The organism is Arthrobacter sp. SW1, from assembly GCF_001766675.1.
GTDB lineage: Bacteria > Actinomycetota > Actinomycetes > Actinomycetales > Micrococcaceae > Arthrobacter.
This window is the reverse complement of the sequence record NZ_MJLT01000011.1, coordinates 1-54,097: the sequence shown is the minus strand read 5'-3', so window position 1 is coordinate 54,097 and position 54,097 is coordinate 1. Positions and strand designations below refer to the sequence as shown.

Sequence of the window (54,097 nt, the reverse complement as noted above, 5' to 3'; positions counted from 1 at the left end):
GAGTGTTTCGTCGGCTTGGTCACCAACACCCCTTGCCCATGAATCCTCCACCGCCGATACAGCGACTTGACCGGCGTACTGGAGACACCCAGTAACCTGGCCGCCGCTTTGTACCCGATGCCCTCATCAAACAACGCTACAGCCGCCTCACGCTGTGCTGCGGCCAATGAACTACGTACGTGCATAAAACTGCTCCCCGGGAGTCGGAACTGAATTTCTCAGTCCAACTTCCGGGGAGCAGTTCAGTTTGGTGCGGGGCCTGCGTTGTTAATGGAGCCTAGTCTTCGATCGTGGCGATGACCGCGCCTGCGGCCACCGTTTCGCCGGCCTTGGACAGCAGGCCGTGGATGGTGCCGGCGCGGTGCGCAGTGAGGGGCTGCTCCATCTTCATGGCCTCGAGGACCACGATCAGGTCGCCTTCGGCCACCACGTCGCCGTCGGCTACTGCCACCTTGACGATCGTTCCCTGCATGGGGGAGGTCAGGGCGTTGCCGCCCGCCGCAGCCGAAGCGGCTGCAGCGCGGGCGCGCTTCTTGGCCTTGCCCGCCTTCGGTGAGGTGCCGTTGGCGGAAACCGCACCGAGGCCGGCCGGGAGGGCTACCTCAAGGCGCTTGCCGCCCACCTCGACGACGAAGCGCTGGCGCTCACCGGCGTCGGGAGCTTCGGCGGAAGCGGCACCGGACCACGCGGGGATGTCGTTGACGAACTCCGTTTCGATCCAGCGGGTGTGGACCGAGAACGGACCCTCTTCCGGAGCGAAAGCCGGATCCGAGACAACCGTGCGGTGGAACGGGGTCACCGTGGGCATGCCCGTGATCTCCAGCTCGGCCAAGGCGCGGCGGGAGCGTTCCAGCGCCTGCTTGCGGCTGGAACCGGAAACGATCAGCTTGGCCAGCATGGAGTCGAAGTTGCCGCTGATCACCTCGCCGGCCTGGATGCCCGAGTCCACACGGACGCCGGGGCCGGTGGGGAAGTTGAGGGTTTCCACGGTGCCCGGAGCGGGCATGAAGTTGCGGCCGGCGTCCTCGCCGTTGATGCGGAATTCGAAGGAGTGGCCGCGGACTTCGGGATCGCCGTAGCCGAGTTCCTCGCCGCGGGCCAGGCGGAACTGCTCGCGGACCAGGTCGATGCCGGTGACTTCCTCCGAGACGCAGTGCTCCACCTGCAGGCGGGTGTTGACCTCGAGGAAGGAGATGGTGCCGTCCTGGCCTACCAGGAACTCGCAGGTGCCGGCGCCGAGGTAGCCGGCTTCCTTCAGGATTGCCTTGGAGGATTCGTAGAGGCTGCGGTTCTGCTCCTCCGTGAGGAACGGTGCCGGGGCTTCTTCGACCAGCTTCTGGTTGCGGCGCTGCAGCGAGCAGTCGCGCGTGGAGACGACCACGACGTTGCCGTGCGCGTCGGCCAGGCACTGGGTTTCGACGTGGCGGGGGGAGTCCAGGAACTTCTCCACCAGGCACTCGCCGCGTCCGAAGGCGGCCAGGGCCTCGCGGACGGCGGATTCGTAGAGCTCGGGGATTTCCTCCAGGGTGCGCGCCACCTTGAGCCCGCGGCCGCCGCCGCCGTAGACGGCCTTGATGGCCACCGGAAGGCCGTGCTCCTGGGCGAAGGCGACGATCTCGTCGGCGTCCTTGACCGGATCCTTGAGTCCTGGTGCCAGGGGTGCACCTGCTGCGAGGGCAATGTGCTTGGCCTTCGCCTTGTCACCCAGCGCGTCGATGGCCTCGGGGGAGGGGCCGATCCAGGTGATGCCCTCGGCGATCACGCGCGCGGCGAATTCGGCGTTCTCGGCCAGGAAGCCGTAGCCGGGGTGGATGGCGTCCGCACCGGACTGCTTGGCGACGTCGATCAGCTTGTCGATGACCAGGTACGACTCCGCGGCGGTGTTGCCGCCCAGGGCGTAGGCCTCGTCGGCCAGGCGCACGTGCAGGGCGTCGCGGTCGGGGTCGGCGTAGACAGCTACGGAGGCGAGGCCTTCGTCCCGGGCTGCGCGGATGATGCGGACCGCGATCTCGCCGCGGTTGGCCACCAAAACCTTGGTGATCTGGCTGGAAACGGGCTGCGCCGGCTGTGCTGTCAACTTGACTCCTTCTGTCCTCAAAGGAGGTTAGCGTGATTGTGAGGGTTCCGCCCATATTGATGGGGGAATCCGTGTGTGCGGCGCCGTCTCTTTGTAGGGTTGCTACAAAGCGCCGGAAATCATCCGGCGGAGTCCGCCGGCTCCGCCCACAGTTCCGTTATGCCCACCTGTGCCTGGCCCAGCAGCTCGCGCAGCGTGGACACCGAGAGTCCGACGACGGCGTGCGGGTCGCCGTCGACCTTGCGGATGAACGCCCCGCCCAGGCCGTCAATCGTGAAGGAGCCCGCGCAGTGGAGCGGCTCGCCCGTGGCGATGTAGGCATCCACCTCCGCTTCGCTCATCGGCGTGAAGTGCACTTCGGCGCTGGAGACGGCGCCGAGGGTCGCCCCGGTGCCGTCGGCAGCTTCCCCGTCTTCGACGTCGGCGGCTGTGTCGCGGCAGTCCACCAACCAGTGTCCGGTGTGCAGCACGCCGGAAGAACCGCTCATCCGCAGCATGCGCTCCCTGGCGACCTCCGGCGTGTACGGCTTGCCGTGCGCCTCGCCGTCGAACTCGAAGACCGAGTCGCAGCCGATCACCAGGGCGCCTTCGGCTTCCGGCAGCGCCGCGACGGCCTCGGCTTTGGCGCGGGCCAGCAGCAGTGCGGTGTCGTGCGGATCGGTGACTCCGTAGCGGGCCTGCACCGCGTCCTCGTCGACGTCGGACACGAGGACTTCGTGCCGGATGCCGGCCTCCGTGAGGAGCTTGGTGCGGGCGGGAGACTGGGAGGCAAGAATCAAGCGGGTCACGCGTTCAAGGGTAGTGCAGGGTCCTTCGCTTCACCGCTGCCCGCCTGGCCCTTGGCCTCGTGGCGTTCCAGGGAAGCGCCCTCCACATCGACGTCCGGCAGGATGCGGTCCAGCCAGCGCGGCAGCCACCACGCCTTTTCGCCCAGCAGGTACATGGCGGCGGGCAGGATGGTCATGCGGACCACGAACGCGTCCACCAGCACACCGAAGGCCATTGCGAAACCGAGCGGCCGCACCATGGTGAGGTGGCTGAAGATGAAGCCCGCGAACACGCTGACCATGATGATCGCAGCAGCGGTGACCACTGCGGCCGCATGGCTGAAGCCGCTGCGCACAGCCTGCTTGGCGCTTTCGCCGTGCATGAACGATTCGCGCATGCCCGAGGTGATGAACACCTGGTAGTCCATGGCCAGGCCGAAGAGCACGCCGATCAGGATGATCGGAAGGAAGCTCAGCACAGCGCCGGGATTCGCGACGTCGAACACGGTTCCCAGCCAGCCCCACTGGTACACGGCCACCACGGCGCCGAAAGCCGCAGCGAGGGACAGCAGGAAGCCGCCGGTGGCGAGCAGCGGGACGACGATCGAGCGGAAGACCAGCAGCAAGAGGATCAGGGACAGCCCGACGACGATCGCCAGGTACGGAGGCAGGGCAGCGCCGAGCTTCTCGGAGACGTCCACGTTGCCGGCGGTCTGGCCGGTGAGGCCGATGGTGACGCCCGTGTCTGCGGCGATGTCCTTGCCCTTGGCGCGGAGCTCGGAGACCACCTGAACGGTGCTTTCGCTGGCCGGTCCCTCCTCCGGGATCACTTGGAACACCGCGGTCCGGGGGCCGTTGCCTGCGGTGGGAGCACTGAGTGCCACAGGGATGGCCGCCACCACGTTGTCCACGCTGCGCAGTTCCTCCGCGACATCCAGCTGCCGGTTCACGGCCTCGCTCTCGCTTAGGCCCGCCGGGAACTCGCCGACCACCACGATCGGCCCGGTGACGCCTTCGCCGAAGCTCTTGCGGGTGAGGTCGTAGGCCTTGAAGGCCTGCGAATCGACCGGTTCGGAGCCGCCGTCGGGCAGCGCCAGCCGCAGTTGCGAGGCCGGCAGGGCCAGCACGCCGAGCAGAACGACGCCGGCCAGCAGCGACCATACGGGGTGGCGGGTCACCAGGGCGCCCCAGCCGCGGTTGCTCTTGCGGATATCGGCGGCGTGGTCCGCTGCCTCGTGGCCCGGCTCGGCGTTGTGCTTGGCGGCCTTGGCCCAGGCCCGCTTGGAGATCAGGCGGCGGCCGATCAGTGACAGGACCGCAGGGGTCAGCGTGAGCGAAACGACGACGGCGACGGCAACCGTGGCGGCAGCGGACAAGCCCATGATGGACAGGAAGGGCAGCCCGGGAACCACCAGCGCGGCCAGGGCGACCACCACGGTGAGGCCGGCAAACAGGACCGCGTTGCCGGAGGTTCCGGTGGCGAGGGCGGCCGATTCTTCCGGGTCCATGCCGGCGAGCATCTGGTTGCGGTGCCGGTTCACGATGAAGAGCGAGTAGTCGATCCCGACCGCGAGGCCGAGCATCAGGGCGAGCATGGGCGAGATGGAGCTCATGTCGATCACGCCGGTCAACGCGAAGGTTCCACCGACGCCCACGGCTACGCCCGCCAGGGCCATCAGGAGCGGCAGTCCTGCCGCGATCAGGGTTCCCAGCATCACGATCAGCGCCACCGCAGCCACGGCGATGCCAACGATTTCGGCCACACCGAACAGCTGTGAGACGTCTTCGGTGATTTCCTTGCTGGCCAGGGCGGTCACGCCGGCTGAGGACACTTCGTGGGCGATGTCCTGGACCTGCTGGCGTTCGGCCGGGGTCAGGGCGTTGATGGAGGTCTTGAACTGGATCTGGGCGATCGCGGCCTTGCCGTCTTCGGAGACGAAACGCAGGCCTTCGGAGGCTTCGAGCTGCCGCTTGGACAGGGCGAGCTTCGCGGCGCCGTCGGCAGCTTCCTTTTCGCCGGCGTCGAGCTTCCTGCTGCCTTCGGCCAGCGCGGCTTTTTGCGGCGCCAGCTGCGCTTCGATCATTTCCTGCGGCATGCCGCCGGCCGCCATCTGCTGCTCCGCGGCCTTGAGCTGTGCCTCGCCGGCAGTCTGCTGTGCCCGGCCCTGCTCCAGCTGCGCTTTGCCAGCGGCGAGCTGCTTTTCAGCCTGCGCGACGGCGGCGGGGGCCTTGTCGAGTTCGGCCTGGGAGTCGAAGGGGTTGACGACGGACTGCACTGTGGGAAGGTCCTTCAGCTTCCCAAGCGCTGCCTTGATGGCCTCCTTGCCTTCCTGGTCGAAGCCCTCGGAGCCTGCTTCGAAGACGATGCCGGCGGATCCGCCCGCGGCCTCAGGCATGTCCTGCTTGAGCTTGTCCAGCATCCGCTGGGTTTCGGTGCCCGGGATCTGGAAGTTATTGGACATGGTGCCGTGGAACGCGGCCGCGGACCCGCCGACGGCGACGAGGACGGCGAGCCACAGCGAGATCACCAGCCAGCGGTGGCGGTAGGAAAACTTGCCAAGACGGTAGAGCAAAGTGGCCATGGTGGAACCGATCTGTTTGGGTGGTTCTGTCGGGAGATTGCTGCCTGCGGGGGTGTGCAGGTGTGTCAGGAGGGCTGGGGTGCTGCGAAGCCGTTGGCCAGCATGCCGACGGCCGTCACAAGGTGTTCGCGGAAGACTGCGAGGGATTCGGGGGAGAGGTCTGCGCCGCGTTCGTCGAACCAGACGCTCATGGCGGCCTTGCCGCAGGCGATTACCGATCCGGCCATGGCCCGCAGCTGCAGTTCGTCGGCGCCCGCTCCGAGCCGTTCGCGGGCCGCGGCGATGATTTGGTCCGTGCAGTGGTCCCACGCTTCGAGTTCGCAGCGGCCGAGGGACTGGCTGGAGCTGGTCAGGCTGAAGAGTTCCGCGATGGGCGCTGCCGTCATCGGATCGGCCAGTGCCAGCAGCGCCGCCCGGGCCGATTCGAGGACGGGTTCCTCGGCCGGCCGGAGCCGGAACTGTTCCAGGGCGTGTTCCAGGAAACGGTCCGCGAGCGAGGCCAGCGCCGATTCGACGCCGGTGAAGTAGTTGAAGAACGTCCGCCGGGATACGCCGGCTTCGGCCGCGATGTCTTCGACCGTGAAATTGCCTTCACCTTTGCTGCGCAACTGGGCCAGGGCGGCATCGGCGATCGCCCGCCGGGTGGCGGCCTTGTTCAGCTCGCGGCGGGAGCTGGGAGTGGTAGCTGTGCTCACATCTTTACACTAAGTGCATTTTTGCACTCTGCGCAAGTTAACTTTGTGGCGGGAATGCCAACGGCCGGTGGTTCCAGGGGACTGGAACCACCGGCCGTTCACGGTGCCGAGCTTAGGGGCGCTGCTCGTTGTCGGGTGACCGGCCCGCCTCCGCGTCGCTTTGCGGAGCCTGCTGGGCTGCGTGCCGGGCCTGCGCTTCCTGCCGGGCCTGTTCTTGCTGGGCCTGGAGGGCTGCCTGCTGCTGCGCCGCCTGGTGCTGGGCTGCGATCTGTGCGGCCTGCTGTTGCGCGGCTGCGTGCTGTGCCGCCTGCTGCTGTGCCTGCAGCGCTGCCTGTTGGGCCTGGAAGGCCGCCTGCTGTTGCGCGGCGTGCGCCTGGGCCTGCTGCTGTGCGGCCTGCGCCTGCTGTACGGCCTGTGCTTGGGCCTGTGCCTGCTGCTGGGCAGCGGCGCTGTTCAGGTAGATCGACTGGCCGGTGGCGCCGGCCTCGCCTTCCTTGAGTGGAATGGCGTAAACAGCCGTGCCGTACGCACACACCTCGGTCCAGTTGGTTCCCATCTCAGATGTGTCGAAGCGCATGGCGATGATTGCGTTGGCGCCCCGCTGCTGGGCTTCCTGGACCATGCGGGCCATGACTTCCTGGCGGCTTTCGTAGAGGGCCCGGGTCATCTCCGGAAGTTCACCGCCGCCCAGGGACCGGAAGCCTGCGAGCATCTGGGATCCGATGTCCCGGGAACGCACGGTGAGGCCCATGACCTCGCCGAACACGGCGTCGATCCGGTGGCCGGGGATTTCGTTTGAGGTGACAATCAGCATGCGCTGAGCCTACCGGGAAGGGTCCGTTAAACGAGTGAATCCCCGGGGAACAGTTCAGTGTGAACTCCCGGGGATTCATTCGTAAGGCGTCAGGACCTGGCGTCAGCCAGCTCGCGCCCGGCGTCGGGGGTGCCGGCCGGGGCGGAGTCATCCGCGAAGGCGGTCCCGGTGCGCGGGGCGTTGTACAGTTCCTCGTCCAGGATGCCCTGGCGCTTGGCCACGATCGTGGGAACCAGGGCCTGGCCGGCCACGTTGACCGCGGTGCGGCCCATGTCCAGGATCGGGTCGATCGCGAGCAGCAGGCCGACGCCGGCCAGCGGCAGTCCCAGCGTGGATAGCGTGAGGGTCAGCATCACCACGGCACCCGTGGTGCCGGCGGTTGCGGCGGAACCCAGGACGGACACCAGGGCGATGAGCAGGTACTGGCTGAAGTCCAGGTTGATGCCGAAGAACTGGGCCACGAAGATCGCCGCGATGGCCGGGTAGATCGCGGCGCAGCCGTCCATCTTGGTGGTGGCGCCGAGCGGGACGGCGAACGATGCGTAGCCGCTGGGTACGCCGAGGTTCCGTTCGGTGACGCGCTGGGTGAGCGGCAGCGTGCCGATCGAGGAACGGGAAACGAAGGCCAGCTGCACGGCCGGCCACACGCCGGAGAAGTACTGCTTCACGGAGAGCCCGTGCGCGCGGACCAGCACCGGGTAGACGGCGAACAGCACCAGGGCGAGGCCCACGTAGATGGCCACGGTGAACTTGCCCAGGGATCCGATGGTGTCCCAGCCGTAGATGGCCACGGCGTTGCCGATCAGGCCGATGGTACCGAGCGGGGCGATCCGGATGATCCACCAGAGGACCTTCTGGATGACGGCCAGCGCGGAGGCATTGAAGTTCAGGAACGGCTCGGCCTGCTTGCCCACCTTGAGGGCGGCCACGCCGACGGCGATCGCGATCACCAGGATCTGAAGCACGTTGAAGTTCACCGCAGTGGTGACGGTTTCGTCGGTGATGGTGGTGCTTGCGCCGAGACCGAGGAAGTTCTTGGGGAACAGGCCGGTGAGGAACGCCCACCAGGATCCCACCTTGCCCGGAGCTTCGCCCTGGCTGTTGATGCCGGTGCCGGTACCGGGCTGGAAGAGCACGCCCAAGCCGATGCCGATCAGCACTGCGATGAGCGAGGTGATGGCAAACCAGAGCAAGGTGTTCCACGCCAGCTTGGCCGCATTGGATACCTGGCGGAGGTTCGCGATGGAGCTGACGACGGCGGTGAAGATCAGCGGGACAACGGCCGTCTGCAGCAGCGAGACGTAGCTCGAGCCGATGGTCTGCAGGGTGGCGCCAAGGCCGTTGGGGGCTGTCTTGGTGCTGCCGGTGTATTTGGCGATGAGGCCGAGGACCAGGCCGATGATGAGGGCGGCGATGATCTGCACGCCGAAGGACGTTGCCCACTTGGGAAGCCGGGACGCAGTCTTTCCGGCGCTCTGGGAAAGGTTGGATGTATTGCTCACCCGAACAAGGTAGGGCTTGCTGGAATACCAGAGCGAGCGGGTGTTGAGAAATATGACAAAAAAGATGAAGTGACGGCCGTCACTGGAATACCAGAAACGGCCGTCACCTCAATGAAGCTTCACGTTATTCCGGGGAACAACGTGGCATATGTCTCAGCCGAGCAGCGCCCGGCGGAGCGTATCGAGGCCCACCGATCCGATGTTCAGGGCGTCGGTGTGGAAGGCCTTGAGGTCGAATCCTTCGCGTTTTTCCAGCTCCGCGCGGATCTCCTCCCACAGCCGCTGCCCCACCTTGTAGGACGGCGCCTGTCCCGGCCAGCCGAGGTAGCGGGTGAACTCGAACTTGAGCTGGCCCTCGCTGATGGGCAGGTTGGCGCGGAGGAAGTCGTAGCCCTTCTCCGGCGTCCAGGTTCCGCTGCCCCAGGCCTCGGGCATCTCCAGTTCAAGGTGCATGCCGATGTCGAACACCACGCGGGCGGCGCGCATGCGCTGCATGTCCAGCATGCCCATGTGGTCGCCCGGATCCTTGAGGTAGCCCAGCTCAAGCATGAGCTTCTCCGCGTACAGCGCCCAGCCTTCGCCGTGGCCGGACACCCAGCAGATGTTGCGGCGCCAGTTGTTCAGCAGCTCGCGGCGGTAGACGGCGGTGGCCACCTGCAGGTGGTGACCCGGAACGCCTTCGTGGAACACCGTCGTCGTCTCCGCCCAGGTGGTGAAGGTGTCCTCGCCGGCGGGCACGGACCACCACATGCGCCCCGGACGCGAGAAGTCGTCCGCCGGGCCGGTGTAGTAGATGCCGCCTTCGTCGGTGGGGGCGATCTTGCATTCGAGGGTCTTCATGACGTCCGGGATCTCGAAGTGGACGTCGGCGAGGTCGGCTACGGCGCGGTCGGAAAGTTCCTGCATCCAGGCCTGCAGGGCGTCTGTGCCCTTGATCTGCCGGGCGGGGTCGTTGTCCAGGATTTCCTTGGCCTCTTCGATCGTGGCCCCGGGCTTGATCTGCTCCGCCACACGCTCCTGCTCGGCGATCAGGCGCTGCAGTTCCTGCACGCCCCACGCGTAGGTTTCCTCAAGGTCCACCGTGGCGCCCAGGAAGGTGCGCGAAGCCAGGGCGTAGCGTTCGCGGCCCACGGCGTCCTTCTCCGGGGCGTGCGGCAGCAGTTCTTCTTCGAGGAAGGCGGCCAGCCCGGCGTAAGCGGAACGCGCGACGGCGGCACCGGCGTCGAGCTTGTCCTGCAGTTCCGCGGGGAGCGGTGAGCCGTCGATCGCCGCGTCCGCTGCGAGCTTGGCGAAGAAGCCGTCTTCGGCGGCGTACTTGCTGGTCTGTTCGATGACGATCCGCACCTGGCGTGCGGCGGCGACCTTGCCGGCGTCTTTGGCCGAGCGCAGGGAGGCGATGTAGCCGTCGATGGCGCCGGGCACATTGGCGGCGCGGGCGGCGATGTGCTCCCAGTCCTGTGCCGTAGCCGTGGGCATGAGGTCGAAGACGGCGCGGATGTCCTGCGCTGGGGAGGCGATGTTGTTCAGCTCGGCCGCGCCCCAGCCGGATTCGTGGAATTCCAGCTGCAGTCCGAGGCGTTCGCGCATGGCGTCGAGGGTGATGACGTCGGAGGCGTCGGCCGGCTCCAGGCCGGCGAGCTTGTCCAGGGTGTCCCGGGCGGCAGCGGCGAAGGCGTCGGCCCCGGCAGGGGAGAAGTCCTGGTACTCGCTCTCATGGCCCGGGATGCCCAGGGTGGTGGCGAGGCCGGGGTTCAACGCCAGGAGCGTCTCGGTGTACGCATCGGCAACGGCGTCGATGGCGGTCTTGGAACGAACCGGAGAAGTGTTTTCAGTAGTCACCTGTCGAGCGTAGCCCGCACAGGAGATTTCTGAAAGGGTTGCTGAACGTTTCCCGGAAACTCCCCGCCCGGGCCCTCGACCGGCTGCCGGCTACCCCTTGCTGCGGCGCCAGGCGCCGGGGCCCGGCGTCGGGTCCAGGCGCAGGCGCTGGCGCCGCACCCAGTGCCGGACGCTCGGCTTGGCCGGTGCCGGGGCGGCAGGCACGGAGAGGGACGCGACGACGGCTGCCAGCGCGGCGAGCTCTTCCGGTGTCGGATTGCCCTTGACCACCGAAAAGAGGGGAGCCTCCGGCGCGTCGGGTGCCGTCTTCGGGTCTACGGATCCGGTGCTCACAGCGGGATGTTCCCGTGCTTCTTGGTGGGCAGGCTGGCGCGCTTGTCGCGCAGGGCGCGCAGGCCCTTGATGATCTGCACGCGGGTGTCGGACGGGGCGACGACGGCGTCAACGTAGCCGAGTTCGGCGGCCTGGTACGGGTTGAGGAGTTCCTCTTCGTACTGCTGGATGATCTCGGCGCGCCGGGCTTCGACGTCGCCGCCGGCCTCGGCAACCGCGGCGAGGTCGCGGCGGTAGAGGATGTTGACGGCGCCCTGGGCGCCCATGACGCCGATCTGGGCCGTCGGCCAGGCAAGGTTCAGGTCCGCGCCGAGCTTCTTGGAGCCCATCACGATGTACGCTCCGCCGTAAGCCTTGCGGGTGATGACGGTCAGCTTCGGAACCGTGGCCTCGGCGTAGGCGTAGAGGAGCTTGGCGCCGCGGCGGATGATGCCCTGGAATTCCTGGTCCTTGCCGGGAAGGAAGCCGGGGACGTCCACCAAGGTGATGATCGGGATGTTGAAGGCGTCGCAATGGCGGACGAAGCGCGCCGCCTTTTCGGAGGCCGCGATGTCCAGGGTGCCGGCGAACTGCATGGGCTGGTTCGCCACGATGCCAACAGTGTGCCCTTCGACGCGGCCGTAACCGATGATGACGTTCGGCGCGTAGAGGGACTGCATCTCCAGGAAGTGCGCGTCATCCACGATCTGCTCGATCACCTTGCGCATGTCGTACGGCTGGTTGGCCGAATCCGGGATGAGGGTGTCCAGTGCGAGGTCGTCGGCGTCGAGTTCAAGCTCCTGGCCGTGCTCCAGTACCGGGGCTTCGGACAGGTTGTTCGACGGCAGGAAGTCCAGCAGTTCGCGGACGAACTCGATGGCGTCCGTTTCGTCGCTGGCCAGGTAGGTGGAGGTTCCGGTGGTGGCGTTGTGCTGGCGGGCGCCGCCCAGGGTTTCCATGTCCACGTCTTCGCCCGTGACGGTCTTGATGACGTCCGGGCCCGTGATGAACATGTGGGAGGTCTTGTCCACCATCACCACGTAGTCGGTGAGGGCGGGGGAGTACGCCGCGCCGCCGGCGCACGGCCCCATGATGAGGGAGATCTGCGGAATGACTCCGGAGGAATGGACGTTGTTGCGGAAGATATCGGCGAACATCGCCAGTGAGGCCACGCCCTCCTGGATGCGGGCGCCGCCGCCGTCGTTGATGCCGATCATCGGGCAGCCGTTGCGGAGGGCGAACTCCTGGACCTTGACGATCTTTTCGCCGTTGACCTGGCTCAGCGAGCCGCCATAGACGCTGAACTCCTGGCTGTAGATGGCCACGAGGCGGCCGTCCACGGTGCCGTAGCCGGAGACGACGCCGTCGCCCAGCGGCTTCTTCTTTTCCATGCCGAAGGCGGTGGAGCGGTGGACGGCGAGGGCGTCGAACTCAACGAAGGAGCCTTCGTCCAGCAGCAGGTCGATCCGTTCGCGGGCGGTGTTCTTGCCGCGGGCGTGCTGCTTTTCGATGGCTTCGGGGCCGGAGGGCTGTTCCGCACGGGCCTGGCGGTCGCGGAAATCGGCAATCTTTCCCGCCGTCGTTGTCAGATCGTGGCTCATCAAGTCTCTCCGGCTCTGTAGCTGTTGACGCTGGTGCGTTGGGCCACCGTTAAGTAGCATCCGTACAAAATGCGGGCCCTGCTGGCTAGTCTAGTGACGCAAAACCCGCATACCGCTGTAGAAACCCTACAATTTTCCGCCTCCATGTCGAGCTTCCAACAATGTTACCCGCCAGTAACTTATTTGGGTTACAGTGTCCTCATGACCTCCAGCAATGACGCTTCAGCACGCGCCGCCGGGCCCTACCGGGCGCAAGGCAGCCTCAAGGGACGCACCATCCTCATGTCCGGTGGAAGCCGTGGCATCGGCCTGGCCATCGCCCTGCGCGCCGCCCGCGACGGCGCGAACATCGTCCTGATGGCCAAGACCGGCGAACCCCACCCCAAGCTGGAAGGCACCGTCCACACTGCCGCGGCGCAGCTTGAAGCGGCCGGAGGCCAAGCCCTCGCGCTCGTCGGCGACGTCCGCAACGACGGCGACGTCGCCGCCGCCGTGGCCGCCGCCGTCGAACGCTTCGGCGGAATCGACGCCGTCGTCAACAACGCCTCCGCCATCGATCTCTCCGGCACCGACGACGTCGACATGAAGCGCTACGACCTCATGCAGGACATCAACGTCCGCGGTACCTTCCTGCTGTCCAAGCTCGCCCTGCCGGCCCTGCGGGAATCGGGCCGCGGGCACATCCTGACGCTGTCCCCGCCGCTGAACCTCGACCCCAAGTGGGCGGGCATGCACCTTGCCTACACCATGGCCAAGTACGGAATGAGCCTCACCACCCTGGGCCTCGCCGAAGAATTGAAGGACGACGGCGTGCTGGTCAATTCGCTGTGGCCCTGCACCTTGATCGACACTGCGGCGATCCGCAACATGCCCGGCGGCGACCGCATGGTCCAGGCGGCCCGCGGGCCGGAAATCATGGCCGACGCCGCCCATGCCATCCTCAGCGGAGGGATGGCCGGTGGCGGAGCCCTGAGCGGCAACTTCTATACCGATGAACAGGTCCTGCGTGCTGCGGGCGTCACGGACTTCAGCCCCTACAGCCTCGGGGCCCCGGAAGATCAGTTGGTGCCGGACATCTTCCTCTAGGCGGATTCCTCCAGGTGGAGGGGTGCGTTCGGAACCGCCGGGATCGCTAGGATTCAAGGTATGGAACGGGAAAATCTGGATCGGGACACGCTGCTGAACGGGGACTTCCTCTCGGGCGCGGGCATCAGCCGCTTCGAGGTGGTCGAGTCCACAGGCTCCACCAACGCGGACCTGCTGCGGGCCGTGACGGTCGAGCCCAAGGAATGGCCGGACATGTCCGTGCTCACTGCCGAGCATCAGACCGCTGCGCGCGGGCGCCTCGACCGGCACTGGGAATCACCGGCCAGGTCTGCCGTATCCGTGTCCATCGTGCTGCGCCCGGTGAACGCCCAGGGCCTGCCCGTTCCCACGCAAAGCTACTCCTGGCTTTCGATGCTCGCCGCGGTCGCGCTGCGTGAAACGCTGCTCGAAATCTGCGGGTTGCCCGCCGAGATCAAATGGCCCAACGACGTCCTGGTCCGCGGCCGGAAAATCTCCGGAATCCTCGCCCAACTGGGACCGATGGGTGACGGCAACGTTCCCGCCGTCGTCCTTGGTACGGGCCTGAATGTCAGCCTTGCCGAAGCCGAACTTCCCGTGCCCACCGCTACCTCCCTCTTGGTGGAAGGTGCGCACACCCTGGACCGGACCGCGATCCTGCAGAGCTACCTGTCCCGTTTCTCCCGGCTTTACCGGGACTTCTGCAATGCCGACGGCGATCCCTCCGCCGGGCTCGCCGGTGGACCGTCGCTGCACAAGCGCGTGGAGGCCGTCCTGGTGACGCTGGGACGTGAAGTCCGCGCGCAGCTGCCCGGCGACCACGAACTGGTAGGCCACGCGTCCCGCCTGGACGACTACGGTTCCCTCCTCGTGGTGGACCACGGCGGCCGCGAACACGTGGTGACAGCCGGGGACGTGGTGCATTTGCGGCCCACCGATGGCGGATATGCGTAAACAGCTCCTGCCGGGCGAGCAAGTGATCGTGGTGACCCGGCAACAGGCACGCCGGCTGTTCTTTCCGGTGGCCGCATTTATCCTGGTCCCTGCCCTCGCCGCGTATGCCTGCGCCTGGATCATCCGGGGCGGTCCGGGCCGGCTGCTGCCCGTGATGTCCGGCAGCGAATGGACCTTCTGGCTGATGGCGGCGTGCGTTTTCCTTGCGGCGGTGGTGCTCCTTGGTTACTGTCTGCCGAAATACCTCGAATGGCTGGCCGTCCGCTACATCCTGACCAGCCGCCGGATAATTGCCCGTTTCGGAATGCTTCGACGCCGGGACTGGCAGCTGTCGCTCGCGGCCGTGCGTAACGTCGGTCTCAGGCAGTCCCTGCTCCAACGGACATTGCGCTCGGGGAATATATCCTTGGATACCGGGCAGCCCGGAGGAACCCTGATGCCCGATGTTCCCGAGGCCGCGCGGTTCCGGAGCTTCATTCTTGAAGCGATCGACTGCCTGCCGCATGTACCGGCCAACGACAATGCAAGCACATGGGTGAGGAAGGAAGGTGGACAAGATGAGTGGTAACCAGCCCTGGAACCCGGAGGACGGCAGCGAATCCTTGCCGGAACCTTCCCTCGACGAGCCCTTGGGGAATTCCCAGGTCAACGCCCAGACCCGGCCGCTTCCGGTGATCCCGGCAGCAGACCCGTCGCCGCCCACCGGCGCCATGTCCGCCGAGCGCCTGGCGATGAAGGTCCTCGAAACCAGGCTCCTGGGCGGCGAACGCAAGCTCCGCCGTCGTGAAGTCGCAGCGGCGGCCGGCGTCTCCCTGCTGTCCGCACGCAAGCTTTGGCGCGCCCTTGGTTTCCCTAACTTCGGCGACGACGATGTCGCATTCACCGAGCAGGACCTGTCCGCGCTGTCCACAATCCTGGACCTGGTGCGTGCCGGGAAGCTGACCGAAGAAGCCGCCATCTCCGTGACCCGTTCGATCGGGCAGATGACAGACCGCATGGTGGTCTGGCAGGTCGAAGCGCTGATCGAAGACATGGTGATGCAGCAGGGCATTCCCGACGCCGTGGCCCGCAAGCAGCTGGTCAGCGAACTGCCCAGCCTGCTGGATGCCATGGAAGAGATCCTCGTCTACTCCTGGCGCCGCCAGATGAACGCCGGCGTGCAGCGGCTGGCGGTCCGCGCCGAAGCCGGGTTGCGTGCCAGCGAAGAGGGCCGCGAAGGCGACGAAGACGATGCTCCGCTGCCCTTGGCACGCGCGGTCGGTTTCGCGGACTTGGTGTCCTACACCAGCCTGTCCCGCCGCATGAACGAAAAGACGCTTGCGCAGATGGTGCAGCGCTTCGAGAACAAGTGCGCCGAGATCATCTCCGTGGGTGGCGGCCGCCTGGTCAAGACCATTGGCGACGAAGTGCTGTACATCGCCGAGACCCCCGCTGCCGGTGCCGAAATCTCGCTGGCCTTGGCCCAGGCGTTCACCGAGGACGAGATCCTGCCGCAGGCCCGGGTGGCCATGGTGTGGGGCCGTATCCTCTCGCGCCTTGGCGATATCTATGGACCCACGGTCAACCTGGCCGCGCGCCTGACCGCCCTGGCCGACCCCGGCACGGTGTTGATCGACTCAACAACGGCCGCCGCGCTCGGGCAGGATGAGCGTTTCGTCCTCGAACCCAAAGAGACAGAAAACGTCCGCGGATTCGGCGAGATCACTCCGGTGCTGCTTACCCCGGGCCGGGGCAAGGGCTTGGTCCTCGACTAGGAGACCCCTCTCCGCGCAGGCGGGGAATTTTACTTTCCCCAATTGATAGACTTTCCCCGGCGGCCGACGGGCAGCCACGTTCGTGTCGTGATCACTGCTGCAGTGAGTTGGGGGATGCTCCATGTCGTTTTCCTCGGATGCCCGCGCCCCGAGGGGCCGCCGTGGCCGCTGGTGGAAGGCCGCCGTCGTCATGGGTGCCGGCACCGCATTGGTGGCCGGCGCCGTGCTCTATCCGGGCTTCAAGACGAGCGAGGTGGAACTCAACGACGGCAGCGTCTGGGTCACCAGCAAAGCCCGCAACTCGGCAGGCCGGCTCAACTATCCGGCCCGCATGCTGGATGGAGCGGTTACTCCCGCCAGCGTGGACTTCGATGTCCTGCAGCAAGCCAGCACCGTCTTCGTCGACGACCGCAGCAGCAGCAACCTCAACCCGGTCAGCGCCGCCAACATGCGCCTTGGAGGCGACCGCAAGCTGCCCGCCTCCGCCAAAGTCAGCTTCGGCAGGAACATCCTTGCCATCACCGATCCCGCAGCCGGCGAGGTCTGGGTGATCCCGGCGTCGGGCTTGGGCGGCTTCGATCCCGAGTCAGCGGAACCGTTCCTGGATTCGGAACAGGGCGTGGTTGCAGTGGTGGGCAGCGACGACATGGTTCACACCGTGGAGCCTGCCAGCGGCAGGATCTCCAGCAGCAGTTTCGACAGCGACGGCATGCCCAAGGACACCACGGGCCGCACTGTCGACGAACTGAAGGCAGCCGGCGAACTCGACGTCGCCGCAGTCGGCGGCCAGCCGGTGGTACTGGACAAGCAATCCGGCAACCTCTTCCTGCCCGGCGGCGCGAGGATCCGGCTTGATCAGGCCCGCGACGTGAAACTGCAACAAAGCAGCGGCTCCAGCAACTACGTCGCCATTGCCACGCCGAAGGCCCTGATCAAGCAACCCTTGGACGGTTCCACAGCGGCCGTGGTGGAGAGCGGCGGGGAAGGCGTCCCGGCGGCTCCGGTCCAGCTGGGCGGTTGCGCCTACGGGGCATGGTCCGGCAGCAACCGTTACGTCCGCGACTGCGCCAACGACGCCGACGACCAAGCCCTCGCCATTCCTTCGGCCAGCGCCTCGCCCGGTTACGTCTTCCGGGTCAACCGGGAACTGGTGGTCCTCAACGACATCAACTCGGGCAACGTCTGGATGGTCAACCGCAACATGCAGCTGATCAACAACTGGGACGACGTCATTCCGCCCAAGGAAAGCTCGGACGACGCCGACAAGGACTCCGCGGACGAGGTCCAGCAGACCGTCCTCCCGGACCGGAGCAAGCCGAACAGCCCGCCGCAGGCCAAGCCAGACACCTTCGGCGTCCGTGCGGGCAAGACCACCGTGCTCCCGGTGCTCGACAACGACAGCGACCCCGACGGCGACGTGCTGACCGTGCGGACCCCGGACGGCATCAGGACCGGAACCTTGGCCCCCGTCTACGGCGGCACCGGTCTGCAGCTCGCCGTTCCGGCGGGCAAAAGCGGCAGTGAGACCTTCAAGTACACGGTGGACGACGGCCGCGGCGGCTCGGCGTCCTCGGACATCACCGTCCGGGTCATCCCGGCAGGGGAGAACTCCGCACCGCGGCAGAAGCCGAACCGCAGCGTGACCCTGGTCCTGACCACGGGCAAGACGCTGACCCAGAACATCCTCACGGACTGGATGGACCCCGACGGCGACGACATCTTCGCGGTGTCCGCCAGGAGCAGCGATCCGCGGGACCAGGTCCGGATCCGGCCCGATGGCCTGCTTACCTTCCAGGACTCCGGCATGGGGCCAGGGAAGAAGACCTTGACTGTCACGGTGTCCGACGGCACCAGCGAGACTGAAGGAAAGATCACGGTCGATGTCCGGGCTGCCGGGGCCCTGCCTCCGGTGGCCAACGCAGACCACGTGGTGGCCGTCGCCGGCCAGAACACCGTGATCGCCCCGCTCAAGAACGATACCGACCCCCAGGGCGGTTCCCTCCGGCTCGCCCAGGTGACGCCCGACGGGCAGTCCAAGGCCACCATCGGTGCCGACCAGCAGACGTTCACCTTCAACTCCACCGTCACCGGCCCGCACTACCTCAGTTACCTGGTCACCAACGGCCCGGCCAGTGCCCAGCAGCTGGTGCGCGTCGACGTCGTCGCCGGTGGAACGGGAGGAACCCCGGTGGCCGTCCGCGACATGGCCCTGTTGCCGCGCGGCGGCAGCACTGTGGTAGACGTCCTCGGCAACGACTCCGATCCGGCCGGCGGGGTGCTGGTGGTGCAGTCCGTCAGCGGTGTGGACGGCCTGCCCGTTGCGGTGTCGGTCCTGGACCACTCGGTGGTCCGCATCAGGGACGTGAACGCCACAGGCCAGCTGACCTTCAAGTACACGATCTCCAACGGCAAAGCGCAGGCGAGCGGCGAGGTGGCCGTCGTCGTGGTTCCGACTCCGCCCAAGCTCCAGGCACCGCAGGCGAAGGCCGACGAGGCAACCGTCCGTGTGGGCGACGTGGTGACCATTCCGGTCCTCGGCAACGACACGGACCCGAACGGCGGAAGGCTGACCCTGGATCCGAAGCTCGCGCAGCAGCCGGACGCAGCGGACGGAAAATTGTTCGTTTCCGGCAATACGCTGCGCTTCCTGGCCGGCGGCACCGCGAAAACCGTCTACGCCATTTACAAGGTCCGCAACGAATCGGGGCAAAGCGACTCCGAACAGGTGACCATCCGGATCCGGGCCCGCGACGACGAACGCAACAGCCGCCCGGAACCCAAGAGCCTCACCGCCCGCGTCATCGCCGGAACCACCGCCAGGATTCCCGTCCCGCTGGACGGCATCGACGCTGACGGCGACTCCGTGCAGCTCACCGGGATCGACAAGGCCCCCGCCGCGGGCACCGCCGTCGTGAAGGACGGGTACCTGGAATACACCGCAGGCGCCGATTCCGCTGGAACCGATACCTTCAGTTACCGCGTCAGGGACCGCATCGGCGCCGAAAATACCGGAACCGTGCTGGTGGGCATCGCCCCGCCGAACGCGGACAACCAGAAACCGCTGGCCGTGGACGACGCCGTTGATGTCCGGCCGGGCCGGCGGATTGCCGTGCCGGCGCTCGGCAATGATTCGGATCCCGACGGCGACCCCATCGCCTTGGTCACGAACGCCCTCGAGGCGGGGCCGGGGCTGTCCGCCGAAGCGGGACAGGCCGGCCAGGTGCTGGTAACGGCGCCCTCCGCCGCTGGAACCGGCAGCGTGGGCTACCGGATCCAGGACAGCAAGAAGGCCCAGGCCACCGCGGTGATCCGCGTACGGACCAGCCCGACCGCGGCGCTCCACGCGCCGCTGGCGGTGGACGACCACGTCACTCTGGCAGAAACGCTGGGCAAGACCGCCGTCGACGTTCCGGTCCTGGAGAACGATTCCGATCCCGACGGCGTGGCCGCGGAACTGAAAGTCACGCTGCCCGCCGGAACGGAGAACGCCCGGGTCGGCGCGGACGGCCGCGTGGTTGTCACCCTGGCGCCGGGGGAGCAGCTGCTTCCGTACACCGTGACGGATGTTGACGGGCAGAGCGCCACCGGCATCATCTGGGTACCGGGCCAGGGCCTGCAATACCCCACGCTGTCCCGGACCGATCCGGTCGAAGTGATGTCCGGCAAGGAAGCCACCGTCCAGCTCGCGGAGTATGTGCGGGTCCGCGAGGGCCGCAAGCCGCGCATCACCGTGGTGGACAAGGTCCGTCTCCAGGGCGCCCGGCCGCAGAATGTGGTCACGAACGACGGCAACGCGGTTCGCTACGCGGCGCTGCCCGACTACGTGGGCCCCGGCTCGATCACCTTCGAGGTCACCGACGGCACCGGCCCGGAGGATCCCCAAGGCCTGAAGTCCACCCTGACAATCATGACCAAGGTGGTTCCGGACCCGAACGCCAACCATCCGCCCACGTTCTCCGGCGCCACCATCGAGGTACCCCGGGGCGACTCCACCGAACTTGAACTGGCCAACCTTGCCAACGACGTGGACGAACGTGACCAGGGCAGCCTGAAGTTCGAACTGGCCGGAACCCCACCGGCGGGACTCGGCGTTTCCTTGAACGGTTCCGTGCTGCGGGTCACCGCTGACGCGCAGGCCTCCTCCGGCGCCAGGGGCGCCATCCCGGTGAAGGTCAGTGACGGCCGCTCGCCGGCAATCCAGGCGACCATCACCGCGGTGACCGTCGCCTCCAACAGGCGTCCGCCGTCGGCCAATGACGACGTCGTTGCTGCCGCCAACGCCGGGCGGAGCGAAACCGTCAAGGTCCTGGGCAATGACGTGAACCCCTTCGAGGACACTCCGTTGAAGATCGTGTCGGCCACGGTCGAGACGGGCTCGGCGTCCGGCCAGCCCGCCATCGCGGGCGATTCCGTGACGGTCACCCCGGCCGAGGGGTTCAAGGGCGTCCTGGTGGTCAAGTACACAGTGGCGGACAAGACGGGGGACCCGTCGCGCCAGGCCTCCGCGCGCATCCGCCTGACGGTCCGCGCGGAACCGGACGCCCCGTCCGCCCCCGTCGCCAGTGACGTCCGCAGCCGCACCGCCGTGCTGAAGTGGGCGCCGCCGTCGGACAATGGTGCGGAAATCACCAGCTACAAGGTGCAGTCCGCCTCGGGCTTCTCCCAGGAGTGCGCCACCACCACCTGCACGTTGACCGGGCTGACGAACAACGTCAAGTACGTCTTCACGGTCACCGCCATTAACGAGGTGGGCCGGTCGCAGCCCTCGCCGCCGTCGAACGAGATCAGGCCGGATGAGAAGCCCTCGCCGCCGGATGCTCCCGCGGTGAAGGCCGGCGACAGGAACATGGCCATCAACTGGACTCCCGCGAAGACCGAGGGATCCCCGGTGAAGCATTACAACCTGGAAATTTCGCCGTCTCCGGCAAACGGCATCGCTGTGAAGAACGGAGTGGCCGGCCTGAGCTATGTGTGGCCGGGCCTGACGAACGGCGTCAAGTACAAGGTGCGTGCGCAGGCGGTCAACGATCTCGGGCCTTCGGACTGGAGCGATTACTCCGCGGAGGACAACCCGGCCGGTGTTCCGGCAGCCCCCGCGGCGCCGACGTCGGAAACGCTGTCCGCTGACGGGCGTATGAACCAGGTTCGCGCCCATTGGAGCGAGCCTGACACCAACGGCGATCCGATCAAGAATTACTACGTCACGATGAGCGGCGGAGGGAAGGCACCACAGACGCAAGTCATTCCCGGTACGGTGCGTTCCGCGACCTTTGGCGCGGAAACCTCGGAAACGTCTTACACCTTCACCGTGCAGGCCGAGAACAAGGCGGGCAAGGGTGCGGTCAGTGCCCCGTCGGCACCGCGGCGCTCTACCGGCAAGCTCGGCACCGTGCAAAGTGTCCGGGCAACGCCGGCGGCCACAGGTGGCGCCGGCGGGCAGGTCCGGATCGATTTCCAGGAGCTGGACTTCGGCCAGCGGAACGGCTCGACCACCAGTGAGATCAGCTACACCTACACTGCGACGACCGGGCAAAACGGACCGATCCGTCCCGGGGGAGTAGTGGGCGGCTTCAGCAACGGTCAACAGACCACCATCACCGTGCGTGCGCATTCCACCGTGGCGCCGAGTGGCGACGCCAGCGGGCCCTCAAGCACCACCCCCTACGGTGCGCCGGGTACCCCGTCGGCTTCAGGGCAGAACGGCGCGGAGAACCAAAAATCCCTGACGTTGAATTGGTCCTCGCCGTCAACGTCCACGAACGACGTCGCGGTGACGAAGATCAAGATCGATAACGGTGCCTGGGAGACCGTCGCCGCATCCGGCAGCCGTACCATCAACACCGGTGGCTTCGACGAGACCCACAGCATCACGGTGCAGACCTTCAACTCCATCGGGCAGGGCGGCCCCACCGCCTCGGCAAGCGCCAAGTCCGGGCCTCCGCCACCGCCCATACGGGAGTGGAGCGGCGTGCTCAACACCAACGTGGTGCAGCGTTCGTGCACCTATACCCAAGGCGGCTCCAACTACCGGCCATCCCCATACTTCGATTGCGATGGCAAGGGTGGAAACCAGCCGCCGTGGGAGTACCCGGGGCAGCACATGGTGGTGAGGTGCTACATCGTGCAGAACGACAATTGGTCCGGAGGCCCGGATGTCTACTGGTGGCGGATCGAGCCAGGATCAGCGCGGAATGTGGGCCGCTATATCATCACGGGGCACACCACCATGGGCGATCCCGGCCCATTGGGAGCGCCGCACTGCTGAAGCCGGACCGAGTCAGGTGCAGTTGTAGCTCACGAAGCGCAGCCGCACGGTGACAACGTTCTTGATCCGGGTGCATCCCGCTTCCTGGAATGCACCCGGATCGGGGACCGACGCCTCGCCTTCGCCAATGAAGTACACAGTGCCCCGGTGCTTCAGTTCGGCCGGAGTGACCGCCTTGTTCACGCCCCACAGGGTCCCGGACTCTGCGGGCGTGGCCTGCAGCGACAGGTCGGTCAGGCGCGTGAAGGACGCAGGGTAGGCCAGCGCGGGGTCGCGGTCCTCGGGACGTCCGTAGACGACGGCGGCCGGGCCGGAACCGTCAGCTTCCACCAAGGCCGCGATGTGCCGCTCCGTGTCTGCCGGCTCGTTGACCAGGCTCTTCAAAGGCAGTTGCTGAGGCAGGCTGGCGAGGATGACCATGCCTGCAACAAACGCCAGCTTCCTCGTCCCAAGGTTCCGTACCTTGTCCAGGCCGAGTGCTACCAGCAGGGCAAACATGGGTGCGGTGAAGGTCAGGTAGCGGGGGACATATACCGGCTGAATGAGGACGCTGGCCATGAGCAGGACGGCAATCGGTAGGACAACGGCGCTTGTCCCCACCACTGCGAGGGTCCGGAATTCCGGTTTCCTGGCGGCGTGAATCAGGCCAAGGACAACCAAGCCCACTTGCAGCAGGCCCAGGACCACAACGGCACCCAGGACCCAGCTGGGTGGGAGGTTTCCCGTGGGCCGGTCATCGCCATAGAAGAACTGTTTGACGGCAAGTGCCTGGATGTTCTGCAGGAGTGAACGGTCCTGGATCCATGCAACCTGCCCTTTTTGTCCGAGGGCAACGAGAAGGAACGGGGACGCGGCCAAGGCAGCAGCCAGGGAAGACAGGAGAAGGGCCAGCACCTGGCGGCGAAGTACTACGGCGGCGATGACGTGTGCTGCGATTGCCAAGGCGAAAAACATGAAGACGTACACGCCGGCTGCGGCGCAGAGCGCATAAAGCGCCCAGTCCAGTACCCGTCCGGAGGTCCAGGCCCTGATCAGCAGGAGGGTCATGACCACTGCGAAGAGGGCGATAAGCGCAGACTGCCTGGCCTCAGTGCCGGCCCACGCCATGCGGGGGAGGAAGGCCAGGACTATGCCGGCGGCACTCCCAATGAAAAGCGAGCCGAGCTTTTGGCCGATGACAACTGTTCCGGTGCACGCAAGGCCGCCGGCAATTGCGGACGGCAGACGCATGGATACTTCCGAGAAACCGAAGACCGACGTCCACAAATGCATCAGGAAGTAATAGGCGCCGTGCACGGCGTCTACGGTCCGGAGAAGGTCCAGCAGCTCGGCAGAGGAGCGGCGGGCCGCAGAAATCGTCGCGATCTCATCGTTCCAGAAGGACGGTACCCAGCTTCCGGCGAAGGCCACCAGGAAGCCCATGAGTCCGATGATCCAAGGAGCCGCGTTCGTCGGAATCCGGAGGCCGATGATCCCGGTCACGTGGCTCCGGGCAGGCTGCTTCATGGCTATGTACTCCTCGTTCGTGGCCTGCCACATCCTATCCGGGAGGAGCGTCCCCTCCTGCCGGGCCGCTGCCCTGCGATGGGGACGCCTCCCCATCGCAGGCACCGCGCGATTCCACGTATCCTTGAACGCCGGTGATAGTGCGCTTTCTCTTGGTAACGAAGGCGCGCACATGCGATAGTCGTAAGGACAATTCCGTCGCCGTATGGGGGTACGGCGGAATCGCATGATCGCTGGTCGGAGGCCGTGAGGTTCGAGGCTGCTTTTGGGCTGCCATGATGCAAGGGAATTGAAACTGTGACGTCTTTATTCGGCAAGCTGGGGCTGAAGAAGCGCCGAAGCAAGTTCTTAGCCACCACCGGGTTCACCGCGGCAACCGCGCTGCTGGTTACCGGTGCCGTGCTGTACCCGGGGTTCAAGACCGCGGAGCTTGAATTGAACGACGGCGGCGTGTGGGTGGTCAGCAAGACCAAGAACGCTGTCGGCCGGCTCAACTATCCCTCCCGCGTGCTCGACGGCGCCGTGACGCCTGCCAGCACCACCTTCGACGTGCTCCAGCACTCCAGCGACGTCTTTGTCGACGACAGCACCGGATCCACGGTCAACCAGGTCTCCGCTGCGAACCTTCGCCTGGGCGGTGACAAGCAGCTGCCGGGCTCTTCGAAAGTCAGCTTCGGCACCCAGGTGCTCTCCGTGACGGACCCGGTCAAAGGCCGCGTCTGGGCCCTGACCACCTCCACCGTCAACAGCTTTGACGAGGAAAACACCGAGCCCGTGCTGCAGGCGTCTCCCGGTGCGGTTTCCGCCGTCGGGCAGGACAACCGCATTTACACTGCGGACCCCCAGAAGGGCGAAGTCACCGTCACCTCAGTGTCCCCGGACGGTGAACGCCTCAATTCCGAGACCACCAAAATCGACGACCTCAAGGGCGCGGGCGACCTCCAGATTGCCGTCGTCGGTGACAAGCCGGTCATCCTGGACGCCGCACGCGGCAACCTGTTCCTGCCCGGCGGACGCAAGCTCCAGCTCCAGGACGCGCGTGAAGCCAAGCTCCAGCAGAGCAGCGGCGAAAGCGGCTACGCCGCCATTGCCACACCCAAGACCCTGATCAAGCAGCCGCTGGACGGCTCCACCGCCGCGATCGTCAACGCCGGAGGCCAGGGCGTTCCCGCGGCACCTGTGCAGGTGGCCGGTTGCACCCACTCAGCCTGGGCCGGCGCCAACAAGTACATCCGCGACTGCACCAACGACGCCGACGACAAGTCCGCCGACGTCCCCAAGGCCAGTGGATCCCCGAGCTACGTCTTCCGCGTAAACCGCGAGCTCGTGGTCCTTAACGACATCAACTCCGGCAACGTCTGGATGGTCAACCAGAACATGCAGCTGGTGAACAACTGGGACGACGTCATTCCGCCGAAGAACCAGTCCGACGAACAGGACCAGGACTCCGCGGACGAAAACACCATCAACGTCCTGCCGGACCGCACCAAGCAGAACCGGCCGCCGGAAACCAAGCCGGACGACATCGGCGCCCGTCCGGGCCGCACCACGGTGATGAGCGTTCTGGACAACGACTCCGACCCCGACGGCGACGTCCTCACCGCCTCGCTCGGCGGTAACGCACCGAAGTCCGGGTCCGTCGAAAGCATCTACGGCGGCTCCGCATTCCAGATTTCCGTTCCCGCTGACGCGAAGCCGGGAACCGAAGCCATTGACTACAACGCCGCGGACGGCCGTGGCCTGTCCGCGAGTGGCAGGATCAACCTCCGCGTCGTGGCTCCGGACGAGAACAGGGCACCTGTCTTCAAGCGTGCCAACCCCACCACGCTCCTGGTGGAGCAGGGCAAGACCGTCAGCCAGAACATCCTCACCGACTGGGTGGACCCTGATGGCGACGACCTCGTGCTCATGGACGCCAAGGCCGACAATCCGCAGGACCAGGTCAAGATCCGTCGCGACGGCCTGCTGACCTACCAGGATTCCGGTGCCACGGCGGGTAAGAAGAACGTCACCGTCTCCGTATGGGACGGCCGCACCACGGCCACCGGCCGTGTCGTCATCAATGTTCGTCCGCCGGGTGCACTGCAGCCGGTGGTCAACGCCGACCACGTGACTGCCGTCGTCGGGCAGGACCTGGTGATCGCACCGCTGAAGAACGACGTCGATCCCAATGGCGGCGCTTTGCGCCTGGCGCACGTGGAGGCGGCAGGTCCTGCCGAACTCGGTCCCGTGACTGACGGCGGTACCTTCACCTTCCGCAGCAAGACCCCTGGACCGGTGTATCTCACGTACATCGCCAGCAACGGCCCGCAGAGTACGCAGGGCCTGATCCGCGTGGACGTCGAGTCCGGCAAGGACGTCGGCAACCCGGTGGCGGTGCACGATGTCGCGCTGCTGCCTGTTGGCGGCAACGTGCTGGTAGACCCGCTCGCCAACGACTCCGACCCGTCCGGCGGCGTCCTGGTGCTGCAGTCGGTCACACTCCCCGAGAACGCCACGGTCTCCGTCAGCGTCATCGACCACAGCGTCCTGCGCGTCACGGATGTCCTGGGCACCCAGCAGCCCATCGTTTTCCGGTACACGATTTCCAATGGACAGAAGTCCGCCAGCGGTACGGTGTCCGTGGTCCCGGTGCCGGCTCCCGCCGTCGTCGAAGCCCCGCAGCCCAAGCCGGACGAAGTGAACGTACGCGTCAACGACGTCGTCACCGTCCCGGTGCTGGCAAACGACACCCACCCTCAGGGCGAAAAGATGCACGTGGACCCGGTCCTCGCGCAGACGATCCCCGAGGCGGAAGGCAAGACCTTCATCTCCGAAGACAAGCTGCGCTTCATCGCAGGCTCCGTCCCGAAGACAGTGCGTGCCATTTATAACGCGGTGGACTCGCAGGGCCAGAAGAGTGCCGCTGCCGTAACCATCCACATCCTTCCGCTGGAGGGCACGCAGAACTCCCGCCCGCAACCGCAGAACCTGACCGCCCGCGTGGTGGCCGGTGGCACGGTGAGGATCCCGGTTCCACTCGATGGCATCGATCCCGACGGGGACTCCGTGCAGCTGACAGGCATCGACAGCACGCCAGGCATGGGCACCGCGACGGTGGGCAGCAGCTTTATCGACTTCGTGGCAGCCGGTGACGGCGCGGGAACCGACAGTTTCCGCTACAAGGTGATCGACCGCCAGGGAGCCGTCAACTCCGGTACCGTGACTGTGGGAATTGCGCCGCAGGGCGAAGAAAACCAAAAGCCAGCTCCGGTGGATGACACTGTGTCGGTGCGCCCAGGCCGCCAGATCGCCGTCGACGCTTTGGCGAACGACACCGATCCGGACGGAGATCGCATTGCGATCAAGGCCGACGGGATTGAAGCCGACGCCGCGCTCCAAGCCAACGTCAGCAAGAACAGCGGACGGATTATCCTGACTGCCCCGGCGAAGGAAGGTATCGTCAACGTCCGATACACGGTGGTTGACGAACGCGGTGCCACGGCGGGCGCAACGATCCGTGTCAACGTCAAGGGGAACATCCCGCTGCAGGCCCCGATCGCCCGCGACGACCGTGTGACGTCCGCGCAGACCATGGGCAAGAAGGCCGTGGACGTCCCCGTTCTGAAGAACGACGAGGACCCGGACGGCGTCGGTGAAAACCTGAAGGTTGCCACTGCCGCCGAAACCGCGAAGCCCGGGAACGACGGCAACGTGGTTGTCCAACTGACCGAGGGGCCCCAGCTGGTTCCTTACACCGTGGAAGACGTGGACGGGCAGAAGTCCACTGCCATCATCTGGGTTCCGGGCATTGGCCAGCAGGTGCCGACGCTGGCCAAGGACGAGGTCATCGAGATCATCGCAGGCCAGTCCGTGACGGTTGACCTCAATGAATGGGTGAAGGTCCGTGACGGCCGCAGCCCGCGGCTGACGGAAGCAGACCGCATCAAGCTCATCGGGGCTGATGGCGGCGATCCCATTGCCAACAACGGCACCGCCATCAAGTACACGGCGGGCAAGGACTACGTTGGCCCTGGCTCCATCACCTTCGAGGTAACGGACGGCACCCGCACGGACGATCCGAACGGCCAGAAGGCGACCCTTAGTATCCGTACCAAGGTGCTTCCGGATCCCAACCGCAACCATCCTCCGACCCTGCTCGGCAGTTCCCTGGAGGTTCCGCAGAGCGACGGGGCGAGCCTTGAGCTGGGCCGTCTCACCGGTGACCCCGACCGGGACGATGTCGAGAACATGAAGTACGAGATCACGGGTGGAATCCCCGGAGGCTTTGACGCCCGTGTCGAGGGCAAGACCCTGCGGGTCAGCGCCAAGGGTGAAGCGAAGCCGGGAGATGCCGGAAGAATTCAGGTCAAGGCCAAAGACAGCCGCGGCCTTGAGGCTACAGCCACCTACTCACTTTCCGTGACCGCTTCGAACCGGCCCAAGCCCGTGGCGAACGACGACGTAGAGCCTGAAGCGAAGTCCGGCAAACCGGTGACCGTCAAGGTCTTGGCAAACGACTCGAACCCGTTCCCGGATGCGCCACTGAAGATTGTCAGGGCATCCACCGAGACGGGCCAAGGGACGGCGGTTGCAAACGGTGATTCAGTCACGGTGACCCCGGCTGCCGGTTTTTCCGGATCGATGATCGTCGCCTACACGGTGCAGGACAAGACCGGCGATGTCACCCGCCAGGCGACGGCCCGTATCCGGCTCAGCGTCAAGGACAAGCCCGTGGCTCCGACGACGCCGCAGGCCCAGAGCGTGGGGGACCGCACGGCACTGTTGAACTGGACGGCTCCAGCGGACCGCGGTTCACCCATCACCAAGTACACAGTGCGCGGCGAGGGCGGATTCCAGCAGGAGTGCCCGGCCAATACGTGTACCCTCACCGGCCTGACCAACAACGTGAAGTACCACTTCACCGTGACGGCTACGAATGCCATCGGCGAATCGGCTCCGTCCCCGGCTTCGGCCGAGGTGCGACCCGACGTCAAGCCGGAGACTCCGTTGGCCCCGCGCCTGAAGTTCGGGGACAAGCAGCTCACAGTGACTTGGACGGCCCCTGCGAGCAAGGGCTCGCCGATCAAGTCCTACGACCTCGAGATTTCGCCGGCTCCGGCCGGCCAGAACCCCCAGATCCAGAAGCTGACCTCCACCACGTATGTGTGGAAGGGCCTCACCAACGGGGTGTCCTACAAGGTCCGGGTCCTGGCGCGCAACGATGCCAAGGACCCGTCGGAATGGAGCCCTTACTCGGCGGCCGAGGTGCCCGCCGGTGTTCCCGTGACGCCGGCAGCCCCCACGGTGGCAAGCGCACAGCCGGTGGGCAATCAGAGCCAGTTGCGGGTCACCTGGACCGCGCCAGACAACAACGGTGACGCGATTTCGGAGTACACGCTGACCACCCGCCGTGGCGGCACGCCGATTTCCACCCAGAAGGTGGGAACCACTGCGCAGAACGTGACGGTGGACAACTCGGAAGCCAACTACTCCTTCACGGTTTCCGCAACGAACAAGGCTGGCACCAGTGGAACCAGTCAGCCTTCGGCGCCGATCCGGGCCGCAGGCAAGCCCGGAACTGTCACCGGCGGCTCCGTCGTGGCTCATGGCAACAGCGGCGAGTTGGATGCGAGGTTCACGCCGTTGACTGCCGCGCAGCGGAATGGATCGCAGGCCGATGAAATCCGGTACAGCTACATCGCAAGCTCGGGGCAGAGAGGGCCGATTGCCGCTGGTGGCGGAATCATTTCGGGGCTTCCGAATGGCCAGGAAATCACCATCAGCATCGTTGCCACGTCGACGAAGAACAACATCTCAGGTGACTCCACGGTGATCGGTAAGGCGACCCCCTGGGGTAACCCGGGGGCACCGAATGTCCAAGGCCAGAAGTCGGGCAATCTGGATCAGCGGGTCTATTGGACCTGGAACCAGCCGTACGATGGCGGCAAAGCCATCAACCGCTATGAAGTGAGCTACGAGGGCGGTCCGTGGACCTCGGTGGGCCTCAACCGCCAGTACAGCCGCGATACCAACGCCTATAACGCGACCAAGAACCTCAAGGTCCGGGCTTGCAACGGCATGGATGGCAACAAGGATTGCGGTGCTTACGGTTCGGCTAACTCGACTTCCGGTGACGCGCCCCCGCCGCCGGTGAAGAACACCGTGAAGGTCAATGAAAGCGATATCAACACCTGCACGGAAGTCACGGGCGGGAACGGCTACTACGGTGGGACGCCGAAGAAGTGCTACGGCACGGTGAGCCCAGGGGGACCCGGTGCTCCGTACCCGTGGCTGAGTACTACGGACGCTCCAGTCGAAGTCGATCGCTGTGGCAGCCCCTGGGGAAGCAGCGGCTGGTATCAAATCCGTGGCGGTGCTTATGACAACCGTTGGGTGCGAGCCGACACAGTCCACTTTGTGTCGGGCAGCAGGCCCTGCTGACCCGCCCCGCCCGGCGCCGGACCACGCGTCCGGCGCCGGGCGCCTAAACTTATAAACCGAATTGACTATCCCTCGGACTGGGCTTTCCACCAGCCGCCCGGACAACACCTAACGAAGGACCATCACATGACTATGACAAGCGAGCAGGCGGCCTGGTTTGCGGACACCTTTGAGAAGCTGGTTGCCAACGTCGGCCAAGCGGTGCTGGGCAAGTCCCACGTCATCCGCCTGACGTTCACGGCGATGCTCGCCGAGGGCCACGTCCTTTTCGAAGACGCCCCCGGCACCGGAAAGACCTCCCTTGCCCGGGCCCTCGCCGCCACGGTCCAGGGTTCCCACAACCGCATCCAGTTCACCCCGGACCTCCTGCCTTCGGACGTCACCGGTGTGACCATCTATGACCAGAAGACCCAGAAGTTCGAGTTCCACAAGGGCCCGATCTTCAGCAACATCGTCCTTGCCGACGAAATCAACCGTGCCTCGCCGAAGACCCAGTCCGCCCTCCTCGAGGTCATGGAAGAATCCCGCGTGACCGTGGACGGCACCACCTACGAGGCCGGCCGCCCGTTCATGGTGCTCGCCACCCAGAACCCGATCGAGCAGGCCGGTACCTACCGCCTGCCCGAGGCCCAACTGGACCGCTTCCTCATCAAGACCTCGATCGGCTACCCGGACCACGCCTCAACCGTGCAGCTGCTCGGCGGAAGCAACGTCAAGGACCGCTCGCGGGAGCTCAGCCCGATCATCACCACCCAGGCCGTTGCCGATATGGCCGACCTCGCGGCCACCACGCACATCGATCCCGCCGTGCTGGAATACATCTCCCGCCTGTGCGAAGAGACCCGCAACGCTCCCGAAACCCGCCTGGGCGTCTCCGTCCGTGGCGCACTGGCGATGGTGCGCGCGGCCAAGGTATGGGCCGCGGGCCAGGGCCGCAACTTCGTCCTGCCGGACGACATCAAGGAGCTCGCCGGGGTCGTCTGGACCCACCGTTTCGTCATGGACCCGGAAGCCGAATTCTCCGGCGCCACCGCTGATGCTGTGCTCAAGCGCGTCCTCAACGACGTCGCAGCTCCGCAGCAGCGCGCCAGCGCCTGACCCGACTCCGGTTTCCCTACCGTCCAGGGCCCGGCAGGGACCCTGGACCACGAACAAAGGTCTCCACCATGTCTACCGGCACACCCCTGAAACGGGCTGCTGCATCCGCCAAACGCTCCCTGGGTTCGCTCGGGGGGCGTCTCGGCGCCCTTGGGGGAGGGGCAGCCAAGCTCCCCGAGAAGATCCCCTCGAAACTCCACCCCGCCGCCGTGTGGCGCGAGGCGTCGCAGGCCCTCGTCGAATGGCTGACCCCTGCTGCCAGGAAGGTCCGCAGCCTTTGGCTTGCCTACGTGTGGCCGGTCCTCTCGGTGATCAGCATCCTGGGTTGGTTGGTCCTGGCCATGGCGGTCTTCCTGTGGATCGCCGGCCAGGCCTGGGGTTGGCAGGAGGCGAAGTCCGCGGCCCTCGTGGCTTTCCTGCTGTTCCTGTTCGCAGTGGCCTTCATCCTGGGCCGCTCCTCGTACGGGGTGGTCCTGGACATGTCCCGTACCCGCGTCGCAGTGGGGGATGACGCCGTCGGCAGCATCGCGGTGTCCAACACCTCCACCCGGCCGCTGCTCCCGGCGGACCTGGAGCTGCCGGTAGGCAGCAACACCGCCGTGTTTCACCTGCCGCGCATGAAGCCGGGCCAGGTGCATGAGGACCTGTTCACCATCCCGACGGCGCGGCGCGCCGTGATCGTCGTCGGCCCGGTCCGCTCGGTTCGGGCGGACCCGCTGCACCTCCTGCGCCGCCGTGTCCTGTGGACGGATCCCGTGGACCTGTACGTGCACCCGAAGACCACGGCGCTGGCCGGCTCCGCAGCGGGCTTCATCAGGGACCTTGAAGGCATGCCCACCACCGAGCTTTCCAGCGCTGATGTTTCCTTCCACGCCCTGCGCGACTACGTGCCCGGCGACGACCGCCGGCACATCCACTGGAAGACCACGGCACGCACCAACAAGCTGATGGTCCGCCAGTTCGAAGAAACCCGCCGCGCGCACCTGGCCATCTCCTTGTCCATCAACACGGACGAATACGAGTCCGAGGTCGAATTCGAACTGGCCATCTCCGTGGCCGCCTCCATCGGCCGCCAGGCCATCCGCGAACAGCGCGAACTCGATGTACTGACCCAGAAAGGTCCGCTGCGCTGCGAAACCGGCCGGAACCTGCTGGATGACATGACCCGGATCGTCGGCGCGCCCATGCGGCGCAACGCCGTCGACCTCGCCCGGACCCTCGCCGACACGGTTCCGAACGCCTCCGTGGTGTTCTTCGTCGTCGGAAGCGGCGTGACGGCCACCCAGCTGCGCTCCGCGGCGGCGTCCGTTCCCGCCGGCGTGCGCAGCCTTGCCGTGCGGGTGCAGGCCGGAGCCGCTGCGGCCCGTGCCAATATCGCAGACCTGACTGTCCTGACCGTTGGCGATCTCGACGATCTTGCCCTCGTACTCCGGAAGGCGGCCGCATGAGCTCCGCCCAGACCTCCCGTCCCCGCCGCACGGCCCAGCCAGCGCCCGGCGGTCCCCGCCAGCGCAGCAAGCGCGCCGTTCCCGTCCAGTCGGCTTTCGCCGATGGACGGCCCCTCTGGCACACAGCGGTCGACGCCGGTGCCCTGGTCCTGCTGTTGGGCTTGGGCGTGCTCGGGTTCAGCCAGAGTTTCGGCGGCGATCCGTACTACCTCGTGGCTGGTTTCGGCGGAATCATCGTTGGCCTGGCGATTGCCGCCGCCAACGCCCACTTCCGCCTTGGCCTGCTCATCACCGTGGCCCTGGCCTTCGGCGCCTACATGGTCCTCGGCACCGCGCTTGCCGTGCCGGACTCCGCCATCGCTGTGGTGCTGCCGAGCCTGGACTCGCTGCGCATCCTGCTGCTGGGCATCGTCTTCGCCTGGAAGGACATGCTGACCGTCGGGGTTCCCGTCGGCACGGCCGGCGGCATGCTGATCGTTCCGTTCCTCAGCGCCCTGATCTGCGCCCTCGTGGCCGGCCTGCTCGCTTGGCGGCTGAAGAGCCCGTACTGGCCGTTGCTGCCGGTGATGGCGTTGTTCGTCACCGGCATCCTGTTCAGCACAAGTGCCTCGTTCCTGAACGTCGAACGCGGCGTGGGCGTGGCCATCGGCGCCATCGTATGGGCCACGTTCCGGCGCGATGTCCTCCGCCGAAACGACACCCGCAGGGTGTCTGCGAACCGGCCGGAGGCAGACGCCCAGGTGGCCCGCCGCGGACGCCTCCGGCGGCTCGGGATGGCAGCCGCGGTGATCGCGGCCGCCGTCGGGATCACCGCCGTCGCGTCACCGCTCATCGCTACGGACGACCGCAAGGTGCTGCGCAACAGCATCGTTCCGCCGTTCGATCCGCGCGACTACATCACCCCGTTGGCGAGCTTCCGGGAATTCGTCAAGGACAAGAAGGACGACACCCTCTTCACCGTCAAGGGACTGCCCAAGGACGGCCGCGTCCGCCTCGCGGCGCTGGACTCCTTCAACGGCTTGAACTACAACATGGACCCCAACGGTTCCGGGAGCTTCAACAAGGTGGGCGACGCCCGGGCGCTGAACACGCAACCCGAAAACAACGGGTCGGCCGCGGGCACCAACTACACCCTGGACATCACCGTGGAGGACTACCAGGGCTACTTCGTGCCAGGCGGCCGTCACACCACGGGCATCAGCTTCGCCAATGGTTCCCCGGCGGCATCGGGCCTGTACTTCAACGCAGGAACCGACACCGCGGTGACCACCAAGGGCCTGGGCAAGGGCGATACGTACTCCGTGCGGGTCACCGATCCCGGCAAGCTCGAACACGGCCAGCTGACCCAGTACGACTTTGCCAAGACGGCCCTCCCGCCCGCCGAGGAAGTCCCGCCGGTGGTCGGCTCGCAGGCCAACGAGCTGTCCGCTGACGCACCCACCGCGATCGACCGGGTGCGCCAGATCGAGGCCCATTTCCAGAAATCCGGCGCCTTCAGCAACGGTTTGGTGGCCGATGGCCAGCTGCCCAGCCTGCCCGGCCACAGCGCCGCCCGCATCCGCAGCCTCCTGACGGCGAAGCAGATGCTCGGCGACGACGAACAGTACGCCGTGGCGATGTCCCTGATGCTGCGCCACCTTGGCATCCCGTCCCGTGTGGTGATGGGTTTCTACCCGGATCCGAAGAGCCCGGAGAACGGTGCGGCGGACATCCCGATCAAGGGCAAGGACGTCCACGCCTGGGTGGAGGTCGCCTTCGACCGCGTCGGCTGGGTGGCCTTCGATCCCACACCGCCCAAGGACAACGTGCCGATCCCGCCGGATCCGCAGACCAAATCCAAGCCCAAGCCGCAGGTGCTGCAGCCGCCGCCCCCGCCGCAGGAGCCGGCCGACCTGCCGCCGGACTCCACTCCGGACGCCCTGGACGCCGACGAGAAGAAGAACAACCCGTGGCTGTTCTGGGGTGCGCTGCTGGCCGCCATCGGCACGGCGCTGATTCCTGTGGCGATCCTTGCATTGCCGCTGCTGCTCATCCTCTTCCTGAAGGTTCGCCGCCGGAAGAGCCGCCTTAACAACGGCCATCCGGCCCAGCGTGTGGGCGGCGGCTGGAGCGAGGTCGTCAGCCTCGCCACCGACATGGGTGCCGCAATCAATGGAAAGTCCACCCGCCGGGAATCCGCGGCCGTGATCGCCGAGGCCTTCCCGGGGAACAGCTCGACGACGACGATGCTCGCCGGCCGTGCCGACGCCGCGATCTTCGGGGCAGGCCAGCCCAGCGAAGAGGAAGTGCGGCAGTACTGGGAAATCGTGGACAGCTCCTTGAAGGACATCACGGGCAACGTGGGTTTCTGGAAGCGGCAGCAGGCCCGGTTCTCGCCGCGCTCCCTGCTGGCGGAAGCCCGTACGGCCATCCGCGACGGCAATCTCAAGCCGCACCGCCTCCGGGACATGTTGACCCGGAAGAAGGGCCAGGGGAACAGCGCGCCGGAAGGCGGTGCGCCGGCAAACGGCACGCCGCAGGGCGGAGCCACGGAAACTGACGCAGGGAAGGAACAGCAGCAGTAATGAGCGGACCCGAGGAACAGTGCCCGGCCTGCCGCCAGGCGGTGAAGCCCGGTGCGTCCTTCTGCACCAAGTGCGGTTCGCCGCTCAGCAACCGCGGCGCCCGCATCGAACGGAACATCAGCCAGGTACAGATGGCCAAGATGGACCGCGCTGCCCATCAGCCCGGGCCTGATGCCGGTAGTATCGCCGTAGCGCCCGTGCCGCCTGCAGCGCCAGGAGCCACGGCCGGGCAGCCTATGCCGCAGGGGCCAGGGGGAGGGATGACGATGAACGACAATGCCGCACTGGTTCCCGCATCGCCGGGCAAACGCCTGGGCGCGGCCGTGCTTGACTGGCTGGGGCCGGCGGTGCTCCTCGGAGTCGCTATCGGCGTCGGAGCCGTCGGCATCACCGAACGGCGAAGCAACGGTTTCATCGTCTATGACACGGGCCTGCTGGTCCTGCTCGGCAGCATCGCCACAGGCCTCACCCTCGTCTACGCCATGGTGCTGCTGGGCATCGAAGCACGCAGCGGCAACACCATCGGCAACCGGCTGATGGGCATCCGCAGCGCGGACGCGGACGGCTACGCTCCCGGCGGCGGCATCGTGTTCCTGCGCGGCCTGATCACCGGCGCGGTGTTCCTGCTGACGATCATCGTGGCCATTCTTGTCGTGGCACTCGGCTGGTACGGCATCGCCCTGCTCATTCTGGGGCCTCTGATGCTGCTGTCCCTGGCCTGGGCTGTCCTGGTGGTGGTGTCCAACGCCTGGGACAAACAGGGTGGCCTGCGTGGCTGGCATGACAAGGCGTCCAAAGGCCTCGTGTTCGATGTGTCCGCGGGCCGCAACCCGGTGAAGACCGGAGGCATCCAGGGCGAGTACAACTTCGCGCCGATGGACCTGCCGCCCGTGCAGCAGGTGTCCTCCCCGGTAGCGATGCCCACCGCGAAGGGGCCGGCCCCGGTTCCCCAGCAGCCAGGCCAGCCGGTGCGCATTCCGCAGCCCGGCGCTCCGATGGGCCAGGCTCCGATGGGCCCCGTTCCAACAAACCAGGCGCCGGTAAACCCTGTTCCGATGGCGGCTCCCGTCCCGCAGGCGCCTCTCCAGCCCCAGCCGCCGGTCATGCACAACCCGAACCAATGGCAGCCGCCCGTTGCGGCACCTGCCCCCGCGGGCCCGCTTGCGCCGCCGTCGGCCGCTTTCCCGCAGGAAGCACACCCCGACGACGACATCGACCGCACCCAGCTCCGGCCGGGAGCGCAGGCTGCCGCCCCGGCAGTGCTGCGGATCCGGCTCGATGACGGGCAGGATTTCGAGGTGCGCGCCTCGATGCTGATCGGCCGGAACCCCGCCGCGATGGCAGGGGAGTCCGTGGAGCAGCTGGTGCCCGTGTCCGATCCCGGGCGCTCGATCTCCAAGACCCATCTGCAGCTGCGCCGCGAAGGCGACGGCGTGTGGGTCACGGACCGGAACTCCACGAACGGCTCGGCCGTCACCACTCCGGACGGCGTCCAGAGCAAGCTGGTTCCGGGCGAAGCCGTCTTCGTCCGTCCCGGTTCCACCGTCCAGTTCGGCGACCGCACCTTCCACCTAGGACAGGCATGAATTCACAGTCCGCAGCCGAAGCTGCAACCGCCAACGAGTCCGGCTTCGGGCTGAGCTACGGCTACGGCACGGACCGTGGCCTCCGCCGCGAACTCAACGAGGACTCGTTCATCGCTTCGGATCCCGTGTTCGCGGTAGCCGACGGCATGGGCGGGCATGAGGCAGGCGAGATCGCCAGCGGCCTTTGTGTCCGGACCCTCGGCAGCTTCCCGCAGCTTGCCGCGGGCGTGCGCACGGCTTCGGCGGCTGAACTGCAGGAATGCCTCCTAGCGGCGGATGCCCGCATCCGCAGCGCCACCGGTGCGCGCGCCGGAACCACGCTGTCCGGCGTCGTGGTGGTCGAACAGATGGGGCTGCCGTACTGGCTGGTCATGAACATCGGCGATTCCCGGACGTACCGGCTGAGCCAGGGCGAGTTCGCCCAGGTCAGTGTGGACCATTCCGAGGTGCAGGAGATGGTGGATGCCGGCAGCATTACCGCGGAAGAGGCAACCGTCCATCCCCGCCGGCACGTGGTGACCCGTGCCCTCGGCACGGGTGATGAGACCGAGGCCGATTTCTGGCTCTTGCCCATCCAGGAGGGGGACCGCATCCTCGTCTGTTCGGACGGGCTGACCGGTGAACTGAACGACGACCACATCTTCCGGATCCTCAGTACCGTGGGACATCCGCAGGACGCCGTCGATGCCCTCATCCAGGCGGCGCTGCGCGCCGGCGGCCGGGACAACGTCACCGTGGTTGTGGTGGACGCCAAGAACGTCCTGAACGACGCCGGTGTTGCCACCACCGCCCCGCGGCCGGGAGCCGAGGTGGAGGACGAAGACACCCTGCCGCGCCACGAGCTGCCCGCAGGGGACAGCACGGACGACGGCGGCACTTCCGAGGCGTCCGGCGCGCCGGACGGAAACGAGGACAACGGCAATGGCAAGGAATAGCTACGTTCCCGGCGAGTGGTTCGGGATTGTCCGTTCCGGCACCGTGGTGGTGCTCGGCCCCGGGACGGAACAGGGCCTGGTGCAATCCCTGTGGGAGCTGCTCGGACGCGCGCCGGAAATCCATGAAGTCCTGAACGAGGTCACCGAAGGTTTCGGAGTCTCGCTCACCCGTATCCCGGCTTTCGGAATCATCGACGCCAAGGACGCCCTGCGCGTGGTGTTGCGCGGCGATGTCGAACTCGACACCGCGGATGGTTCCCAGGGCATCCACGGCCGTGACGTCACCACTTGGGCCGAACGCCGCATGGAGCTGCCGGCGTCCTACCGCCTGAGGATCGGCGCGACCACGGACGGTGCCGACGGCGCCGCCTTGCCTTTGCAGGAAGGCGTGGTGTTGCTGTCCGGCCTGGAAGCGGTCCTTTCCCCGGGGGAGGAGGCAAGCCCGGCGGGCGGGGCCGAGGAAGCAGTGATTGCGGGGGTTCCGGTTGCCGTAGCGCCTGCGGCGTCAACCGCTGCCCCGGTTTCCGCGGCGCCGGTTGGCGCTGCGGAACCCGTGGCGGCCGAGGAGCCTGCTGAGGCGGCGGAGCCTGTTGCGGCGGCGCCTGAAGGGCCCGAGGACGAAACCGCCGCTGTTTCCGCTGCGGTCCCCACGGACATCGACGCCGATTCCCCGGAAACGCTCATGGCCCTTGAAGAGCACGACGAGCATGACGAACACGAGGATCACGGCGGGCAGGAAGGCGGGGCGCCGGAGACGGACGCGCCGGAGGGTGAGCTGCCCGACGACCTTGAACTGACGATTGCCCCCAGCCAGCTGCGCGAGGATACGGACGGCGCGGCCGCCGTCGTGCCTGAACCGCTTGCGGAAACGGCCGTGGAGGCAGAGGTGCCTGCCGAGGAAGTCGGTGTGGACACAGGCGCCACCACGGACGAAATGGTCCAGAACCTCGAACAGACCAGCAGCTACGACCACCTCTGGGAACGCACGGTGATCCGCAACATCGAGGACGCCGCAGTCCGCATCAACCCGGACGAGGAGCATGAGGAGCCGGCCGCTCCCGCGCCGCAGTTGCCGCCTGCCGAGCCTGCAGCGCCGCCGGCGGAGCAGCAGGAAGCGCGCCCGCAGCTGCCTGTCCAGCCGCCGGCGCCCGCTCCAGCTGCGCCCCAGGCCGCGCCGCCGCAGGGCACGCCGCCGCAGGGCAGCGGTTTGATGTCGGGCGGTTTGATTTCGTCCGTCCCGTGGTTGTCCGGAAACTCCGCACCTGCCGCACCCGCGGCCCCGCCGCCGGCCCCGATGCAGGGCGGCCTGGTGCCGCCTCCGCAGTGGTCGCCTCCGGGGACTCCGCAGGGTGCCCCGGGAGGGTTCGTTCCCGGCGGCTTCCCGGTGGAGGCCGATGCTGACGAGGACAGCGACCACGACGGCCACACGATCATGAAGAGCAGCCTGGCCAATTTGTCCCCGGCGCCTGCGCCGGCGGCGGCAGCTGCAGGCAGCGAGCTGCTGCCGGATGGAACCAAGCGTCCGCTCGTCCTGGCCCGGGTCTGCCCGCAGGGGCACGCGAACCCGCCCACCTACTCGCAATGCCAGAGCTGTGGAACGGCACTGTCCGGCGACGGCGTGCAGGTACCCCGGCCCAGCCTGGGCAAGGTACGCCTGTCCACCGGCGAGGTCATCGAACTGGACCGTTCGCTGATCATCGGCCGCCAGCCGTCGGTGTCCCGCGTCCAGGGCGGCGGCATGCCGGCCCTGGTCCAGGTGGAGAGTCCCGGCGGGGACATTTCCCGCTCTCATGTCGAGGTCCGCCTGGAGGGCTGGCACGTCATGCTGTGCGACCTGAAGGCAACCAACGGCACGGTACTGGTCAGGGAAGGCCAGCCGCCGCGCCGGCTTGCCCAGAACGAGATGGCCATCGTCCTGGACGGCGACATCGCCGAACTGGGCGACAACATTTCATTGCGTTTCGAGGAGATTCTGTGAGTTCCAAGCGGCCACCGGCACCGCCGCCGCCCCTGCCGGGCTACAAGTACATCAGCCACCTGGGCTCCGGTGGATTCGCCGATGTCTACCTCTACGAACAGGACAGGCCGCGCCGCCGGGTCGCCGTCAAGGTGCTCCTGTCCGACCTGAAGACCGAGGACGCGCGCCGCCGCTTCGAATCCGAAGCGAACCTCATGGCGCAGCTTTCCTCGCACCCCTACATCGTCACGATTTACGAAGCCGAGACCACCCCGGACGGGCACTCGTTCCTGGCCATGGAGTACTGCTCCCGGCCGAGCCTGGACGTGCGCTACCGCCGCCAGCGCTTCAGCGTGGACGAGGTCCTGGCCGTCGGCATCCAGGTGGCGTCCGCCGTCGAGACCGCACACCGCGCGGGCATCGTGCACCGCGACATCAAGCCGGCGAACATCCTGGTGACCGACTATAACCGTCCCGCCCTGACCGACTTCGGCATCTCCGGCACTATCGGCGAGGACGACGGCGACGACGCCGGCATGTCCATTCCGTGGTCGCCGCCGGAGCAGTTCCGCGGAGGCTCGGTGGACGGCGTGCTGGTGGACGTGTGGGCCCTGGGCGCCACGCTGTACACCCTGCTCGCAGGCCGTTCTCCGTTCGTGATGCCTGGGCAGGACAACTCCCAGCGCGAGCTGATTTCGCGGATCACCAACTCGCCGGTGCCGCGCCTGGGCCGGGCCGATGTTCCCGAGTCACTGGAACTGGTGCTGTCCACCGCCATGGCGAAGGCGCCCGGTTCGCGCTACTCCTCGGCCCACACTTTCGCTTTGGCCCTGCAACGGATCCAGGCGGAACTGAACCTGTCGGTGACGCCGTTCGAAGTCCTCGCCGAGCCGGCCGGCGCCGAAGAGCTGCAGCCGGACGACAACGCCGAGGAGACGCGCGTCCGCAGTATCGCCTCGATCGATCCCGACGGCGGCACCGCACCGACCGGGACGGCGCCCACCTTCCCGGCCCGCACCTTCCCGTCCTCCCGGACGCAGCCGCCGTCGCAAATGCCCTCGAAGGCGTTCGCCCCGGCACCGCAGGCCGCCCCCGCCCCGCAGACCGCGCCGTCGTCGTTCACGGGTGGGCGCCCTGACACCGCGACGGGGCCGCAGCAGGAGGAGCAGAACGAATCCACCGTCCTGCGCGGCTGGAACACTGCCGCTCCGGCCTCCTCGCATGCCGCGCCCGCACACACCGGGGGAAGCGGATTCGCCGGGGGAGCAGGTACCCGGCAGCCTGCGCCGTATTCGGAGCAGGAACTCGCCGCCACCGTCAACCGGCCCGCCGTCGAGGAAGAATACGACGAGGTCCACGAGCCCGACGCGCCGGACCACCGCAAACGGAACCTGGTCCTGGGCGCAGTAGGAGCGGCGGTACTGGTGGTGGCGATCGTGGTCGGCATCGTGTTGGGCGCCAACGCTCCCCAGAAAGCGCAGCCCGTGGAAACCGGAAGCAAACCGCCGGCGGATGCGCTGGACAGCGGCGACGTCCCGGACGTGGCGAAGCTGAAAGGCCAGGTGCTGCCTTCGGGGAAGGTCCGCTTCTCCTGGACCAACCCGGCGCCGAAGGAAGGCGACTCCTACAAGTGGACCCGGCCGTTTGGCGAGATTGACCAGTTCTTCACGGTGAAGAGCACCAGCGTGGACGTCCTGGCAAGCGCGGGCAGGCCACAGACCTGCTTCCAGGTGCTGATCGTCCGCTCCGACGGCAACGCCTCGCCCGGAACTTCGGCCCAGTCGACCACCTGCGTGGCGAACAAGTAGATGGAACACACATACGAGCGTCAAGGAGGCTTGGCATGGGAGATCTAGCGATAGATTTCTGCGGGGAATGGCACGAGCCCTCGGACGAAGACGTCTTCAACATCGGCCGCGAAGGTGACCTGGAGGTCGACGACAACCCGTACCTGCACCGCCGCTTCCTGCAGATCGCGCGCTACGACGGCATCTGGTGGCTGAGCAACGTGGGCAGCATGCTCTCGGCCACGGTGGCCGACGGCTCGGGCGGCATGCAGGCCTGGCTGGCACCCGGTGCCCGCATCCCGCTCGTCTTCAGCCACACCAACGTGATCTTCACGGCCGGCCCCACCACCTATGAATTCGCCGTGCACCTGCGGACGCCGTCCTTCCGCCAGGAAGTGCGCGAGGACGACGCCGCGGGGGAGACGACCATCGGCCCGGTGGTCTTCACCGACTCGCAGAAGGCGCTGATCGTGGCCCTGGCCGAGCCGATGCTGCGGCGCGACGGCACGGGCTTCAGTTCGATCCCGTCCTCCGCGGAGGCGGCGAAGCGCCTGGGCTGGGCCCTGACCCGCTTCAACCGCAAGCTCGACAACGTCTGCGACAAGCTTGACCGTGTGGGCGTCGTGGGCCTGCGCGGCGGCGGCGGAAAACTTGCCACCAACCGGCGCGCCCGGCTGGTGGAACACGCGGTCACCTCGCACCTGGTGACCTCCGACGATTTGTATCTGCTCGAAAAGATGAGGGGGGTTGACGAAGGATGAAGTTCCGCCTGACTTTGCGCCGGGATCCGGCCGAAGCCAAGGACCTCGCGGTCACCGTGGACGGCCGCGCCACAGTCGCTGATATCGCCGGCGAACTGTGGGCCGCCGATCCGGACCGCCAAGGAACCGAGGTCCCGCAGAACCTCTCCCTGAAGGTCGACGAAGCATTCGTGGGTGCCGGGATGAGCGGCATCGTCCTGGACCCCACCGGCAATCTCCTCGAGTCCGGCCTCCGGCCCGGCTCCACGGTGTCCCTGACGCAGGTCAGTGAGCAGTTCGCCACCCCGGGCGGCAAGCGCGGCCCGACGGCGGCCACCCTCCGCGTGCTGTCCGGTCCCGACGCCGGCAGCGAGTTTTCGCTGCCGTTCGGCACCAGCTACATCGGCCGGGACCGGGACGCGGACATCCGCCTCAACGACCCCATGACGTCCAAGCGGCACGCACGCGTCACCGTGGCCGAAACGGTGGAAATCGTGGACACGAACTCCGCCAACGGCCTGCTCATGGACGGCCTGCCGGTGGCCCGGGCCACCCTGAACTCCTCGGACACCGTCACGCTCGGCGACACCACCGTCAGCGTCGTCGCCCTGTCCCGCAACCACGGCGCCGCCCCCAGCTCCCCGCTGGTCGACTTCAACCGTTCGCCGCGCGTCGTGCCCCGTTTCGATCCGCCCAAGCGCGTGGTCCCGGCCGGCCCCAAGCGTCCGGACCACCAGGCGTTCCCGTACATCATGCTCATGGCGCCGCTCCTCATGGGCGGCATCATGTTCGCAGTCACCCGGAACATCCTCTCCGTCGTGTTCATGATGATGATGCCGCTGTTCATCATCGGCCACTACGTGGACCACAAGGTTCAGTCGAAGCGGCAGATGAAGGAAGGCATCAAGCACTTCCGTGCGTCCATGCTGGCCTTCCGCGAGGACATCGCCGAACAGCAGAACATCGAACGCTCGGTGCGGCTGCAGGAAGCCCCGTCGGTGAGCGACACCGTGGACGCCATCTACAAGCTCGGCCCGCTGCTGTGGACCCACCGCCCGGAACACAAAGGCTTCCTGGGCGTGCGTTTCGGACTCGGCACGGCACCGTCGCGCATTCCCTTCGAGGAACCCAGCAGCAACGACACCGAACCGCAGTACATGCGCGAAATCCAGGAGTGCCTGGCGCAGGTGCGGATGATCGATGGCGTGCCGATCGTCTCCCAGCTGCGTACTTCCGGCTCCTTCGGCATCGCCGGCGAACGCGGACTGGTCGACGACGTCGCCCGCGGCATGGTGCTGCAGCTGGTGGGCCTGCATTCCCCGGCGGAACTCGTGGTCACCTCCCTGACGTCCGGCCGCTCGCGTGAACGCTGGAACTGGCTGCAGTGGCTGCCCCACGTAGGCTCCGGCCACAGCCCGCTGTCGGGCGACCACCTCGCCGCCGGGCCGGGTGCCGGTTCCTCGCTGCTGTCCAAGCTCGAGGACCTCGTGGAACAACGCGAGGCAGCCTCCAAGGACCCGCGGCCCACGCCGCGCCCGTCGCTCGCCGACGAAAACGGCGAGGTCGCAGGGCCGGTGCTGCCCTCCGTGCTGGTCATCGTCGAGGACGATGCCCCCGTGGACCGCGGACGCCTCACCCGCCTGGTGGAGCGCGGACCGGATTCCGGCGTCCACATCATGTGGGTGGCCGCCAACGTGCAGGCCCTTCCGGCCGCGTGCCGCGACTTCATGGCCGTCGACGGCGACCACGGCACCACCACCGGACAGGTGCGGCTCGGCCGCCACACCTACCCGGTGAGCTGCGAAAGCGTGGACGCGGAACTGGCCACCCAGCTGGCCCGCATGATGTCCCCGCTGGTTGACGTCGGAAAGCCCGTCGACGACGACTCTGACCTTCCCCGCGCGGTGTCCTACGTGACGCTCGTGGGCAAGGACTTCATGGACGCGCCGCAGGCGGTTGCCGAACGCTGGCAGGAGAACAACTCGGTGCACTCAAGCGCCGTGCCCAACCGTAAGGACAACGGCAGCCTGCGTGCCCTGGTGGGTTCCAAGGGCGTCGAGCCCTTCTACCTGGACCTGAAGAACGAAGGCCCGCACGCGCTGGTCGGCGGTACCACCGGTGCCGGTAAGTCGGAGTTCCTGCAGTCGTGGGTGATGGGCATGGCCTCGGCCTACAGCCCGGACCGCGTCACCTTCCTCTTCGTGGACTACAAGGGTGGTGCGGCGTTCGCGGACTGCGTGAAGCTGCCGCACACCGTGGGCCTCGTGACCGACCTTTCGCCGCACCTCGTGCGCCGCGCCCTCACCTCGTTGCGGGCCGAGCTGCACTACCGCGAGCACCTGTTCAACCGGAAGAAAGCCAAGGACCTGCTCGCGCTGCAGCGTGAAGCGGACCCGGAGGCCCCGCCGTACCTGATCATCATCGTGGACGAATTCGCCGCCCTCGCCTCGGAAATGCCCGAGTTCGTGGACGGCGTGGTGGACGTTGCCGCCCGTGGCCGTTCCCTGGGCGTGCACCTGATCCTGGCGACGCAGCGCCCCGCCGGCGTCATCAAGGACAGCCTCCGGGCCAACACCAACCTGCGTGTTGCGCTGCGCATGGCCGACGAAGACGATGCCACGGACATCCTTGGCGTGCCCCTGGCCGCGTACTTCGACCCGTCCATTCCGGGCCGTGGTGCGGCGAAGACCGGTCCCGGCCGCATCCAGGGGTTCCAGACCGGCTATGCCGGCGGCTGGACCACGGAGAAGCCGCAGCGCCCGCGCATCGACATCGTGGAAATGGCCTTCGGTTCGGGCGCCAGCTGGGAAGCTCCGGTACCGATGGACGCGGTCAAGGAAGAACCTGCCGGCCCCAACGACATCTCCCGGATGACCACCAACATCATCCGGGCGGCCGATTCCCTGGCCATCAAGCCACCCAGGAAACCGTGGCTCAACGAACTCGCCACCACCTACGATTTCTCGAAGCTGCCCAACCCGCGCACCGACGAACGCCTCCTGCTGGGCGTGGCGGACGACCCCGTCCACCAGGACCAGCCCACCGTGTTCTACGAACCGGACAAGGACGGCAACATGGCCGTCTACGGTACGGGTGGCTCGGGCAAGTCCGCCGCGCTGCGCGGCATCGCCATCGCGGCTGCGGTGACGCCGCGTGGCGGTCCGGTGCACGTGTACGGCATCGACTGCGGTTCCTCGGGCCTGAAGATGCTGGACAGCCTGCCGCATGTCGGAGAGATCATCAACGGTGACGACGTCGAACGCGTCGGCCGCCTGCTGCGCTGGCTCCGCGACATCGCGGAGGACCGCTCCACCCGCTTCGCCGAGGTGCGCGCCTCCACCATCGTGGAGTACCGCAAACTGGCCAACAAGCCGGACGAGAAGCGCATCTTCGTGCTGGTCGACGGCATGTCCGCGTTCCGCGAAGCCTACGAGTACAGCCGGCTGTCGGCGCTGTGGGACATCTTCCTGCAGCTCGCCACGGACGGCCGCCCGCTCGGCATCCACCTGATCGTCAGCGGCGACCGGCCCAACTCGGTGCCGGCTTCGCTGCTGGCCTCCATCCAGCGGAGGCTGGTCCTGCGCCTCAGCTCCGAGGACGATTACATGACGCTGGACGTCCCCAAGGACGTGCTCAGCCCGGCGTCTCCGCCCGGCCGGGGCCTCCTGGGCGACCTCGAAGTGCAGCTCGCCGTGCTGGGTGGAAACTCGAACCTTGCCCTGCAGGCCCGCGAGGTCAGCAAGCTCGCCCAGGCCATGCAGCGGCAGGGCATGGAGGAGGCGCCGCAGATCCAGCGCCTCCCGGAGCAGGTGGACCTGGACATCCTGCCCGCCGGCAGCCCCGATCAGCCGGTCATCGGCGTCGACGACGAATCGCTGGACCCGGCGAGCATCGCCGCCAAGGGCCCGCTGCTGGTCTCCGGCCCTCCCGGTGCCGGCCGTACCGTGGCCCTGGTGACTATGGCCTACGCGCTGCGCCGGTCGAACCCGGACACCGAGCTCATCTATATCGGCGCACGCCGCTCCGCCGTGGCCGGCCTCAAGGTGTGGAACCGTTCGCTGGTGGGACCGGACGAGGTGGAGGAAGCCGCCGAGGAACTCACCGAGCGCTCCACGGAACGCCCGGGAACCATGGCGATCTTCATCGAAGGCCTCACCGACTTCACGGACTCGCTCGCGGAAATGGCCATCAACAAACTGGTCACGGACTCGATCAAGGCCGATCAGTGGGTCATCGGCGAATCGGAGAGCTCCACCTGGTCCCAGGCCTGGTCCCTGGCCCAGCCCTTCAAGTCGGGACGCCGCGGCCTGCTGCTCAACCCCTCCGACGTGGAAGGCGACAGCCTGCTCAGCACCTCGCTGGGCCGGGTCAGCCCGGACTTCATCCCGGGCCGCGGCTACATCGTGGGCCGCGGCAAGGTCCGCAAGATCCAGGTGGCCCTACCGCCGGAAAACCGCGGATAGCCGGTACAGCCGCAGATAACGGAATCGGGGCGGACCGGGCATCATGCCCGGGCCGCCCCGATCTTTTGCCCGCGTCTTTGCAGAATGCGGCCAACGAATGGATTTTGCGGCAAGCGCGGCTGTGTAGGACAATTCCGGGACCATCCCCGACTCCGGGCAGCCCCCTCTGCCTATGAGGCCATCATGACCGTTCGCCCCACCCCGACACGGCGGGTCGCGGCCCGTGCCGTGCGCCGCGCTCCGTTCACCGTGCCGCTGGCAGCCACAGTGCTCGCCTTGCTGCTGTGCGCTTTTCCGCTGCTGACCGCCCATGCGGAAGTGGAAAAGTGCCAGCCCGGGAAAGGCAATTGCCAGCCGACTCCGAGCATTCCGCCGGCCCCCGCCCTGCCCTCGGCATCGCCGACTCCGACGCCCGACCCCACCACGACGCCGGATCCGCAGCCGGTCATCCGGAAGCCCGCGCCCGCCAAGCCGCCGGTGGCGCCGGCACCCGCACCCACCGTGCGGACTCCTGCACCGGCCCCCACAGCGGAGGAAACGGATTCAGCCAGTCCGACGCCGTCGGCCACTACTGGGTTCGCGTCCGCCTCGCCGTCCCACACACCATGGACACCGACCTCCAGTCCCACGACTGACTCCAATTGGAACAAGCCGATCGACGACGGTAAGCGCGCCAGCCAGGCGGCGCTGGTGAATGACACGTCGACGTCGGGCCCGGACCTTTTGGGGATCCTCGCCATTATGGCCGGGGTACTTGTGGTCGGACTCGGCGGACTGGCTTTCGCCCTCTGGAGCAAGAACCGGATCGGCACCCACTGACCTGTTCCCTTCGAAGGCCTGCATGGGTTCTCCTGCATGGGTACCCGTCCCCATCGACACGTTTTGCGAGGTCACGGTAGGTTCTTAGGTATTGGGGATGCCGAASAGTTCGGGTCCGTGAATGATCAAGGAGAAACACCATGGCTATTTGGGGCGCAGATGTACAGCAGCTCAAGACCCTCGGCAGCAAGCTGCAGGCCGGTTCCAACGAAATCGAGCAGCAGCGCAACACCCTGAACAAGGTCCTGCACAGCACCGACTGGAAGGGCCCGGACGCCGACCGCTTCCGCAACGAATGGCAGTCCCAGCACATGACCGCCCTCCAGAAGGTCGCCCAGGCCCTSGACGAAGCCGGCAAGAAGGCCACCAAGAACGCCAACGAGCAGGAACAGGCCTCCCACTAAGGCCCACGCCCTCTCGAACCGGAAGCCCGGACACTGGTCCGGGCTTCCCGGCTTTTAACGGCCCGGGAATAATGTCCGGGCCGTACGGCAAGATAGGAGGGTGAGCACAGCAGAGAGCAGCACCTCCGGTACCGTCGAGGCCATCGAAGGGGACATCCCCGCAGAGTCGGTCCGCGAAGAGTACGACAACCTCGCAGACCTGGTCCGCAAGCACCGCTACGCGTATTACCAGGAAGACGCCCCCACCATTTCTGATGCCGAGTTCGACGCCCTCTACCGGCGTCTGGAAGAACTTGAGGCACTGCACCCCGAACTGGTGTCGAACGACTCTCCCACCCAGGAAGTCGGGGGCGAGGTCTCAGCGGCGTTCGCCGCCGTCGAACACCTGCAGCGGATGTACAGCCTCGAGGACGTCTTCTCGCTTGAAGAACTCGAAGCATGGGTGCGGAAAGCCGAAGCCTCCGTGGAGAAACTCGGAGCAAGCGTTCCGAAGATCGCCTGGCTCACCGAACTGAAGATTGACGGCCTGGCCGTGAACCTGCTGTACCGGGACGGCAAGCTGGTCCGCGCCGCCACCCGCGGCGACGGCACCACGGGCGAGGACATCACCCACAACGTGCTCACCATCAAAGAAATCCCGCGCGAACTGAGCGGTTCCGGATTCCCCGCCGAGGTGGAGATCCGTGGGGAGGTCTTCATTCCCTCCAAGGACTTCGCCGAATTCAACGAGGCCCTGATCGAAGCGGGCAAGGCTCCGCTGGCCAACCCTCGCAACGCGGCCGCCGGCTCCCTGCGCCAGAAGGATCCCGCCGAAACCGCCAAGCGTCCGCTGCGGATGTTCGTGCACGGCATCGGGGCACGCGAAGGCCTTGCCGCCGCCAGCCAGTCCGAAACGTACAAGCTGCTCGCCGGATGGGGCATGCCGGTCAGCCCGTACCTGAAGGTCCTGGATTCCTTCGAGGAAGTCCTGGACTTCATCAAGCACTTCGGTGAGCACCGCCATGACCTCCTGCATGAGATCGACGGCATCGTGGTCAAGATCGATGACTTCGGCACGCAGCGTGCCCTCGGATACACCTCGCGGGTTCCGCGCTGGGCCGTGGCGTACAAGTACCCGCCGGAGGAAGTCCACACCAAGCTCCTGGACATCCAGGTCAACGTGGGACGCACCGGGCGAGTGACCCCGTTCGGTGTCATGGAGCCCGTGAAGGTGGCCGGTTCCACGGTGGAGATGGCTACCCTGCACAACCAAGACGTGGTCAAGGCCAAGGGCGTGATGATCGGCGACATCGTGGTGCTGCGCAAAGCGGGCGATGTCATCCCGGAAATCGTCGGGCCGGTCCTGGCCCTGCGCGAACAGCAGGATCCGCCGGTCCGCGAATTCGTCATGCCTACCGAATGCCCGTCCTGCGGCACGCCGCTGGCACCGGCCAAGGAGGGCGATGTGGACATCCGCTGCCCCAATTCGCGCTCTTGCCCTTCGCAGCTGCGCGAGCGCGTGTTCCATGTGGCCGGCCGCGGTGCGTTCGACATCGAAGCGCTGGGTTGGGAAGCCGCCATCGCCCTGACACAACCGGCCGCGCCCGAGGTGCCGCCGCTGGAGAACGAGGCCCGGCTATTCGACCTCACGCCCGAGGACCTGCAGGACGTCATGATCCGGCGCGAGAAGCGCTCGAAGGGCGTAGGCACGGGGGAGTGGGAGCTGGTGCCCTACTTCTGGACCAAGCCGACGGCCAAGACGCCCTCCAAGCCCAGTGCCAACACCCAGAAGCTCTTCAAGGAACTGGAGAAGGCCAAGACCCAACCGCTGTGGCGCGTGCTGGTGGCTCTGTCCATCCGGCACGTCGGACCCACCGCTTCACGTGCCCTGGCCACCAAGTACGGCTCGATGGACGCACTGCTTGAGGTCCTCGAAGCTCCCGACGCCCGCGAGCAACTGTCTGAGGTGGACGGTGTGGGGCCGATTATCGCGGACGCCCTCATCGAGTGGTTCGCTGTGGACTGGCACCGGGAAATCGTCGACAGCTGGAAGGCCGCCGGCGTGCGGATGATGGACGAACGGGACGCCTCGGTGCAGCGCAACCTCGAAGGCCTCACCATCGTGGTCACCGGCACCCTGCCGAACTTCAGCCGTGACGAAGCCAAGGAAGCCATCATCATCCGTGGCGGCAAGGCAGCCGGTTCGGTCTCGAAGAACACCAGCTACGTGGTGGCCGGTGAAAGCGCCGGGTCCAAGCTGGACAAGGCCGAACAACTGGGCATCCCGGTGCTGGACGAGGACGGGTTCCGTGCCTTGCTGGACGGCACGCTGGGCCAGGCCGGAGACGACGCCGGCAACGAGGCGGATCCCGAAGCCACTGTCCCCGAAGAAGCCACTCCCGAAGAAGCCACTCCCGAAGAGGCCGGCGCATGACGGACGCCCTTGAACTCCTCGCCGTGGCGAAGCGTGCCGCGGCTGCCGGTGCCGCCGTCCTGGCTACTCGTTCCGCCGCCGGCAGCACGGGCGCGGGCCTTGACGTCGCCAACAAGGGCGACGCCGGCGACTGGGTGACCGCCTTCGACGTCGCGGCCGAGGAAGCCGTCCGGGCCGCCATCACCGCCGAACGGCCGCATGACACCATCACGGGCGAAGAGCACGGCACCACCCGGCCGTTGGAACCCAGCGGCTACCGCTGGTCCATCGACCCCCTGGACGGCACCACCAACTTCATCCGCAACATCGTCTACTACGCCACCTCGGTGGCCGTCGCCGGTCCCGACGGCGCGTGGCTGGCCGGCGTCGTGCATGCTCCGGCGCTGGGTCGCATCTACTCAGCCGCCCGGGGCCATGGCGCCTGGCTGGAGGTCGCGGGGGAGACGAGCCGCCTGAACGGACCGATGCCCGGCCGCGCCGGGCTGATCCTGGCCACCGGCTTCAGCTATGACCCGGGCACCCGTTCCAGCCAGCTCAACGGCCTGCCGGACATCATGGACGGATTCGCCGACGTGCGCCGCCTGGGCTCCGCGGCCTTGGACCTGTGCCTGGTGGCCGACGGCAGCCATGACGCCTACGGCGAGCGGGGACTCAACGAGCACGACTTCGCCGCTGGCGCCCTGATCGCCGAGGAAGCCGGCTGCTGGGTCCGCAGGCCCAAGCTGCAGAGCCCGGTCGACGGCGGCCCGCAGGACGACGACCGGCTGTCGGCCTGGACGTGTGCGGGGCCGCTGGAGCTTTCGGGCAAGTTCCCGATCTGAGCGGCAGCCGGGCGGTAGCACCGCCCGGCCTCGCGACACCACACTGGACTACTCAGAACCCCGATCCGATGGATGCCAGCCGCGGCGCCGGAACCCCGGCGTACCGGTTGGCCGGTCGCTCCAGGCCATAGTGGCCCCGCAGGGTCGATGCCGTGTAGTCGCGGCGGAAAAGCCCGCGTTCTTGCAGTACCGGCACCACCTGGTCCACAAACGCTTCCAGTCCGGAGGGGAGCACCGCGGGCATGATGTTGAAGCCGTCGGCCGCCCCGGCGTCGAACCACTCCTGGATGGCATCCGCCACCTGGACGGCGGTTCCCGCGAAGGTCCGGTGCCCGCGGCCACCGCCCAGGCGTCCGATCAGCTGCCGTACGGTCAGCTGCTCACGGCGCGCGAGATCCACGATCAGCGTGTAACGGCTCTTGGCGCCCTCGATCTCGTCCTCGGAGGGAAGGTCCGCCGGAAGCTGCCGGTCCAAGGGCAGGTCCTCGGGCGCCACACGGAGGGTTTTGGCGAGCTGTTCACGGGCGTACTCGGGTTTGATCAGCTCGTCCAGCTCCCGTTCGAGCTTCAAGGCCTCGGCCTCGGTGGAACCGATCACCGGGACGATGCCGGGAAGGATCTTGATGCCCTCCGGATCACGCCCGACGGCGGCGGTGCGGGCCTTGAGGTCGGCGTAGAAGACCTGCGCGTCGGCCAGGGTCTGGTGGGCGGTGAAGACGGCCTCGGCATAGCGGGCGGCGAGGTTCTTGCCGTCCTCGGAAGAGCCGGCCTGCACGATCAGGGGATGGCCCTGCGGGGAGCGGGGCACATTCAGCGGACCGCGGACCCGGAAGTGCTTTCCTTCGTGGTCGATGGTGCGGATCCTGCCGGCGTCGCCCCACACGCCACCCTCCTTGTCGGCCAGGACGGCGTCGTCCTCCCAACTGTCCCAGAGCTTTTGGGCCACCTCGATGAATTCGGCGGCCCGTTCGTAGCGCACCGCGTGCGCGGGCTGGTCGTCCACGCCGAAGTTCCGGGCGGCGTCGGGCCCGGCCGTGGTGACCACATTCCAGCCGGCGCGGCCGCCGCTCACCCAGTCGACCGAGGCGAAGCGCCGGGCCAGGTTGAAGGGTTCGTTGTAGGTGGTGGAGGCGGTGGCGATGAGGCCGATCTTCTCCGTGGCGGCAGCGATGGCCGTCAGCAGGACCGTCGGTTCCAGCTTGCCCGCGGGCCGGCGGCCCACCTCTCCGAACAGCACGGGGGAGTCCGCAAAGAAGATGGAATCCAGCTTGCCGCGCTCGGCGATGCGGGCCAGCTCCTGGTAGTGCCGCACCTTGGTGTTGGCGAAGGGGTCGCTTCCCGGCAGGCGCCACGAGGCTTCGTGGTGCCCTGTGCTCATGAGGAAGGCGTTGAGGTGGAGGGTTCGTTGGGTGCTCATTCCGTGGTCCTTTCCTGGGTCCTGGCCGTCAATCAACCACGGCGGAACGGGAGCGCGCCAGCACGCCGACATCAAGGCGAAACAGCGCGAAACCGGGCTTCACGGCCCGCAACCGGGCTCAACACGGCGCCATCCAAGGCAATATCCGGGCAGAGGTGATAGTTCGGTCACGGAAACGCCTGTTTGGCGCGGTGCCGGCCGCCGTCGCCACTACCATGGACAGGTGCAAAAACAGGGATCAACGCAGCCGCAGATCACCGTCCGCCCGGCCCGGCCCGCGGACTACGACGACGTCGCCCGCATCACGCGGGACTCCTACGTCACCGCCGGGTACTACGGCGACCCTGAGCACCCCTACCTGCGCCAGCTCCAGGACGTGGCCGGGCGCGCAGCCCACGCCGACGTCTGGGTGGCCGAGCGCGATGGCGCCGTGATCGGCTCCGTGACGGTCGCCTCCGCGGGTGGCCCCTTCGCGGACATCGCCTACGACGACGAGCTTGAGATGCGCACCCTGGTGGTCGATCCGGCCGTGCAGCGTTCCGGCGCCGGAAAGAGCCTCGTCAAGGCACTGATGGACCATGCCCGCTCCCGGGCCGGCATCAACGCCGTCGCCCTCACCACCGGCGCCACCTGGGAAAGCGCCAACGCCCTGTACCGGGCCACCGGCTTCGAACGCGTTCCGGAGCGCGACTGGTTCGTCCCCGGCACCGACATAAAGCTGTTCGTTTACCGGCGCGAAGTCGGCCAGCCTTAAAGTTTCTCCGTAGACCCCGGCCACCGGGCCGGGCGCGGAGACAGGAGAAGCGCGGCATGCGCAAGACTTACGGCACCGGTTCGGTCTGGGAACAGTCCCTCGGATATTCGCGTGCGGTACAGGTGGACAACACCCTGTACATTTCCGCCACGGCAGCCTCCGGCCCGGACGGCATTGTGGGCGAGGACTTCTATTCGCAGAGCAAGTACATCCTCGAAAAGCTCGGCACCGTGCTGGAAGACGCCGGTTTCTCCTACGAAGACGTGGTCCAGTCCAAGCTGTACCTGACGGACATCAGCAAGTGGGAAGACGCCGGCCGCGCACACGGCGAGGTCTTCGGCGAGATCCGCCCCACCCTGTCCCTGGTGCACGTGCTGCCGTTCCTGGACCCGAAGATGCTGGTCGAGATCGAGCTCGTGGCCCAGAAGAGCGCCAACTAAGCTCCCGCACACGCGCGAACGTACAGTTGGGGCCCCGGAATCGCCGAGGCGGTTTCTAAGGGTCGTTGCAACACTTGTTGGTTAGATGGCTAGTAGTAGATCACGCAGGCGCTCGGCTGGGGTATCCCAGTCGAGCGTTTTGCGTGGTCGGCCGTTGAGTTCCTGGGCCACGTGTTCAAGATCCTCTGGCCCGTAGACGGACAGGTCGGTGCCTTTGGGGAAGTACTGGCGCAGCAGCCCGTTGGTGTTCTCATTGGAGCCGCGTTGCCAGGGGCTGGCCGGGTCGCAGAAGTAG

34 protein-coding genes are annotated in these 54,097 nt (G+C 67.0%); 21 read left to right on the top strand and 13 right to left on the bottom strand.

Translation table 11 applies throughout. From position 1 onward, the window contains the following. The 10 genes from BIU82_RS19625 to BIU82_RS07305 all read right to left on the bottom strand — a co-directional run. A partial coding sequence (locus BIU82_RS19625) for a helix-turn-helix domain-containing protein (protein ID WP_139146518.1) occupies nt 1–185 on the bottom strand: 185 nt, incomplete at its 3' end. Between the two features lie 92 nt (nt 186–277). After that, complete coding sequence (locus BIU82_RS07345) at nt 278–2,077, bottom strand: biotin carboxylase N-terminal domain-containing protein (protein ID WP_070348821.1); 1,800 nt, start codon at nt 2,075–2,077, stop codon at nt 278–280. 119 nt (nt 2,078–2,196) lie between these two features. Then, nucleotides 2,197–2,865: a nucleoside triphosphate pyrophosphatase gene (locus BIU82_RS07340; RefSeq protein WP_070348820.1), complete on the bottom strand. Its 669-nt coding sequence runs from the start codon at nt 2,863–2,865 to the stop codon at nt 2,197–2,199. After that, nucleotides 2,862–5,426 (bottom strand): MMPL family transporter, encoded by a 2,565-nt coding sequence (locus tag BIU82_RS07335; protein ID WP_070348819.1) that lies wholly within the window; start codon nt 5,424–5,426, stop codon nt 2,862–2,864. The genes BIU82_RS07340 and BIU82_RS07335 overlap by 4 nt, the downstream gene beginning before the upstream one ends. A gap of 65 nt (nt 5,427–5,491) precedes the next feature. Next, nucleotides 5,492–6,121 carry a TetR/AcrR family transcriptional regulator gene (locus BIU82_RS07330; RefSeq protein WP_070348818.1) on the bottom strand — a complete coding sequence of 210 codons (630 nt, stop codon included), beginning with the start codon at nt 6,119–6,121 and terminating at the stop codon, nt 5,492–5,494. A 112-nt stretch (nt 6,122–6,233) separates the two neighbouring features. Next, entirely contained in the window at nt 6,234–6,935 is a 702-nt protein-coding gene (locus BIU82_RS20130) for a YbjQ family protein (RefSeq protein ID WP_253182711.1), read from the bottom strand. Between the two features lie 89 nt (nt 6,936–7,024). After that, entirely contained in the window at nt 7,025–8,437 is a 1,413-nt protein-coding gene (locus BIU82_RS07320) for a dicarboxylate/amino acid:cation symporter (protein WP_070348817.1), read from the bottom strand. 153 nt (nt 8,438–8,590) lie between these two features. Beyond that, complete coding sequence (locus BIU82_RS07315; protein ID WP_070348816.1) at nt 8,591–10,276, bottom strand: DUF885 domain-containing protein; 1,686 nt, start codon at nt 10,274–10,276, stop codon at nt 8,591–8,593. A gap of 90 nt (nt 10,277–10,366) precedes the next feature. Then, nucleotides 10,367–10,609 carry an acyl-CoA carboxylase epsilon subunit gene (locus BIU82_RS07310; RefSeq protein WP_070348815.1) on the bottom strand — a complete coding sequence of 81 codons (243 nt, stop codon included), beginning with the start codon at nt 10,607–10,609 and terminating at the stop codon, nt 10,367–10,369. Beyond that, complete coding sequence (locus BIU82_RS07305; RefSeq protein ID WP_070348814.1) at nt 10,606–12,189, bottom strand: acyl-CoA carboxylase subunit beta; 1,584 nt, start codon at nt 12,187–12,189, stop codon at nt 10,606–10,608. Before BIU82_RS07305 ends, BIU82_RS07310 begins: the two co-directional genes overlap by 4 nt. A 201-nt stretch (nt 12,190–12,390) precedes the next feature. Here BIU82_RS07305 and BIU82_RS07300 point away from each other — a divergent pair, with 201 nt between their 5' ends. The 5 genes from BIU82_RS07300 to BIU82_RS07280 all read left to right on the top strand — a co-directional run bounded on the left by BIU82_RS07300 (nt 12,391) and on the right by BIU82_RS07280 (nt 22,227). Next, nucleotides 12,391–13,275 carry an NAD(P)-dependent oxidoreductase gene (locus BIU82_RS07300; protein ID WP_070348813.1) on the top strand — a complete coding sequence of 295 codons (885 nt, stop codon included), beginning with the start codon at nt 12,391–12,393 and terminating at the stop codon, nt 13,273–13,275. Between the two features lie 60 nt (nt 13,276–13,335). Then, nucleotides 13,336–14,208, top strand: coding sequence for a biotin--[acetyl-CoA-carboxylase] ligase (locus BIU82_RS07295; RefSeq protein ID WP_070348812.1), 873 nt, complete (start codon nt 13,336–13,338; stop codon nt 14,206–14,208). Continuing rightward, nucleotides 14,201–14,776, top strand: a complete 576-nt coding sequence (locus tag BIU82_RS07290; RefSeq protein ID WP_070348811.1) for a PH domain-containing protein — start codon at nt 14,201–14,203, stop codon at nt 14,774–14,776. Before BIU82_RS07295 ends, BIU82_RS07290 begins: the two co-directional genes overlap by 8 nt. Further along, nucleotides 14,766–15,962, top strand: coding sequence for an adenylate/guanylate cyclase domain-containing protein (locus BIU82_RS07285; RefSeq protein WP_070348810.1), 1,197 nt, complete (start codon nt 14,766–14,768; stop codon nt 15,960–15,962). The genes BIU82_RS07290 and BIU82_RS07285 overlap by 11 nt, the downstream gene beginning before the upstream one ends. 121 nt (nt 15,963–16,083) lie before the next feature. After that, the gene (locus BIU82_RS07280) at nt 16,084–22,227 is read left to right on the top strand and encodes an Ig-like domain-containing protein (protein WP_070348809.1); all 6,144 of its coding nucleotides are present in this window, start codon (nt 16,084–16,086) and stop codon (nt 22,225–22,227) included. Between the two features lie 12 nt (nt 22,228–22,239). On the opposite strand, the gene BIU82_RS07275 is transcribed toward BIU82_RS07280, so the two are convergent. Continuing rightward, on the bottom strand, nt 22,240–23,733 hold the full coding sequence (locus BIU82_RS07275) for a glycosyltransferase family 39 protein (protein WP_171906516.1): 1,494 nt from the start codon (nt 23,731–23,733) through the stop codon (nt 22,240–22,242). Nucleotides 23,734–24,030: 297 nt separating this feature from the next. Here BIU82_RS07275 and BIU82_RS07270 point away from each other — a divergent pair, with 297 nt between their 5' ends. The 14 genes from BIU82_RS07270 to BIU82_RS07205 all read left to right on the top strand — a co-directional run bounded on the left by BIU82_RS07270 (nt 24,031) and on the right by BIU82_RS07205 (nt 51,191). Next, entirely contained in the window at nt 24,031–30,156 is a 6,126-nt protein-coding gene (locus BIU82_RS07270) for an Ig-like domain-containing protein (RefSeq protein WP_070348807.1), read from the top strand. Nucleotides 30,157–30,282: 126 nt separating this feature from the next. Beyond that, nucleotides 30,283–31,254, top strand: a complete 972-nt coding sequence (locus BIU82_RS07265; protein ID WP_070348806.1) for a MoxR family ATPase — start codon at nt 30,283–30,285, stop codon at nt 31,252–31,254. Nucleotides 31,255–31,322: 68 nt separating this feature from the next. Continuing rightward, nucleotides 31,323–32,702 carry a DUF58 domain-containing protein gene (locus BIU82_RS07260; protein ID WP_070348805.1) on the top strand — a complete coding sequence of 460 codons (1,380 nt, stop codon included), beginning with the start codon at nt 31,323–31,325 and terminating at the stop codon, nt 32,700–32,702. Further along, a complete protein-coding gene (locus BIU82_RS07255) occupies nt 32,699–35,266 on the top strand; it encodes a transglutaminase domain-containing protein (protein WP_070348804.1) in 2,568 nt (855 codons plus the stop codon). The genes BIU82_RS07260 and BIU82_RS07255 overlap by 4 nt, the downstream gene beginning before the upstream one ends. Beyond that, entirely contained in the window at nt 35,266–36,852 is a 1,587-nt protein-coding gene (locus tag BIU82_RS07250; protein WP_070348803.1) for an RDD family protein, read from the top strand. Before BIU82_RS07255 ends, BIU82_RS07250 begins: the two co-directional genes overlap by 1 nt. Continuing rightward, a complete protein-coding gene (locus BIU82_RS07245; protein WP_070348802.1) occupies nt 36,849–37,787 on the top strand; it encodes a protein phosphatase 2C domain-containing protein in 939 nt (312 codons plus the stop codon). Before BIU82_RS07250 ends, BIU82_RS07245 begins: the two co-directional genes overlap by 4 nt. Continuing rightward, on the top strand, nt 37,774–39,765 hold the full coding sequence (locus BIU82_RS07240) for an FHA domain-containing protein (RefSeq protein WP_070348801.1): 1,992 nt from the start codon (nt 37,774–37,776) through the stop codon (nt 39,763–39,765). The genes BIU82_RS07245 and BIU82_RS07240 overlap by 14 nt, the downstream gene beginning before the upstream one ends. Beyond that, nucleotides 39,762–41,552, top strand: a complete 1,791-nt coding sequence (locus BIU82_RS07235; RefSeq protein ID WP_070348800.1) for a serine/threonine-protein kinase — start codon at nt 39,762–39,764, stop codon at nt 41,550–41,552. Before BIU82_RS07240 ends, BIU82_RS07235 begins: the two co-directional genes overlap by 4 nt. A 35-nt stretch (nt 41,553–41,587) precedes the next feature. Then, nucleotides 41,588–42,292 (top strand): hypothetical protein, encoded by a 705-nt coding sequence (locus BIU82_RS07230; protein WP_070348799.1) that lies wholly within the window; start codon nt 41,588–41,590, stop codon nt 42,290–42,292. Further along, complete coding sequence (locus tag BIU82_RS07225) at nt 42,289–46,734, top strand: FtsK/SpoIIIE domain-containing protein (RefSeq protein WP_070348798.1); 4,446 nt, start codon at nt 42,289–42,291, stop codon at nt 46,732–46,734. Before BIU82_RS07230 ends, BIU82_RS07225 begins: the two co-directional genes overlap by 4 nt. A gap of 183 nt (nt 46,735–46,917) precedes the next feature. Beyond that, the gene (locus BIU82_RS19620; RefSeq protein ID WP_139146534.1) at nt 46,918–47,553 is read left to right on the top strand and encodes a hypothetical protein; all 636 of its coding nucleotides are present in this window, start codon (nt 46,918–46,920) and stop codon (nt 47,551–47,553) included. Nucleotides 47,554–47,693: 140 nt separating this feature from the next. Beyond that, nucleotides 47,694–47,957 carry a WXG100 family type VII secretion target gene (locus tag BIU82_RS07215; RefSeq protein WP_070348796.1) on the top strand — a complete coding sequence of 88 codons (264 nt, stop codon included), beginning with the start codon at nt 47,694–47,696 and terminating at the stop codon, nt 47,955–47,957. Nucleotides 47,958–48,057: 100 nt separating this feature from the next. Continuing rightward, nucleotides 48,058–50,370: an NAD-dependent DNA ligase LigA gene (ligA, locus tag BIU82_RS07210; protein ID WP_070348795.1), complete on the top strand. Its 2,313-nt coding sequence runs from the start codon at nt 48,058–48,060 to the stop codon at nt 50,368–50,370. Continuing rightward, on the top strand, nt 50,367–51,191 hold the full coding sequence (locus tag BIU82_RS07205) for an inositol monophosphatase family protein (protein WP_070348794.1): 825 nt from the start codon (nt 50,367–50,369) through the stop codon (nt 51,189–51,191). Before ligA ends, BIU82_RS07205 begins: the two co-directional genes overlap by 4 nt. A 52-nt stretch (nt 51,192–51,243) precedes the next feature. Here the strand turns inward: BIU82_RS07205 and BIU82_RS07200 are convergent, their stop codons facing one another. Further along, nucleotides 51,244–52,608 (bottom strand): LLM class flavin-dependent oxidoreductase, encoded by a 1,365-nt coding sequence (locus BIU82_RS07200; RefSeq protein ID WP_070348793.1) that lies wholly within the window; start codon nt 52,606–52,608, stop codon nt 51,244–51,246. 223 nt (nt 52,609–52,831) lie between these two features. On the opposite strand from BIU82_RS07200, the gene BIU82_RS19615 reads away from it, so the two are divergent. Together BIU82_RS19615 and BIU82_RS07190 are read left to right on the top strand one after the other, a co-directional pair. Continuing rightward, nucleotides 52,832–53,362 (top strand): GNAT family N-acetyltransferase, encoded by a 531-nt coding sequence (locus BIU82_RS19615; protein WP_253182710.1) that lies wholly within the window; start codon nt 52,832–52,834, stop codon nt 53,360–53,362. A gap of 56 nt (nt 53,363–53,418) precedes the next feature. Beyond that, entirely contained in the window at nt 53,419–53,802 is a 384-nt protein-coding gene (locus BIU82_RS07190) for a RidA family protein (protein ID WP_070348792.1), read from the top strand. An 81-nt stretch (nt 53,803–53,883) separates the two neighbouring features. Here BIU82_RS07190 and BIU82_RS07185 read toward each other — a convergent pair. Next, nucleotides 53,884–54,097, bottom strand: a 214-nt coding sequence (locus BIU82_RS07185; protein ID WP_139146468.1) for an IS30 family transposase, incomplete at its 5' end; no start/stop codon positions are given.

What these genes read in the sequence shown, in the direction of transcription:
- BIU82_RS07335 (WP_070348819.1), bottom strand. Translation starts at nt 5,426, where the DNA reads ATGGCCACTTTGCTCTACCGTCTTGGCAAGTTTTCCTACCGCCACCGC.
- BIU82_RS20130 (WP_253182711.1), bottom strand. Translation starts at nt 6,935, where the DNA reads ATGCTGATTGTCACCTCAAACGAAATCCCCGGCCACCGGATCGACGCC.
- BIU82_RS07305 (WP_070348814.1), bottom strand. Translation starts at nt 12,189, where the DNA reads ATGAGCCACGATCTGACAACGACGGCGGGAAAGATTGCCGATTTCCGC.
- BIU82_RS07300 (WP_070348813.1), top strand. Translation starts at nt 12,391, where the DNA reads ATGACCTCCAGCAATGACGCTTCAGCACGCGCCGCCGGGCCCTACCGG.
- BIU82_RS07295 (WP_070348812.1), top strand. Translation starts at nt 13,336, where the DNA reads ATGGAACGGGAAAATCTGGATCGGGACACGCTGCTGAACGGGGACTTC.
- BIU82_RS07290 (WP_070348811.1), top strand. Translation starts at nt 14,201, where the DNA reads ATGCGTAAACAGCTCCTGCCGGGCGAGCAAGTGATCGTGGTGACCCGG.
- BIU82_RS07285 (WP_070348810.1), top strand. Translation starts at nt 14,766, where the DNA reads ATGAGTGGTAACCAGCCCTGGAACCCGGAGGACGGCAGCGAATCCTTG.
- BIU82_RS07280 (WP_070348809.1), top strand. Translation starts at nt 16,084, where the DNA reads ATGTCGTTTTCCTCGGATGCCCGCGCCCCGAGGGGCCGCCGTGGCCGC.
- BIU82_RS07275 (WP_171906516.1), bottom strand. Translation starts at nt 23,733, where the DNA reads ATGAAGCAGCCTGCCCGGAGCCACGTGACCGGGATCATCGGCCTCCGG.
- BIU82_RS07265 (WP_070348806.1), top strand. Translation starts at nt 30,283, where the DNA reads ATGACTATGACAAGCGAGCAGGCGGCCTGGTTTGCGGACACCTTTGAG.
- BIU82_RS07260 (WP_070348805.1), top strand. Translation starts at nt 31,323, where the DNA reads ATGTCTACCGGCACACCCCTGAAACGGGCTGCTGCATCCGCCAAACGC.
- BIU82_RS07255 (WP_070348804.1), top strand. Translation starts at nt 32,699, where the DNA reads ATGAGCTCCGCCCAGACCTCCCGTCCCCGCCGCACGGCCCAGCCAGCG.
- BIU82_RS07250 (WP_070348803.1), top strand. Translation starts at nt 35,266, where the DNA reads ATGAGCGGACCCGAGGAACAGTGCCCGGCCTGCCGCCAGGCGGTGAAG.
- BIU82_RS07245 (WP_070348802.1), top strand. Translation starts at nt 36,849, where the DNA reads ATGAATTCACAGTCCGCAGCCGAAGCTGCAACCGCCAACGAGTCCGGC.
- BIU82_RS07240 (WP_070348801.1), top strand. Translation starts at nt 37,774, where the DNA reads ATGGCAAGGAATAGCTACGTTCCCGGCGAGTGGTTCGGGATTGTCCGT.
- BIU82_RS07230 (WP_070348799.1), top strand. Translation starts at nt 41,588, where the DNA reads ATGGGAGATCTAGCGATAGATTTCTGCGGGGAATGGCACGAGCCCTCG.
- BIU82_RS07225 (WP_070348798.1), top strand. Translation starts at nt 42,289, where the DNA reads ATGAAGTTCCGCCTGACTTTGCGCCGGGATCCGGCCGAAGCCAAGGAC.
- BIU82_RS19620 (WP_139146534.1), top strand. Translation starts at nt 46,918, where the DNA reads ATGACCGTTCGCCCCACCCCGACACGGCGGGTCGCGGCCCGTGCCGTG.
- BIU82_RS07205 (WP_070348794.1), top strand. Translation starts at nt 50,367, where the DNA reads ATGACGGACGCCCTTGAACTCCTCGCCGTGGCGAAGCGTGCCGCGGCT.
- BIU82_RS07200 (WP_070348793.1), bottom strand. Translation starts at nt 52,608, where the DNA reads ATGAGCACCCAACGAACCCTCCACCTCAACGCCTTCCTCATGAGCACA.
- BIU82_RS07190 (WP_070348792.1), top strand. Translation starts at nt 53,419, where the DNA reads ATGCGCAAGACTTACGGCACCGGTTCGGTCTGGGAACAGTCCCTCGGA.